Consider the following 55,811-nt stretch of genomic DNA (forward strand, 5'->3'; position numbering starts at 1 on the left):
GCCCGGCCGAAGTGGCTCCGGAATCGGCGGCCGAAGTGATCGGAATCCGCAGGCAACGACAGCTGGCGCCTCAAGACCAGGGCTTGATCCACAATCTATTCAACCTCCCCCAGACCCCCTCCGGGCAGCTGAATCTCACGCAGCTCACCCGGCGGCGACGCGCTGCGCTAGCTGATGGCTACGCGCCTCGCCGCCAGCCCAGGACAACCAACAGAGGGGTCAATTTCGGACGCCGATAGGGGGTCAATTTTCAACGCCGTTTGACACTTCCAGGCGTCGAGCGGCGTCTCGCCACCAAGGCCTCCGTGAGGGGTTAGGTGATACTTTCCGAGTATCTCGTGCGCGAACCAGGCGTGTAGCTCGGAAACGAGAACACTTGCGGAGCCCACACTGTCGTAGTCGCCGCGGGCCTTCGGACTATTCTGGGTTGCTCCAGGTAGGACCCGGCACTTGCCCATGAAGGTGCCAATCACGCGCTCCACGTGCGCCCCCCAGTGGGGCCGTCGCTGACGACGGAATTTGGGCTTTACACCTTGGTCGCGCAGGGCGGACTGAATCACCTCCGCCCGGAAGTCGGCCCCGTTATCGGTATGGACGATCTTCGGAAGGCCCTGTGCAGGCCATTCATAGTCATACCCGTGCAGGTGGAGCCAATCGCTCTTGCTGCTGACCGCGAGGTCGATCACTGCGCCGGTTCGCAAGATCGATGGTGGGTCCAGGCCCACCCAGAAGGCGACCACCATGCGCGTGCACACGTCTATAACCACGGTCAGCCACGCGCGACCGATAGGCCTCCGATGCTCGCTATCGACCACGATCACGTCCGTCAGCGTGTGGTCGATCTGATAGATCTCCCACGGCTCCATAACCTCCAGCCGGCCCGGGTGCGGAGTGGCGCTGTGTTCAGCCGCGCGACCATCGCGACGCTTGGCGACCACTCGCGCTGCAATTTGGTCCCTGCGCCGGATTACCGATGCACGGGACGGTCGTGAGTAGCCTTCGGCCTCGCACTGATCGCCTGCCAACTCGGTCGTCTCCGAGAGGGGCGACTTGGACGGCTGGAGGTAGTGCGTCTCCAGGTGATAATCGATGATCTCGACCTGCCTGGGGTGTAGACGCGACACTCCCTTGGGATAGCCTCGCTTGGCACCAACAAGAACTCGGATGCTACCTGCGCGGCCCCCAAGGGCTCGAAGCTTTCTGTAGATGGTCGAAGGGTGGCGATTGAGGCGCCGGCTCGCAGCTTCGACGTCAGCGCGCGTCCTGTGGAGAAGAGCTGCAAGATCTCGAAGAACGCTCAACTCTTCGGCGGCTCGCTCTTGCTCCTGCGGCGACAGGGACCTCAGGGGATCCCAGGGCTCATCACCCGGGGGGAGGTGCTCAGACATTTCCGCCCTCCCCCTCAATGGCGCAATCGAGGTCTCGTTTCGTCACTATTCGCCAAGCGAGGACGGTCCTGTCTGCGGCGACTACGAAGATGGCGTAAGCGCTCTGGGGCCTGCTGCCACGATCAGTGATCGGTACCGGCATGCGTGCTATCTGGATGCTTGGGCGAGTTGGAGTTGCGCGGCGACCAGGCCGCGGTGTTCTGGCCATGACTTCTCTCTCCCTGCCGCGGTCGCGGCATGGTTTAGGTCAAGCAAGCTCGTTCGGTGCGAGCGCCCGCTTGACAGCTTTGCGATGGCGGGAGAAGGTCAGCGCGTAGGTGAGATATCTACACGAGCATTCCGGGCCGGCGCTTTGCAGAGCTCCGGCCCTTTCCTCTTCCCGAACTTAGTTGATTTTGGCCTCCTTCCTGCTTGGTAGGATATCTTGAGTTTGACTCAATAGGCGCGACTCCAAAGAATCCACCCGAGAGTCAACGAACGATACTCCACCGCTGATCGCGCGCAAGTTATCCACACGACCCGAAGCGTTGCCATTCCGCGGAACGACATAGCGATAACTATCGCCCCAACCCGCGATGGTGAAACAATAGGGGGTGAGCGGAATTCTGAATATGCCCCATATTTATGGCGTATGTTCCATAACTCCGCTCGGGCATATGTGTACTTAGAGTAATCGCTGGCGGTGCCCCACTCGAAGTCTGACGGAGGACGCTCGGGGCAAGGCTGCTCTGCCCCACAAGCCGACATTGCGATCGGCCAGAAAGCGGACACTCATGCGATGGCTACTTGCAGCGACCTTGGTGCCAGCATGCGATTCCGAAGCCGCCTGCTGGCCGCGCGGACGGACTCGCCGCACCAACTAGGGTCATGGCCGCGACGCCGACCCGCACCACAAACCCCCTGCCCTTCGAGCACCTAGAGCCGAAGCGGTTCGAGGACCTCGTCCGCCAGCTCGCATACGACTTTCGGCCGTGGCGGCAACTTGAGGCGACCGGCCGCGCCGGCTCCGACGCCGGGTTTGACGCACGCGGCTGGGAGGCGCGCGACCTCACGGCGCGCGGGGTCAGCGACGCGCCTGTAGAGATCGAAGGAGAGGCGGAGGACGCCGCCGCCGAGGGTACGGATGACCGGCTCTGGCTGATCCAATGCAAGCGGGAGCGCACCATCGGCCCGACCGCGATGCTCCGGCATCTGGAGGCGATGCCGGCTGAGACATTCGAGGGCCTGTATGGCCTGGTCTTCGTCGCCGCGTGCGACCTTTCGAAGGCCGCGCGCGACGCGTGCCGCGACTGGTGCGGCGCGCGCGGGGTCCAGGAAATCCACGTCTGGGGACAGGGCGAGCTAGAGGACCTGCTCTATCAGCCAAAGAACGACCATCTGCTGTTCGCCTACTTCGGCATTTCACTCCAGATTCGTAGGCGGAGCACGGCCACGGCGCTGCGTCGGATCACGACCGTGAAGCGCAAGCTCAAGCGGCTGCTAGACAAGGGGCAAGGCTGGCCGGGTACGCCGGTCATCGTGCGCGACCCCGCTGACACCCGTTATCCGTGGACGGGGCGCGAAACGCTCGAGAGCGGCCGGTTCCTGTGGCGGCCGTTCGCGATGAAATCGCTCGGCCCCCAGGGCCTACGGCTAGTCGTCCGCTGCTTTCACGGCTTCTATCGCCCGGATACGAAGGAGTGGGACGTTGCCTCGGCGCTCAATCGCGCCGTGCCGCACGAGGCCGATCACCTTTGGCGGGATGCCGACGCCTCATCCCAGGCGCTCTCCGACCGGGTGATCGGCCCTTGGTCGCGGTTGCCCGAGCATCAGCAAGTCTTCCTGTTCTCCCTACGCGACCTCGCGTACGAGGACATCTTTGAGATCGACGAGGTCGGCGACGACTTCTGTGAGCTGCCCACGATCTTCGCGACGTTCCGCGATGGTCAAGCACCCCTAGCCGAGACCGGCGACGCCTACTTCGATCTGCGCCACTTCCGGGAGCGGGCCGGCATACGCCACGAGCACCGGGTCCGGCTCTTCGCAGACGACGTGCGCGACGCCGCGTGGGAGAAGCGCTGGGCGGACGCGACCGGTGGGGCGCTGCCCGACGACTTCCATGAGGTCCAGATGAGCAACGGGACGCTCTGGCGGCGGGACGGGACGTTTCAGATCGACCAGGAATAACTCGGCCTGGGTCCGGGGCTGGCCAGCGGGCGAGTCTAATCACCTGCGGCCGTTCGGCGTTCGCTTAGCGCCACAAGCTGACATTGGGATCTCGCCCCAGAGCGGACGTTGAAGCGAGTTGTCCTACACGGTCCCCCCTCGACCATTGAAGGACCACGCGAACCCTGGGGATGGCGGAAGTGCGAAACAGGATCCGGCCGCGGTCGAGAGGCGGGCTTCCATTCATCGGTCGCGCGGATGGTCAGGGCCGATAGCCTCTCGTACGGTGGCGGGCATGAAGTGGATCACCATCGAGCAGCTAGATATCTGGGCCCAAACCCTGCAGGCGCGCGCGGATCTCCCCGAGCTCGTGGCAGATCTGATCCGCGCCTCGGCCCCGGCCATCAGCGATATCCGCTTCCCGAGTGGCGGAAAGGGTCAGGTACGGGGCTTCGACGGCTGGCTTGAGGCCGTCGGTGTGCCGCCGCACGTGCCTGATGGCCGCTCCGTCTGGGAGTTCGGAGTATCCGGCGCGACCGGAACGAAACTGACCGCGGACTACGACAAACGGACGACGGAGGTGCCGGCGGAGGATCGGAAGGACCTCACCCTTGTGTTGGTCACGCCCTTCACGTGGGATGACCCCAAGGTGAAGGTCGTCGACTGGGTCGACGCGAAGAGGGCTCGGAAGGACTGGAAGGACGTCCGGCTGCTTGAAGGCCCGCATCTCATCCACTGGCTGGAGGATCGCCCGTCCGTCGCGGCGCGCTGGGCGCGGAAGATCGGTGCCCGACCTGCGGACGTCCGCTCTACCGATCAATACTGGGACGAGTACGTGCTCCGGTTCCAGGAGCCGCTGAGCGAGGACATCCTTCTCTGCGGGCGGGAGAAGAGCGCCGAGGTGGTCATCGATCGGTTCATGGGCGGCAGCGGTGCCGTCTCCTTCGTGGCGGACTCGCCGGAGGAGGTGGTCGCCTTCGCCGTCGCGGCCATCCGGAAGGCGGAGCCGGCCAAGCGCTATTATCTTGAGGCCCGGACCCTGATCGTCGACACCGAAGCGGCGGGGCGCGCGCTCTGGGACGAGCAGCAAGGCGTGTTTCTGCCCCGCGGCCAGGCCATGTCGACCATCCCGATGCTCGCAAGCAGAGGGCCGACCCTGAAGGCGGGCAGCTTTGACCGGCCGAACCAGGACGCCGAGATTCTCGAGCGCCCCTCCGCGCACGTCTTGGCTGACGCTTTTGAGAAGATGGGGCTCGAGCCGGATAAGGCCGCACGCGTGGCGCGGGATTGCGGCCGCTCTATCACGGTTCTGGAACGAACCTTTCCTGGCGAAGGCCACGTGGAGCCACCTCGCTGGCGCGACGAGGGCACCAAGCTTCTGGCGCCCTTGCTGGCTATCGGCTGGGACGCTCGGCACGACAACGACCGGGCCATCCTGGCCGCGCTCGGCAACCGAGCCTACGAAGACATCGAGAGCGACCTCCGTCCGCTCCTGAGGACGGAAGACCCGCCGCTGGAGCAGAACGGATCGGTCTGGCGCCTACGTGCACCAGTGGACGCCTTCGTCCACATCGCGCACCGGCTGGGGTCCGTAGACCTGGATCGATTCCGTGCGGCGGCCATCAAGGTCTTATCCGTGGTCGAAGCCGATCCGAAGCCTGGCGACTACCGTCGGCTCGATGAGGAGCGACAGGAGACCTACAGCGAGTGGCTACGCAATGGGCTATCGACCACCATCCTGCAGATCGCCGTGCTGTCGAAACCGGCCGGCCTGAGCTTGAATGGCGTTCCGCCACAAGACTGGGTCAACGATCTCGTCCAGGCGCTCAACCTCGACCAGGGTCACCGGCTGCTCGCCAGCCTGCGCAATCAGCTGACCTATCTGATGGAGGCAGCCCCGGTCCCTTTGTTGGGAGCCCTCGAGCGTCTGCTCGAGGGTGACAAGATCGCGCCGCTGTTCGAAGAAGTCGAAGGGCCGCTGTCGCCGTCGAGCCGCCACACCGGCCTCCTGTGGGCGCTGGAGATGCTGGCGTGGGATCCAGCCTATCTGGTGCGGGTCTGTGATATCCTGGCCCGGCTGGCTCTCGTGGACCCGGGCGGTCGCCTCACCAATCGGCCGACGAACAGCCTGCGCGAGATTCTCGTGCCCTGGAGCCCCAACACGTACGCCAGCGATGCGTTGCGTCACGCGGCGCTCGAGACGGTGGAGCGCCGAAGCGCAGACCTGAGCTGGTCCGTCTCACTCGCGCTCCTCCCGCGCGACCACGACGTCAGCACGCCGACGCCAAAACCACGGTTTCGAGAGGCGGGCCAGGAGCAGGCCGTCACACCCACCTATGAGAGCCTAAGTGTCTTCTACACGGAGCTTGCCCGCCGTGTGTTGAGGCTTGCGCAGGGGCATGCTCGCAGAACGGCTGAGCTGGTGCCCCACCTGGAGCGGTTCGGCGGCGCGCCTTGGGATGAGGCGATCGCCCAGATCAACGACTTCATGGCCCACACGCCGGCCGAAGAGCGTCGGGAGGTGTGGGACGCACTGGTCGAGCTAAGGGACCGGCACCGAAGGTTCGCCAGCGCCGAGTGGGCGATGAAGGTCGAACATCTCGCCCAGATCGAAGCGCTGGTTGACGCCTACATGCCCGCGGACGCCACGGCGCGCTTCGGGGATCTGTTCGACGATTGGTTCCCATCGATCGGCGGCGCGGCCGATCCCGATGAGGCAGCCATCCTTGAGGCGCGGCGCGCGGCCGTGCGCGAGATTCTCGTCCAGCCCAACGCGGCCGAACACTTGGTCGACCTAGCGGCGCGCTCCAAGCTGCCTTGGTCAGTCGGCCAGGCAGCCGCGTACGAGATCGACGATCTAGACGTACTGGCGCAACTCCTATCGGTGGCGTTGCGCGATCCCACGACTGAACGCGTCGGCTTTGCCGCGTCTGCTTCGTCCACTGCGCGAAAGCGGCACCCGGACGCTTGGGCTGCACGCCTGAAGAAGCTCATCGAAGACGTAACTCTGTCGCCGGAGCGCTCCGCGCAGCTGATTTTGTCCTGGCCCGAAGCCGACGATACCTGGGACTTCGTCGAGAGCCTCGGTCCCGAGGTGGACCGGCAGTTCTGGACCCGCAAGAGAGCCTTCCGGCTCGATCCCGGTGGCGCGGATCTCTTTCGGACGGTGCGGAAGTATGTCGAGGTCGGTCGGCCGGGTGCCGCGCTGGATGCGGCTGGGGGACGTTTGCAGGAGCTAACGCCTGCGATCGTGTTGCGGCTGCTGGACGCTCATATTGATGAGATCGTGAGCGGCGGTGGCGACGGGGCAGACGCGCCTATGGCTCATTATCGCTTGGAGCAAATCTTCGGCTTCTTGGACGGCATCGGCGAACTCTCCTTGGAGGAAGTCGCTGCGCGGGAACTGCGCATCTTCCCCCTACTCTCCCACGCGAAGCGACCGCTGGCGCTTCACGCGCTTATGGCCAAGAGCGGGGCCTTTTACGCCGAGGTTCTGGCGCTCGTGTATCCGCCCAAGGCTAAAAGCGACACCGGGGAAGCCGAGACTGGCGAGCGCCAAGCGCGCGCGAAGGCGGGGTTCCGATTGCTCTACGATTTCAAGCGGTCGCCCGGGATTTCCAGCGACCCGCCGATGATGGACAAGGATGAGGTCCTTACCTGGGTCGCCGACGTTAGGGCCGCCAACACCGAGGCCGAGCGGGCCGCGCTATATGACGTCTACATCGGCCGAGCCCTTGCCCACGCGCCCCTCGATCCCGATGGCGCTTGGCCCCACCGTGCTCTGCGTGACGCCCTCGAGGTTCTCGCCGCCCACGACATCGAGCGTGGGGTCGCGACCGAGCGGTTCAACATGCGCGGCGTGTTCATGAAGGCGATGTACGAGGGCGGCAGTCAAGAACGGAAGCTCGCCGCCGATTATCGTGAATGGCGGGACCGCGCCGTTGCCTGGCCACGGACCGCGGCGCTACTCGAGGACATCGCGAGCCGCTGGGACGCGAATGCGGAAGATGCAGACCTTCGCGCCCGTCAGGACCTGATGCGGGACTGAAGTCGGATGCTGTCACCAATCGGCGAGGCTCTGTGGCAACCAGGCCGCAGTCGCCGAGGGCGTCTGGCAGGCGGACGGTGCTGCCACCGCTAATCGCCAGCAGCGTACCTTAGGAGCGGGCCGCGAAGCGGACGCCTAAAGGCTTAGATCAAGGCCGCATCACCGTTCAAGAAAGGTGACGTCGTCATAGACGAGGGCCCAAGGTGTGAGACCGCCACTCGCTAGAGTGATCGTGAAACGCAGGGGCGAGCTAGCCGTGCGCTTGGCCGGCGGGACGGTCGCCAGCGTGATCTTCCCGCCGAACCTCGCCATCAGAAGATGGGCGACCAAGTCCTCCACAAAGCAGCAGGTCCGGTCCAGCATCCGTTCGGCGAAACGCGTCACCGGCACCCCCCGGATCTCCGGCTCTTCCGGCACGACCGCGTCGGGTGAAGTGCGGTAGGTGACCCGAGGAAGCACCCAACCTTCATGCTCGATCGCATTGCGCGCCAGCACCAGTTCCTCTGACCAGCCCCGCGTCTGGCGCAGGTAATCCGCGAGGCGCGGATCGGAGTGGCCGAGGCGCGCTAGACCACTCTCGCACGCCGCCGGCTGCTGGAAGAGGAAGCCGATTTCCGCGCCCAGCAGCCGAGCCAGGCTCTGGAGATTGTACTTGGAGACGCGGACGGCGCTGATTAGGAAGTCGGCGACCTCCCGCCGTAGCGGCTTGTCGATGCTCTCGGTGATGCGGATGGCCTGACCGCCCCTCTCGACGACCTTGCCGGACGTGACGGCCTCCAAATGATCCCGCCACAGCCGCGTCAGGTCGGTGACATTCTCCCGACAGGTCGACAGCGACTGGTGCATCGCCTCGAACAGCCGGTCGAAAGCGAGCCGGCCGGCCTCGTCTTCGCTGTAGACTTGGTCCCGAAGCGTAAGTAGGCCGAGCATCAGACGCGCGATGTATGGCGACGCCGTCCCCTCGTCGCCCCCCTTCTGCAAAAAGAACTGCTCCTTTGGCTGATGGAACCGCAGGTTCGAGCGCCCGCCGGCGACGCGCAACAGCTGGGCGAACCCACCGCGGTCCATCGGCAGCACCGATGAGACCTGCAGGTCGCCGGGCTGCCGCAATACGGTCCAGCTGTTGGGCTTCAGGCCCGCGAACATCAGCAGTCCGCTGAGCGGAAACTTACCTGTGAGCACGATCACGCCGCCGTCCTGCCATGGCACGAAGCGAAGCGCCGCCAGCGGCTCCTTCGCCCCAGGGCTCAGGATTTGGACGGGCACCTCCGGCACCATTCGATCCCGATAATACTCGTCGGGAACCGGCTTCAGGTCGCCGGCCAGATTGTACTGGAAGCCGCTGACCACTATCGCCTTGCGGTCGGCCGGATCCGGCTTCGGAAGCTCGGGGATATCCGTGGGGCGACGAAACAGCTGCAGGTGCTGAAGTAGCCAGGTTGCCGCGCCCGTCGCGGGGCCGTGGCCACCGACGGTCATGGTCAAGATGACATAGATTCCGGGCTGGTAAGGCAGGCCGTTGTCCGGGGTTGGCGGGAACCAGCCCATAAGGGCGGACGTGCCGGGAAACTGGATGCCGTACTCCAGGGCGCAGACGCCGTTGATCACGAGACGATCGAGCCAGAGCCCCCCCGGCGTCTCGGCATTCAGCGCCTGGAGCCGCTCAACGATCTGCTCCACGGTCCCATCAATGGAGCGGGCGAAGACGAGTCCGAGCGTGCCGTTCGAGGCATCGTTTGGCGTATCCCTGTGCTGGCCCTTCGCCAGGCGTTTGGCGGATGCGATCCGCGCATAGGCCGCCGTGAGCGACTCCTCGGTGAGTACATCGACGATGTCCGCGACGGCCGCGACAGTGGACACCTCCGCATCCTCGCCGCCTTCGTCTCCAGCTCCGGGGTGGGTTGCGGCGATGATCAGCGGCAACGCATCGCTGACGGCCCCGGCGGCGTCGAACAGCCGTCCCGGGCGGATGCGGTACCGTCCGCCGACCAGCTCGGCCAACTCGCCACGCAAGGCGTCGGCGAACGCCTGGCCGGCGAGATCGCCGATCCGCGCGTCGAGCCCCCTCAGGCGTGTTCGGAAGTTCTCAGAGATCGGATCGGCCTCACAGCAACACGCCGCCCAGCGCGGATGAGCTGTCGACCCGCGCCGCGTGGTTAGGGCGGGCAGCCTAGCACAGCAGCAGATTCGGCTTGGGGACGCGCATGGCCAGCCCAGCGGGCCTTAGATGCCCTCTTCACGGCGTACGTCGGCTACAACAACAGGAGGGTTTTCTACTATGGCGGTGGGCTGCTGCCGGTAGAGAGCGTCAGTTTCACAGTCTTCGATCCCGCGCCGGCCGAACCCCTGTCAGAGCCGCCCACGCCGGACCCGCTCGAACGCATCTTCGCACCGTCAGAGGGCTGTTGTGGGCCCTGCTGGCAGCGGTCGTCCTGCTCGTGTTGAGTTAGCGCGGCCCATCGGTTGCCGCGGCGGTCGTGCCCGTGGCCTGTCCGGTGGCGTCACCGGCGGCAGCGGCAGTCGCCGAGCGCGTGGTCTCTTCGTACACGACCTGAGGGGCGTCTGGTGTCGCCGCCTTCGCCTGCGAGGGCGGCTGGGTCGCTGCCGACGAGCCGACCTTGCGGGTGGTCTCCGTGCTGGTCTTGAAGTCGCGAGTCACGACGAAGATCAGCAGAAAGGCTCCGAGCGCCCAGAAGGCGACGCCGGGGCCGTAGTCCGAGATCGTGATCTTGGCGCTGCCGGGCGCCGTGAGGTTGATCTTCCCCTTCTCGATCACGCCGTGGAAGTAGAGCCGATAGCCAATCCACAGTGAAGCGACCCCGCCCAGCGCTGCGATCCCGAGAATGATGCCTTTGACCTCGATGGGACCCATGTCGCCCCCTGACTTGCCGCCGAAACGATGCCACTCGTGCATCGAAGGCCCTGACGTTGCCAAAGCTGAGCAGTAAGGTCAAAGTTGCGGCGGTTGCTGGGCTTGGACGGCGGGCCATCTTGATCCTAAGCAAAATCGCCCGTGGCGCGGGCGTCGCCGCCGAGTGGATCATCCGCCTCACGACAACCTTTATCGGGGTGGCCGTCCTGATCGGATGCGCGGTCTCCGGAATGATAGAACCGTGGGCCTTCGTCGGCGTGCCGATCAGCGCCTACATCGTGCTCGGCATGCTGGTGCCGAACCACATGAGCAAGGCATTGAAGCGGACCGGCGCGCTGCTGAGCGAACCCTATAATAGGTTCTTCTTGCCCTACGTTGTTGAACCCATCGAGAGCGTTGCCGAGCGCGTCGTTCCCCTGGCCGGCAAAGCCCTGCTGGGCGTAGCGGGGTTCGCCATTGCTCTTGTCGGGATTGTCCTGCTCGGGTTTCTCGGGGCGGCGGCTTCCAAGAGCCTCGCGGCCCTGCCCGTGAGCGTCGCGGTCGTCGTGGGCGCAGTCATTATCGCGAGCGCGCTGGCGTCGAAACGGTCTTAGGTTCGTAGTTGCATCCCGCCGTCGAGGCCAATCCTGAGTCGCAGTTCGCGCGGGCGCATCAGGTCGTAAATCCGTCCGATCTGCCGCGCACTCGCCGAACGCGCCCGCGCCTGAACGCGGTTCGCGCTCCAGGCAAGAAAGTCAGCGGCCTGGAAGAGTGCACTGCGGCCGTCGTCTTCGAGTTCGGCAAGATCGCGCGGCGTGGCTCGGATCGCCTGCCCGTCTAGATCGAGGTATCCACCGATTGCCAGGGAGGCCTGCCGTGACTGACCGAGCCATTCCATCCGGGTCGCATCACGATCAACCCAGAAACGCAGGTCTTCGTCCCGAACCGCATGCATGAGAGGTAGCGTCGCCGCGTGAGCGCAGAAGGCCCCGAGTTGCTTCTTGCCAAAAATGACCCGGGGAAATGGATCGTCCGCCCGTTGCTGTGCAGGGAAGTCTTTGAACCGGGCAATTGTCACGGTGAGACCTGAGGCTTCTGCGGCCAGCAGCACTGCGACGTCGCGGTAGATCTTCAGAACATCGGCGAAGCCGAGATGGCCGAGCCCAAGGCGCTCCCGCTGATGGGAGTGGAAGAGCTGCCTGCAATGCAAGGGCGCACTGCCGAGGCCATGCCTCGCGCGGATGTCCGTTAGCCCGGCGATGATAGCAGGAAGGTCCGGTTCCGCTACGCAAACGAACCCATAAGTGGCGTGCGTCTCGCCTGCGCACTCGTCACCGAACGCGTCGTAGCGCTTTCTGGTGGCATCCATCACGACCGAGATGAGCGATCCCTCCGATTAGCCTTCGTCGTCATCCAACCGATTGAGATAGGCGACGAACGCCTCTTGAGTGGCGAGGCAAGCGCGGCCGATGAGCGAGTCGACGGCTGCCGGGTACGCGTTGAGGTAAGTCCGTCCAATCCTGTCAGCGATCTTGGACTCCCGGTCTGCAGAGACGGAGAGGCTAGCTTGGAGTCCATTGTAGAACGCCCGGATCATCCAAGCCTGCGCAAACGTAAGATTGGGCGCTCGCTCCTCAAACGCCGAGAAGCTCTCATTCCATCGGCTGGGTAGCTCGCCCCCGAGTTCGTAGACGGCAGCCCGAACGAGGAGATACGAACCGTTGAACGTCGCGATCTCCTGGGCAGTGAAGCCCGTGGGCTCTGGCGAAGCGAGTTCCTTGCGGAAAGGCGGCGCCGCTCTCGCCTTCTTCTTGAACAACCCGAACATCTCACCCCCTCCCCACGCGGCAAGACACTCGCACTCAATTTGCGATCTTGTGAATAGAACAAGTTCGACCAGTTTCAGACGTTCAACCCCAAACTGCCGATAGCCCCCCTCGCGCCCCAAGCAGGTGTCTTGCAAACCTCCGTTTGCGGGCCGAGTGTTTGGTCACCCCGTCGACCAGTCCAGTGGGAACGAGCGGGTCTCCCCTGCCCTGTGGGACGTCCGCTATTGGCGCGCAGCTACCCGGGCGATCTCGTCGTGTCCCCTCTGACCGGCTTGCAAGTTTAGCTTTTCGCCTCAATCGCCGTTTACCGCGCTCACCTATCCTCGGCTCAATGAGGCAGCATTTCGCGATCGCGATCTTCACCGGTCTGGTTCTCGCCGGCGGCGCGGCGGCAGATCCCTGCACGGCGGTCCCCGATAGTGGGCCGACCCCAGCGCACCTGAAGCCGGGCGCGCGCTTCAGCGGGCCGGTCACCTACGTGGGAGACGGCGATAGTCTATGTGTCGGGATGGGCGCGTCCAACTCGACCTGGGTGGAAGTGCGCCTGAGCGACTTCTTCGCGCCCGAACTCTCAGCTCAAGGCGGTGCGGAAGCTCGCGACACGCTCGAGCAACTCGTCCGCTACAGGCGAGCGGATTGCATCGCCGAAGGACGCACGCACGACCGGATCGCGGCGCGCTGCACGGTCGATGGACGCTCTATCGGCGCAATGATGCGCGCCGCCGGCATCGGGGAAGGAGGGAACGGGCGTAAAGGTCCGCCCGCTGTGGCCGCCGAGGCTGTTCCGTCTAGCGGGCGAGGAGCCTTCCGCAATTGCGCTGAAGCTAGGGCGGCAGGTGCGGCACCGCTTTACCGCGGTCAGCCGGGCTACGGCGCGCACATGGATGGAGACGGCGACGGCATCGCTTGCGAGCCGTATCGCCGGCGCTGAAACGCGACTGCTCGTGCGGCGCAACGCAGCCGCAGTCAGGTAGTGAGTAGCGCTTGGAGCATTCTAGGCGATCGGTCGTGGAGTCACCGCCTGCGGAGCGCTGGCGGATTGTTTGCCTTGGCTTCAGTGGCCGCGCCCCAGCTCTGCAGCCAGCGGGCAACCTTCTCGTGCGGTACACTTTCGCCGATCGTCACCGCGCGTCTGCCCCGCTCCACGGCTTCGGCTTCGGTCTCGTTGTTCATCCATCCGGGCACTTTGCGCATACCAAAGAATAGCACCGGGGCTTCTTAGGGGAGAGGGTGTTATCAGGCCTCCGCGGGTGGGTTCCATCCCGCCTTCAGCAGCGCCGCTTCGGCGCGGCGGGCGTACTTCTCGTAAGATTGCCACAGGCATCGGCCGCGGGCGTCCTGCTCGTCAGGATCGGCGCTGCAGAACGCCCGGGCGATGATCTCGTAGGCTGGCTTCGGCGGTTGCTTGTTGCGGGGCATCTACTCGTCTGGTGTCCAGCGAGGCTCACCCTCGCACCAGTCCCAAACGCCCAGAAACTCCACCGAGTCCGCCGCACCCCGACCCACGGCAACCGAGGTGTGGTCGGCCGTGAGCACGTGCTTCACGTCACCGACGGCGGTCGCATCGTCTCCGAACGTGGTAAGTGTCGTGTGCTGATGGCCGTCCTTTGCGCCTGTGATGACGAGCGTGTAGGTCGGCATTGCTATCCTCCCGTCATTGAGGCTTCCCGAGTGGCCTGGTGTCAGGACGCAGGTAGAGCCGGGCAGATCCATCTGGCAGAAGCTCGAAGCTCAACCTCTCAAACGTGGTGTCGATCAAATCGCGCTCAGTGACGATGAGTTCGCCTCCGGCTTGCTTCACCATGGCCGCCATCACCCGCAACATCACTGCGGCCTGAAGCTGCTTGTAGCGCGGGTCTTCGGGGTCGAGCTGCAACATGGTGGCGCTATGCCGTCCGTAGCTCGAAGCGGTCGGGGCGGACCTGCCGTAGCAGCGCCTCGGCGTCTGCGCTCGGATCGAGCCAGGTCGCCCATTCGTGCTGCTCAAGGATGACTGGCGCGCGGTCGTGATACTCTGACAGCCATCCGGCGGAGGGGCCGGTCATGATCGCGAAGCTGGTGACTTCGCCAGCGTCAGGGGTGGCGCAGCGGTCCCAGAGGCCTGCGAACCAGATAGCGCGGCCATCAGCCCGCGCGAACCGATGCTTCACCTTGGCGCCAGGTTGGCCCGTCCAATCAAACCAAGCGCTCGCTGGGACGATACAGCGGCGCTTCTGGAAGGCGCCCTTGAAGGTGCTTGCCGTCTGGCACGTCTCCACGCGGCAGTTGAACGTCGTGAGCTTGAAACCGTCGTTAGCCCCCTTCGTCGTGTCCTTTAGCGGCTTGCCATTGCGCCAAAAGGGCACGAGGCCCCATCGCATCTTCTCCAGCCGCCACGCGCCATCTTCGATGCGAGCCGTAAGCTGCGGCGTGGTGGGCCGCACATCGTCGTGCGCCTCAAGGTTCAGCGGCACCGTCGTCAGTGGGAGGAACAGCGAGAGCTGGGCGTGGATGTCAGCCCAGGTCAGGTGAGACGTGTCGAACCTGCCGCACATTCCGGCATAGAACCCAGCGCAACTGCATCCGGCAAGCCGCCCTTCCGAACGTCAGCCATGGGCGGGGAGCGGACGTTGAGCTCGGTCCGGCAAGCGGAAGTTCGCGTCGGCGGCCGGAAAGCAGACCTCGCTACGGTCAGCTAAGGGTGGAAAGCAGACTCAGCGAGGCGACGAATAATCGACCTCTTCCTCACCGAAATGGCGGCGCACCACTCGTGGACGCCGCTCATGCAAGGCTTCATCACGCGCGAGAGCGTCGGGGTATTCGAAGTCCATGTTGAACCGCCCCGCTTCAATGACCATCGTCATCGTGGCCCATCGACGCTTAAGGTCGTGCTCCGCTTCCCAATAGCTGTAGATCAGGTTCCGCAGAGGCTCCGGCGCGAAACGGAAGCGCACACTCTTGTCCTGAGCACGAGAGAAGATGTCCGCTGAGATCACGCCATCCTCGACCTCCGCGTAGAGCACAATCTTCCCGTCAGGGTCGTGAGCCGCCTCTATCGTTCCCTGCCCGATCATCTGGACCGGATCGTCGACGGGTGCGGCTGTTTGGCCAGTCCCAGGACGCGCCGTTTTCGACTTGAAGAACTTGGATAACATCATGTCCTCGCAGTCTGATTTTGCGATTGGCGAGGAACGTCCGCAATGGGTCGAAGGCGGACGTTGGCTTAGGGCGGCGAAGCTGACCCGCTGAACGCCAGCTAGGTGTGTTTGGCGACTGGCGCTGCGGCTGCCACATCATCCCGAGACAGCTAGGTTCTAGGCTTGAAGGCGCGCGCGCCGCTTACTGCAAGGAAGGCGTAAGCGGTCAGAGATGTTGCAGCGACCCAGAGCCCGACCAGCCTTGCGCAGTCCAGCATCAGTTCCTGCGCAGGCTGCGAAATGCCTCGACAAGCGATCCGCGGGCCGTCCGTGTAGCAACCCAAGGCTCCATAGCCGAACAAGAGAAGCGCGGCGGCGGCGGCACAGGCCGTGTTCGTGAGGAGAAACAGAGTTCTTGTCGCTTGGAGCGAACACATACGTGCCAACAGGGCAGTGCCACCAATGATCGCGAGCACCCACACAAGAAAACCGACATAGAGAAAATGGTGCAAGCCTGCGAGCAGAGGATCGATCACGCCCGGAACTGAAATCCACACAGCAATGAAAATCAGCGGCCATAATGCAGGCGCGAGAAGAAGACCTAGGAAGATCCTCATCGTACGAATTGGCCGGAAATCCAGGTTTCGTTCACAATCAGCGCCCCGCTGTCGGAACCTACGTGACTGGGAGGCCAGGTCAACTTACGTCTACTACGGGTCGGCAGCCGCTCTCGTGGGTCTCGCGGGCAGCGGACCTTCCGAACGTCCGCTTCCGATCCATAGCTGACGTTCAGCAGGGCGGGTGAGTGGCGTCGGACCGCCGGCCTGAATGTCTGGTTCCGGCCGCGACGTGAACGTGCGCAATTGGCGCATCTCGGGCATTCGCCGGCTTCACCGAGGAGGGCAGGGTCAGCCGCTAAGCAGACCCCACGGAGGTCAGCGAAGGGTGGGTAACGGACTTTGGTTCTCGACGATCCAAACAAGAAGCCGCCACGGCGGCGGCTCAGCACCGGAGAGCAGCTGAGGTACGCGCTCCGTGAGCTATCAAGCCGGGCTAAAGATTACGGCACGTCGCTGCGGCGGTTCTGCAGACCCAAAACTCGCGCCGCTTCGTCGAAGGGCATCTGCGCTAACCACCTGTTAGCAGCGGCCAGGCCTTCAAGGCCCTCGAACCGGAACCCAACCTTGCCCGGCTCGGGGAACGTGTAGGTGACTCCATTGCTCTCGTATTTGGCGCTGGCGACACGCATCAGAATAAGCCGTGCGCGCGGTGGGCGCGGGTCGGGGAAGATGGCCTGAAAGGTAGTCGCAGGATCCACGATCGGCAGCCCGCGCCGCACCTCTCGCTGCACGTAGTACGCGACTTGATCAGCCATCTCCAAAGTCGGCAGCCCGACGGCTTTGTCCACGAAGGCGGTCACGACCTGCCGCTCGACCCCATCCTCCTCGTGGCCCGACTCATCGAGAGTGAATGCAAGACCCGGGAACGTCTCGATGATCTTCGGCGAGAGTCGCTGGGAGGTCTCGAAAACGATTGCGAGATCCTCAGGCAGTTTAGGTAGCTGACAGACGTGGTCGACGACCTCCTCCATGAGGAAGCCACGCATGGCGTTAAGCGCGTCGACCCCCGGCAGTGTCAGCGGTGGTGCTTCGCAGATGTAGCTGAACCGGCGGAGCTGCGAGGCGCGGAAGAAGTTGGCTATCGCCTCCTCCTGGGCGCCGGTAAGCCTGTCCCGCGACGCGTGCAGGGCAACATGCTCACCGCCGAAATGCTCGCGCTTCATGCGTCGCCACGCGCGATCTGCGCGCAGTATCTCGGTGCCGAAGCCCGCAACACCAGCGAACCCGAAGAGACCATGACCCTGCCAGGTCTCAAGGCCTGTCTCATCGACGTAGATGCGATACGAACGCCCGACGAGGTGGTCGTCGGTCACCGGTAGGCTGCTCAGCGTTGCGCGGCCCGAGGCTCTGCGACGCGTAGGATCAGATGACGAATCCATGGCCTACATTACCCCATCGCGGTCGCTTCAGCGGCCAGGGGCTCCGCGGCGGACGTTCCCTCGGCCTCCCCGCGAGCGACGTTTGGAACGTCAGATCTGGGTGGAAGGCGGACCTTCGGCTGAGTAGGCTGATCTGATGAAGGGCGCGGTCATCGTCCAAAAGCGTGAACGCAATTTCGAAGTTGCTCATCGGATTGAAGCCGGTGAGCACCACATCGAGGTCTCAGTGGGTTCGTCGTTCAGCGAACTCTACTGGGACATCCCCGCAACGCGTTTTGTCTCCGAGCCCCACCGGTATGAGGATGTGCCCGAGGTGCTCCGCACCAATGGCGCCGCGTGGCTCTTAGATGTCATCCCTCAGCTTGCACGGGGAGCCGCGCTAGATTCGGCAGACCTCGCAGCACTCGCCGAGATGCAGACCTAAGCCGCATCTGCGAGAACGTCCGCTATGGGTCGGAAGCGGACGTTCGCGCTAAGCGGAGTAATTGGATAAGGCGGAAGCTAGCGCGCTGATCTGTTCGCTTCGAGAGCCTCAAGCGGCTCCTCGTTATCTCCGCTGAACCGACCTCTCCGGGTGAAAGCACTCAGCGCCTTTTGGGCGGCTTGGGCCAACCGGTCCCAAGGCTCCGTGCCGATAAGGTCCTCGATAGACCGCGGCATGGGATCAGGTGTCTCGTCGGCTACTTGCTCCCATACCTTGTGAAACGCGCGGATCGCCGAGTTTTCCTCAGGAGTGAACACGGGCTGCGAGTACCAGTCCCAGTCCGTAGCGGTGACCGAGTCTTCCCAGAGGTTGATCATCTCATCTGGCACGCAGGCGACGGGCACAGCGCTCTCGAACTGGCGCTGTTCGTCAGCCGACGCAGCCATCTCGAGATAATCAATGATGTTGTTGCGTATCCGCTGCCGTAGGAGCTGATCGGAGATGCTCTCGGTCATCGCAGCATGTTGGACGCGGGACCGCGTCCTCACAAGCTGACCTCACCAACGTCAGCTTCCGACCCGTTGCGGAAGTCTGCTGATCGCACTCTCAGTGCGCACCGTCTTCGGCGTTGCCACGCCTCGCGGCCTCCACGACTTGCCGTACGGCGGCTACGATTGCGTCAGGCCTCGTCTGGCCGATGTAGTGGCCGGAGTCGACGCGCCGTTGTTCACCACGGCTCGAAAGCGCCGCGATGGCAGCGTGGCCCTGGGCCCAGAGCGCAGCACGAGCGGCCTTTTCGCCATCGGGAACGGTGGGCGGATACGTCTGTCCGACGGCGGTCAGCACGACCACAGGCAGGTCCCCGAGCTGCCGTCGGTGACGTTCGACCTCGGCTGACGAGGCCTCCTCGGAATCCAACTCCGAGTTGATGGTGCGGTGCATGTCCTTGTCCAGCTGCCGGGCAAGCACGACCTCCCGCACGGTGGCGGGCAAACCCTCGGGTGGGGGCGGAAAACAAGCGGTGAAAGCGGGCGCGGTTGGCCCCAGTTCCCCAGCAATGACGCGGTCGGCGCAAGACCGCCGCTTGGCACGCGCCGCCGCTCCCGACGCTGCCATCGTGGGCGCGATCTGCGCCACGCGGCGATCCCAGTGAGGCACTGAGGGATCCACGAGCACTATTCCGGCTACGTCAGATCGATGCAGGTAAGTGAAGAGCTCGACATTGAACCCAGCCAGAGAGTGGCCGACGAGAATGAAGGGACCGTCTATCCCAGCAGCTTCCAGCATCGCCTTCTCGTCGGCGACCATCGCCATGGCGTCGCGCGGGAGCGGGCCGGGCGAGCTGAACCCAAGGCCCGCACGGTCGAAGGCACAGACTTGAGTCGTCTCAGCAATCTCGGCCTGCACAGTCGCCCAGGCGCTGGTGCCTTGCCCAGCGCCAGCGTCAAGGATCACTGCCGGCGTCCCGGCTCCCAGGCAGAACAGGTTCATCCTACGGCCGTCGGGCAGCCGGACCAACTCTGCGGGCGTTGTATAGGTCTCCATCGGCACGGCGGGCGCCGCAGCGGCGAAACCAGGCAGCGTAAGGATCAGGACCGCGATATTGAGTAGCAATCGCATTGAAGAGATCCGTGAGCTGCCTTCGAGGTCGGCGCTGCACGAAGGCAAGGCGCTCCGAATTGGTCAAGGTCCAGCGTCCGCTATACACCCATTGCTGACCTTCAGCTGATGAGTGCCGCTGTCTCACAAAGGACCGTTTTCCGGACCCCTGCCGATTGGCGACGCCCCTCCCCTGGCTCACCTGAACGTGAGGGGTCCGACAACTCTGTCGCGATATCAAAGCCGACGATTTGGCCGCCCCACCGAGTTTTGCGACACTCACGCACATGCAGATTGGCTACGCCCGCGTCTCGAGCGCAGACCAGCGTCTCGACCTCCAGATGGACGCACTCACGCGCGCAGGGTGCGAACGGCTATTCACGGACCACGCCAGCGGCGGTCGAGCGGATCGCCCTGGTCTCCTCGCTGCCCAGTCACACCTTCGCCGCGGCGACACTCTCGTGGTCTGGAAGCTCGACCGCCTGGGGCGCTCGGTTCGCCAACTGGTGGAGCTCGTAGCCACGCTGGAAGCGGACGGCGTTCACTTCGCCAGCATTACGGACGGGATCGACACGGCCACGCCGGCGGGCCGCTTTTTCTTTCATGTGATGGCCGCCCTGGCCGAAATGGAGCGCGATCTGATCCGCGAGCGCACGACCGCGGGACTTCGCGCGGCGAAGGCGCGTGGAAGGCTCGGCGGACGTCGACCCAAGCTGACGGCGCAACAGCTGGCGCACGCCAGGAAGCTGCTTGCAGATCCAGACACAACCGGCGCGGAGGTTGCCGAGACTTTCGGCGTCGCCAGATCGACCCTCTACCGCTCCATCGGACGGCGGCCGCGCGGCAGATCGCGGACGAAGATTACGTCCGATGTATCGTCCGGCCCGGCGGCCTTGGGAGATGGAGATGCAGCCTAAGCTAAGTGTGCGCATGCCTGGCGCAGCGATTTTCTGGTCTGGACTTCTCGCCATCGGTGCACTGCAACTAGGCGGGGCGGCGCTGATAGCTGCACAGCCATCGAGACAGGCCGAGCGGGCGCAGAAGGAACAGCTCTGTGCACAAGCGGTCGATTGGGTTCTGAGATCGCGGGATCAGGTCACGTTGGAACGTGGCAAGTACCTGATCCGCGAACTCGACTGCGACATCGTTCGGAACAGCCTATCGACGGTGCTCTGACGTCGCGTCGAAAGGGGGCTCCGATCGGTCGAGCTGCACGGCTGTCGATCCAGCGACCTGACTCAATACACCTGCGAACACGCATTCGCGGAGTTTGAGTGACAACTTGCGGGAGTTTGGAGTCGCGTCGCGCTCTTGGAGTCAGTCGGCTCGACGAAGTTCGCTCGCGTTATTTCGAGTCAGCGACACCTTTCCCCATTTGAGCTGAAAGAATCGCGGCAGGCGAGTAGTTCGCAGACGCGGGCTAAGGCAAAAGCGCAGGCGCAGGCGCAACCTTCTCCTGCGACGGGTGAGGTGCGCGTTCAAGGAAAGCCGCGGACCCATCCTTGGATTGAGCCCTGCGCGCTCCGCGGAGCGGACATCCCCCTTCAGGGGACCTAGCTAGCCGAACGGCCTGACGGACAAACTCGTCCACATCCGCGCAGGGGATACTCAGCGTCACGCCGGCAAAGGCCTCAACGGCTCGTCGGCGGCAGCGCCCCCAAGTAGGTGGTCTGCAAGCCATCGATCTCGCCTGCCTCGTACTGCTCGATCGCATGCGCCGTCCAACCGGCGCACCGGCCGAGCACATAGAGGACGTGCTGACGCCCGAAACCGAGGCCGCGGGCGACAAGGCCGTTTACAAAGGCGAACCCAGGGTGGGCGTCGAACGTCTCGGACATCAAGTCTATCGCCGCCTTCACCCGACGGAATCCGATCTCGTCGCCTCGCACCCGCTCGTAGGCCGCCAGAAGGTGCAGTGCCCGCGGATCACGCCCCGCGTAGGGCGCCGGCGACTGGAATCCAGGGATCAGCTCGCCCTCGTGGAGCCGGCGGATAATGATGCCGCGGGGATCGGGGGCCTCGATCAGCTCCGCGATCAGCCGGGAGATCCCGTCGGAACGCCCGAAGAGGCTCCGGCGGCCGGTGACGATCGCAAGGCCTGCGAGGACCGCGCGGTAGGGCGATACCCCGGTGCTCGCCACGGCACGGACCGCGTGGGTCCCTGCCCCGAAACCATGGTCGGCGGACAGCACAAGCAGCCGGCGAATGAGGTCCGCCGCATCGGCGCTGCGGCCGAACCTCGCAGCGACCTGGAGATGCAGCGGTTCGGCGGAGATTGCCTGGGCGCCAGTCAGGATCGCAGCGTACCAACGCATGATCTCACCGCCACTCCGGGCCATTCCGAGCCGGGTGAGATCGAAGGCGCGTGGGTTGGCGTGCTCCAGGAATGGAAGCATCGCGATCGCCGTGTCCGTCGTCATTTCGCCCGCGAGATCGTCGCGCAATCGCGCCCAGAGGTTGGGAGCGCCCGCGAACCGCGGCTCGAATGCCTCGCCGACCTCGACCTCCCAAAGGAGGGCCGCCACGTCTTCGAGGGTCGCATGGTCGGCGAGGTCGATGGCGCTCTGGCCGCGGAAATACGGCCCCTCGGGTGTCAGGAGGGTGATGTCCGTCGTGGAGGTCAGTCCGCCAGACGCCACCCTATTCGCACGCTGCGCCGCGCGCTCGACGTCAGGCAGCCAGTAGCGGCGCTTCCGCGATCCCGGGACCTTCTGAGACCGGATGTTCTTTCGCCCTACGTAGGCGTAGAGGGTCGGCAGGGCGACGCCGAGCCGTGCGGCGGCTTCCTCGGCCGAAATGTAGAGCTGATTGCTCAAAGCGGCGCGACATCCAAACTATCTGGGATAGGCGATACATTGCGTCGCCCCAGGCCGTCCATCGACCGCCCAGGGCGCGCCCGCATCAGAACCGCGCCGTAAGCCGGGCGTAGTAGCGGCGGCCGATCAGGTCGTAGGTCGACAAGCTGGTCGTCCCAGGTGTCACGCCGAACAGCGGCGGGGACTCGTCCATCAGATTGTTCACCCCCATCGCAAGGTCGAGGTTCTCGCGCACGGCCCACCGGCCGCTCAGGTCGAAGTAATGCCGTGACTTCACTCCGCGCGTGCTCCCGGTCGTTCCCACATTGGCGGCGTTGGACTGGCCATCGATGTAGCGCCACTGGAGGAACGCCGCGACCGGTCCGACCTCGTACCCGAGCGTGGTCGTCAGCTTCCATGTCGGCCGGGTGTCCGCATAGGGGTCGATCTGGGCGTTACCCATCGTACCGGCGAACTCCCGGAACGGCGAGTTCGGCAGGTTCTGGATCTTGTAGTCGATCAAATAGCTGGCGAGGACGTTCGCCAACACGGCGCCCGGAAGGTCGCCAAGGCCCATGTCCGCAACCGGCATGCGCCAATCGAGTTGGGCGTCGATACCGCTCGTCTTGTACCCCCCGAGATTCAGCACCGGCGTGTTGATGACCGAGATCAGTCCGGAGGCCGACTCGCGCGCCAGCTGGCTGCAGAAGTAGTTGGACCTGTCGTAGGTCGGATTGGACCCGTCCGCATTGAAGCACTTCGACACGGTCAGAAGGCCGGTCACGCTGCCGATCGCGTCTTCCAGGGTGATCTTGTAGTAGTCGACCGAGAGCGAGGTCCGGCTGAGCCAGGGGTTCTCGAAGGACGGACGCAGCACGGCCCCCACGGAATAGGTGTCCGCCGTCTCCTCACGCAGGGCCAGATTGCCTTGGCTGGCCGTGTTGGTCCGAGAGTTGGTGTTCCGGTAGTTGTCGATCAGTGCGGCGGGCACGCCCTGCGCGAGGCAGAGCTGCCGCACCTGCGCCGAGCCGGCATAGGCTGCGGACCGATACTGGGAGCGGACATCGCAGGGATCGCCCACCCCAATGGCGCCCGGATTGCCCAGCGCCTCGGAGCTTGGCGTGGGCGCCGTGAACAGTTCGCCAACGTTCGGGGCGCGGATGGCACGCTGGTAGCCGCCGCGGACGCGCAGCCAGCCGGCCGGCTTCCAGTCCAGGCTGGCCTTGTAGGTGTGGACACCGCCGATGCTGTCGTAATCGGAGTACCGGTAGGCGACGTCGAGGTTGAGCTCCTGCACGAGCGGCTGGTCGCGCACGAGCGGCGCGAGCAGTTCCACGTAGAGCTCCCCCACCTCGGTCGCTCCGTGCGAGGGCGAGGTGGCCTGGGCGTTGACCAGGTCAAGGTTCACCAGCAGCGGATCTGGCGAGAAGTCATAGCTGTTGCGGCGGTACTCCGCGCCGGCCGCGAATCGCAGCTCCCCAGCGGGCAGCGCCAGGAGCCCGCCTTGGACGCTGGCCTGCAGGTTGGTCTGCACCAGCTTCGTGTCAGTGTGGATGGTCCGGGCGAGGTAGTTATGGCAGGCGACGGAGAGCGTCCGCAGGCCGAAGGGGTTGTAGCCGCCGGCGCAGAGGCTGCGGCCCCCATCGGGCGCGTTCAGGAGCCGCTCCAGCGCTGATAGGCTCGGATAGCCCTCGTTGGTCTCTTGGTACCGCGTCTCGCCGCGGGTCCCGAACACGTCGAAGGTCCAGTCGCGGACGGGCAGCTTGCCGGCGGCTCCGAGCGTAATCTGGTAGACCGTCCAGTCATTGGACTGCACGCGCAGACCCACCTCATTCATGCGGGTCGAATAGAGGAAGGGCGCCGTCGGGTTCGGACGGGACGCCAGGAGCGCGGCGACGTCGGCGGGCACGAAGGGGTTGTTATAGGGGATGGTCAGCGGACGTGGCGCCGTGGCGCCGCCTGCGACGGGCGCGACCACCTGGGTCTCGGCCTCGTAGCTCGTGAAATAGGCCTGGGCGTAGGCCTGAACCGACGAGGTCACGTCATAGGAAGCGCGACCGAAGACCGAATAGCGAGTCAGTGGCAGCTGCAGATAGTAGACCTGCCCAGTATTGTAGAAATACGTGTTGTTGAGCGTGAAGACGAGATTGCCGAGATCGTCCCGGAAGTTGAGGGCCGGGCTCGCAGCACTGAACAGCGTGCCATCTGAATTGAAGCCCAGGGTGTTGCTGCGCGGGACGGTCCCTGGCGCGATTCCGTAGCGCCCGAAGATCGCGTTGACCGCGGCCTGGGTCGGAAGGTTTGCCGCGTCTGGGCGGATCACGCCTTCCGGCAGGTTGGCCGAGGCCGACGAGATCCGAAAGAAGTCACGGTCCGACATCATCACCGGCTTGCGGTCCGTGTAGCTTAGGCCCAGCACCGCCTGCCCGCGATCATCCGCGAACCGGCCGCCGAGCACGCTGCTGAGTTGCAGGGTCTCGCCGTCGCCCTCCTCTGTGACGCCGTACTGCGCCTTGAGCTCGAGGCCGTCGAAGTTGCGCTTGAGGCGGAAGTTGACGACGCCGGCGATGGCGTCCGAGCCGTAGACCGCGGAGGCGCCGCCGGTAATCACCTCGACGTTTTCGATCAGTGAGTCTGGAATGGTGTTGAGGTCGACCGAACCGTCCGAGTTGGATGGCTGCAGGCGCCTACCGTCCAGCAGGACCAGCGTCCGGGGTTGGCCCAGGCCGCGCAGGTTGGCGTTCGCCTGACCGCCCCGGCTCGTCAGGTTCGAGGAGGCGGTCGCCGAGGCCGTGAACTGCGGCAGTTGGTTGAGCGCGCCTTCAGGCGTCACCGCCCCGCCCCGCTCCAGACGGTCCGCGCCGACCGTGACGATCGGGCTCTCCGAGACGAAGTCCCGGCGTGCGATGCGCGAGCCCGTGACCACGACCTCGCTTACGGCTTCGCCGTCCGGATTCCCGGACGACTGCGCCTGCGCCGAGGCGCCAGCGGCCGCCGCCAGGATAACGCTCAACGGGAACACCATACTCTTCGTACGGATACTCATGTCTTGACCTCCCCTTGCTCCGCCGTCGAGGCGGTGTTTTGTAGTTGGACGCGGGACGTGCTCGTTCGGCGCGCTGCGACCTGGCCGCGGCGCGGGACGGAGACATCGAGGCGCAGCCCCCAAGGGGGGCGGCCCTCAGGGCACTTCGATGTTCATGAGCGGCACGAACTGCTGGCCGCCGTGCATGTCGGTGTCGCCGATGTCGCCCTGGAACACCGGCCGCGGGATGCTGAACTTCATCGCCAGGGCGTTCTCGCAGTCGAAGAAGCGGACCTTCGCCTCGTCGACGTGGAAGAGATCAGCGAAGGTCTGCGTCGACACGACGCCGGCGGCGCGGGTCCGTTCGTAGGCCTGGCGGTCGCGGAAGATGATGTCGAACGTCAGGACGAAGGGCCCGGCGTTCTTGCTGCGGATCAGCGCGGTGAGCTCATGCAGTTTCATTGGGCGACCCCGTCCCGGAAAGTGTGGAAAGCGGTCCGGAACATCTCGTCCTTGGTCCGCGGGATCGCCACGTGGTTGAGATTGAAGCGGTAGACGGCGCCGCGTTCGAGCTGCGCAGGATTGTGCAGGCAGGCGAAGCCGGTAATGGCGCCCATCCACTCGGGCACCCCGTGGTGCAGGAAAGGCTGCCGAGTCAGCTTCACCACATCGGTCGCGATTTCCTGGGTAGGCGCTGTCGCCTCCACCACGATCCCGACTTCCCGCGGCGGCGTGGCGCTGACGGGCTTACGCCCGACGGTGACTCCGTTGTCGCCATAGACGTGGAAGACCAGCTTGACGTCGCGGCCCAGGGTCACGCCCAGGAGCCGCTCGGCGAGGTCGCCGACATAGGTGCGGATCTCCTCCAGCCAGGTGTCAAGGCGCTGAAGAATGAACGGATCGCGGATGCCGCCGATCATGATCGTCTGGAAGCCGACCCGCTCGGCGCCCTCCAGCTTCACCGTGTATTCGTCGGTCGGCTGGAAGGCCGAGCCGCGGATCCGCACCGCGGTCTCGTCGAGGGCCTCGTAGGTGCTGGCGGTGAGGTCCAGCGTGCCGGAAGACTCCTTCTGGAGAAACGGATCGGCCGCCTCATAGAGGCTGTGCGCTGCGATACTCAGCGGCGTCGCGCGGATGTTGTCGCCCACCGGCCTAAGGACCGCGGCGTCGGCGGTGATGACGCCCGTCAGAACGCCGCGCCCGCCGATGCACGACATGGTCCCGCATTCCGCGACCTTGCCGGCGTGCCAGGCGAGGCCTTCCGGCAGGCCCTCGGCGATCGGCATGGCGGCGTAGAGCGCCGAGTCGCTGCAACGGCCGGCCACCACCATGTCCGCTCCGGCCGCCAAGGCGGCCTGGAGCGGCTCGACGCCCATCATGCCGACGATGCGCTCGCTGCGGCGGAACGTACCGGCGTCGATCTCAGGGGCAGGGTCGAGCGGGCGGATCCGCCCTTCGGCATAGAGTCCTTCGAGGTAGGCGGGGTCCTGCTCGGAGCGGATGACAGCCAGCCGAAAGGACTGGCCGAACTCGCCGGCGATCTCGCGCACGATGTCGACCACCCAGTCCACATGCGGATCGCCGCCGGCCGTCCCGGCGGAGCCGATCAACGCCGGGATGCCCACCTTGTCACGCGCGGCCATGATCGCCGTCAGGTCGCGCTTGACCGCTGCTCGCGAGAACGCCGGAACGCCGCCGCCCAATGCGAACGGACCTGGATCGGTGGAGCCGGCATCCGCGGCGATGAAGTGGGGCCTGAGCGCAAGCGCGCGGTCCAAGGCCGCGGCATTGACCCCAACGCCCAACGCGCCCGTCGCCGCGATGAAACGGACCTCGTTCATCGAACCTCCCTCACGGCTCTGCGGCCGCACGTCTCGCCTCCGGTCGACACCGGGTGGCCGTTTGAATTTCCAGAGGGTTAGAGCGGGCCAGATCACATCGTCAATCTGTATGGTTTCCATACACATGTCGGCACTGACGTGGACGATTTTTGTACAGATTGACATGCAGGGCTGAGCGACGGACGTCTCCGCACATCCCCCGCAGAGGGGCCAACCAGGGAGATGAGGACCGATGCGGACCGCGCCTACGAACGTGCGCCAGCGCTGCCTGCGGAGCCCGGCCCGGTGAGCGATCTGAGGCCCTCCAGCGCGGGGCGACATCGGCCCATGCGGGTGCTCCGATCTGACGCTGCGCCCCGGCTCGGCGTCAGCGCAATGTCGTTCTACGCGCTCGGGTCGATGTCGAACGGGATCAAGAACCGCAGCCTCAGCGCCTTCTTGCTGCTCTTCTACAACCAAGTCCTCGGCCTGCCCGCCCCCCTGGTGGGCGCGATCATCATGGTGCTGCTCGCCATCGACGGCCTGCTTGACCCGATCGTCGGCGTCGCCTCCGACAACGCCCGGACCTGTTTGGGCCGCCGCCACCCCTTCATGTATGCGTCCGCCATCCCGTACGGGGTCTGCTTCGCGCTCATCTGGAATCCTCCCAGAGACGCCGCGCCGGCTGTGCTCGCGGTGTGGCTAATCCTCACGCTCTTCGGCACCCGGGTGTTCGACACCTTCTTCGAGGTCCCCTCCTCGGCGCTGGGGCCGGAACTGGTGGAGGACTACGACCGTCGGACAACACTCATCACCGTGCGGTACTTCTTCACATTCCTAGGCGGCGTCATCCTCACCTTCATCGCTTACCGGGTCTTCCTGCGCGATGGCCCCGCAGCTTCCGATGGGCTCTTCAGCCGGGCTGGCTACGGGCACTACGGCCTACTCGCCGGCCTCGTGATCGCCACGGTCATCCTCGTTGCGACCCGCTCGACCCATCACCGTATCCCCTGGCTCCGCGACCCGCCGCCGCGAACCGCGTCCCCCCTCCAGCTGTTCCGGGAGACCCTCTCGACGCTCGCCACGCGGTCCTTCTGGGTCGTGACGGCATCCGGCACGTTTGCGGCCACTGCGGGCGGCGTGCTCGCTGGTCTGTCCACCTACTTCCACGTCTACTTCTGGGAGCTCGGCCCGAAGCAGCTTTCCTATCTCGTGACCGCAGGGTTCGCGGCATCGCTCGGCGCGCTCGTTGTGGCCCCCGCTCTGTTCTCGAGGGTCGGAAAGCGGAACGGCGCCATCATCCTGTTCATCGCCGCGTTCGCCGTCGACGCCGTGCCCGTCGCCCTTCGCCTGCTGGATCTGCTGCCCGAGAACGGCTCGGCCCCCATCCTATGGATCCTGATTGGCGAGGCGCTCCTCAGCGGCGCGATCGGGCTGATGCTCAACATCGCCTTCTCCTCGATGGTCGCCGACCTGACTGAGGACGCCGAGATCCGCACGGGCCTGCGCTCGGAAGGCCTGCTGATCTCCGCAGACAATTTCCTGAAGAAAGCGACATCCGGCCTCGGCGTGTTCATCTCCAGCGTGGTGCTGACGCTCGTGGGCTTTCCCGAAAAGGCCCGGCCCGGGCAGGTGCCCGAAGCCGCACTCCGGGAACTCGGCCAGTTCTTCATTGTCGCGCTCGGCGCCATCTACCTGGTCGCCATCCTTTGCCTCCTGGCCTTCCCCATCGATCGCAATGCGCACCAGCGGAACCTCGAGACGCTCAAGCGCTCAGGCACAGATCCGAGGGATTCGGCGGAGGGGGTGTCTACTTAGCGCCAGTCGCCGCCATTTGGCTTCTCCCTATGCGCATCAGCGGCGAAACAGCTCAGGAACCGAGAGGCCTTCGGATCCTGCTGAACAGGACAAGGCGAGGCTAAAACGCGCTGGAGCGCGGCGAAACCGCGCCTGCTCCCGCTCCGCCCCGGTTGAACAGCAAAGATTAGCTCGCACTGAAGCTAGCCGGCTGACGGCATCTTCCAGATGCGGGTGTCCGGAAAGCCTCCGTTGTCAGCCCCCTGCCGATTGGCGACACCCCTCCCCCGGCTCACGCGGACGTAGGGGGCCGAGAACTCGGACGCTCTATCGAGCTTGTCGCTTTGGCCGGGGGACCCGTCAATCAGCCAGCGCCAAGTCTGGCTTCGCCAGCCTTTCAAATGCGGGCCGCGCGATGGCGTAACCTTGGACGAGCGTGGCGCCCAGCTCACGCAGCGTCGCGAGCTCGGCGTCAGTTTCGACGCCCTCGCAGACCACCTCCACGCCAAGGTCCTTCAGCATCTTCAGAAGGCTGCTGACGATGCGCCGCTTTACGCCGTCACGGTCGATGCCGCGGATCAGCTCCATGTCCAGCTTCACGATGTCGGGCTGGAACTTCGCGAGCAGACCCAGGCCTGAATAGCCCGCGCCGAAGTCGTCGATAGCTGTTTTGAACCCCATCTCGCGGTACGTGTGAAGAATATTGAGCAGGTGATCGGTGTCGATGCGCTCAGCCTCGGTGAACTCGAAGATGAGCCTGTTGAGCGGAAAACCGGTTTGAGCGGCGGTCGCCAAGGTGAGCCGGATGCAGGCGCGCGGCTCATAGACCGCGTTCGGCATGAAGTTGATCGAGAGGTAAGCGCCGTCTGCCGCGAGACCCAGGCGGTTCGCCAGATCGATCGCCGTCACTCGGCATCGTTGGTCGAACGCGTACAGATTGCTGTCATCGACGCGCGCGAGGATCGCCCCCGCACTCTCGCCGCCCACGCCGCGCACAAGAGCCTCGTGCGCGAAGACCCTGCCTGTTCGGATGTGCGTGATGGGCTGGAAAGCCATCGATATCGCATGATCGAAGGCAAAGCCGTCGCGACATCCTTCGCACTTGGCCATACGGGTCCTCAACTCGAAGCGCGCCCAGTGAGGCGCGCCGGGCCAGACAATCCAACGGTTAAGCTGTGGCTGGGTTCCCCAGCTCAGCCTATGGGCATGAGGCGTAGAGCGTCTAGCCGACATCGATCGGCGGCCGGGGCGTGGCTTGGTTGATGGCATCGCCGAAGTCGCCGGCACCCATCGTCGGGCGCAACGAGGCGCGGGGCGAGCGGCCCATCGACAGCCTCAGTCTGTTCGCCTCGAGACACCCACAGGCGCTGATCCGGCCACAACCTAGCGCGGCCCGCGGCGTCCGATCGTCCAGGGCGCGAGGGATAAGCCACGGAGCTCGAGAGCAGCCTGAAGCTGTTCAAGCTTTGGCCGTCCGCGACGGCATGACTCCAGGGAGACGCCGACCGTTGAGCGTCTGACGAAAGATCCAGGCTTCGTGGGCGTACGCCGACCGCATCCCTCGTGACGTCATCGGCAGGGCGCCTGACCTTCATACCGAGGGATCCAGACAAGGATCTGTTCGTCCCCAGCCGCGCCGGTGAACCGAGCTGGCGAACCCCGGCGCCGCAGCGCAAGGCGTCTCTATTCGGGAGCGGCCCGGGAAGGCGGGGCCCTCAACGCCCGCGTCGACACGCGGGCGCCCTGCTGCTGCGCTTCGACGCCCACCACGGCTCGTCGCGCGTAACGCCGGAGCGCGCGAGCCATAGGCCGGGCCTGACACAGTCGACACCCACCCCGGATGGAGCGCGCTACTGCCGATGCGCAGGCAAACCCCTGAGCCGGCGAGGTCAGGACCCGAGCCGGCACGGCCATTGGGGGTCCGACCGCGGCCGGACCCCTGTCGGCTCAGACCTGCGCAAGTCCGCCGTCGACGAAGACTTCTCCGCCAGTCATGTAGCTAGAGTCCGAGGAGGCCAGGAACGCCGCCACGGCGCCGGTTTCGCTGGGATCGCCCAACCGGCCGATGGGGGTGCCGGCGCCCAGCGCCTCGAACGCCGCCTCGCCGACGACATTCAACGCCAGATCGGTTCTGGTGGGGCCGGGAGACAGCACATTGACGCGGATGCCTGTGCCCTGCAGATCGAGCGCCCAGCTTCGCGCCAGATTGCGAATGGCGGCTTTCGTGGCGCTATAGACGCTGAACTGCGGCGTCCCCATCACGCCGGTGCTCGATCCGGTGAGGATGATAGATGATCCCGGGCCCATCAGCGGCAGCGCCTTCTGCACCGTAAAGATGACTCCCTTCACATTGACGTCGAAGATCGCGTCGTAGTGCGCCGGCGTGATCTCGCCGAGCGGCGCGAAGGCGCCGGTTCCAGCGTTGGCGAAGACGATGTCGACCTTCCCGCGCTCCGCCTTCACCGCGTCGTAGAGCCGATCCAAGTCGCCAGGATCGGTCACCGAACCGGCCATTGCGCGTGCGTTCGGGCCAAGCGCCTTCAGCGCGGCGTCGAGCTGCGCCTGTCGGCGACCGAAGATGTAGACGAAGGCGCCTTCCTCGATGAACCGCTTGGCCGCGCCGAGTCCGATCCCGGTGCCGCCGCCGGTCACCACGGCCGTTTTGCCCGTCAACCTGCTCATGTGTGCTCCTTTGCTCAGGTTGACCTCAGCTGGCGTCGCACCCACCTATCGGCAAGTATGCACCTTTTGGTAAGTAACTAAGAATGCCGTCAACACCGACCAAGCAAGCCGCGCCCGCCACGCAGGGCTGCACTCCCAAACTGCCAGGCTTCACCTGCGGGCTCGACGCTACGCTGCGCGTCATCTCCGGCAAGTGGAAGCCGCTCATCCTGTATTTCCTCGCCCAGGGTGGCCGCACCCGCTACGGCGATCTGCGCCGCGCCGTGCGGGACGCCAGCGACAAGATGCTGATCCAGCAGCTCAAGGAGCTTGAAGCCGACGACCTGGTGAGGCGGACCGACTACAAGGAAGTCCCTCCACGTGTGGACTACAGCCTCACGCCGCTGGGCCTGAGCCTCGCAGAGGCGCTCGTGCCGCTGTGTGCCTGGGGCACGGAAAACATGGACGCGGTCAGCAGAGTGTTTGCACAGCGACAGTCGGCAAGCGCCGGGCGCGTTTGAGGCCAGCCGTTCGCAAAGCTGTTCGGCTCCGCGCCAGAGCGCCCGAGCGCGAGGCTCTCCAGACCCGATCCTATGCCTGCGTACAGCGGCTCCGCTCGACTCGGGCTCGCAGCCTGCGGAGCGCGTGAACAAACGCAGCGCCCAGGAGCATGACTCTCGTCCCCGATCGACAAGCAGACCTTCAGATCCGCCTGACAATCGAACAATCGCAAGTGGACCGGGCCTAGACATCGCGCGCCGGCGGCCGCCGCTTTCCGCCACGCTTCGGTGAGCGCATCGGCGAGGCAGCCTTGCGCCGCGCCCTGCCAGGTTGCTCCTGTGCGCCAAGGATGCGGGCGCAGATGCAGGCGTGGCTGCCTTCTCGGCTCGGGCGTCGCTTGATCGCGGCCGCCTGTCGCGCCGTGGGCGTGTAGCCTAGCCGTTGGTACAGGCCTGCGAAGCCGCCGAAGCGCTTACCGAGCAAGGCGCAGACGGCGCTACCGACCTCTTCGATGACAAGGCGTTGGCTGATGTACCCGTGGCGCTGCAGCAGGGATCTGGCGACCTCGAGCAGCGCGTCGTTCGTGACCGGACGCATTCCGCTGCGGCGTTGCCCATGAAACGCGAACGCTCGGAGAGACATGACGCGCGCGTCTTGGTTCATGTCGTAGCCCACCCGCCTGTAGACCTCGATCAAGCTTCCGAAGCGGGCCTGATACGTGGATGCACACGGCACGCGAGGCGTCTCGTCGATCAGGTTCGCCGACAAGTAACCGGTCCGCGCGAGCAGATCCCTGAGAGCCTCTAGCATTCGGTCGTCGGACCAGCCGCTGACCTGGCGCCGCTCTCGCTCACGCTGAGCCGCATTGAAGAGCCGCCGGCTGATGAGGGGCTCGTGCGTATTCTCCTGCAGCCGCCACAACGGCGGCGCGGCTCGCCTTGCAGGCTCGCCAAGCCGGTTCGTAACCCGTCCGCGAAGCGTATGACCAATGTACTTGGGGTTCTGGAGCAGACGGGAAACCTTCTCCGCGTTCCACTGCGCGCCGCCTTCGGCCGGGATGGCGGAGCTATTCAGGTCCCGCGAGATCTCCAGGCCTGTCCAGCCCTCGCGGACGTAGCGTCGGAAGATTTGGCGCACGACCGCTCGCTCTTCGGGCGGCCCTGGCGTCAGGATGACCCGATAGCCTGCAGCGAACTTGTGCTCTTGCCATTGCATCACCGGGCCCAGTTCACCGGAACGCTTCACCAGCTGACGGCGGTATCCGTACCCAGGCGGGCCTCCCGTCCACAGCCCCATGGCTGCGGCGTTGCGCTGGCCCCAGCGGATCTTGCTGGAGAGGTCGCGACTGTACTCCGCCGCCATGGCGCGCTTGATGTTCTTGATGAGGGTGGCGGCCAGGCTGCCGTCGTTGCTGAACGGCTCTGCGCAGTACTCCACTCGCACCCCACCGGCCTTGCAGATGAACTCGTAGTGGGCGCCCTCGTCAGGGTCCTGGAAGCGTCCCCAGCGGCTCACGTCGTAGACAAGTAGCACGTCATAGTCCGCGCGCTTCTCCAGGACATCTGCGAGCAGCGCCTTCAGACCGGCGCGCTTGTCCAGCGTCAGACCGCTGATCCCCTCGTCGGCGTAGGTGCGAACGATGTCGTATCCGGCCGCCACGGCATGGGCGGCGAGTGACGCCTGCTGGAAGGTCGTGGAGTACTCCTGCCGCTCGGTTGACACTCGCAGGTACTGGGCCGCCCGCGCGCGCCCCGCTAAAGCTTCGCTGTCCAAGGGAAGCACCATTCTGCTGCCGCTGGCACGCTGCGGATCGGCGTGACAGCGATCCTCATCTTACGCTTCGCAAGGACGCAGAGACAGCCGGTCGCGGTCAGCGGCGCTCAGGGCAGGTGCGCTTTGGGCGCCCGGTCCCTGAGCCAAGAGCGTTCTGCCGACGCGGACCAGCTGGGCGCCTTCAGCGAGATGGCTGACCCGGAAGCCGATCTGCGGCGCCGCTTGCGGCGTCTCCTTCCGCTCCACGCGGCTGTCCCGCGGAGGTCCGTTGCGGCGGCGCCAGACCGTGGGTGGCGGGTTGAGACGATGCGCGCAGCACGGCGGGGGCGCCGGCGAGACCCGGCGGCGCGGCGCCCCCGCGCGGCTCAGCGGCCGGTCACCGCCTGGTAAACCAGGGGATAGGAGATCGCCCGGGTGGGCGGGGTCCCGGCGTCCGGCCGGCTGCCGTCCAGGTTCTGGATCATGCCCACGAATACCAGGTCGTTGGTCGGATCGATCCAGAACCAGGTCCCGAAGGCGCCGCCCCAGTAGTAGGTGTCCTTGCCCTGGGGCGTGGCGGCGGCCTTGGGGTCCATGATGATGGCGAAGTCCATGCCGAAGCCCACGCCCTCCTGGCTGGGGCCATAGAGGTCCACCTTCACCCCCGGCCGCAGGACGTTGGTGCGCATCAGCTTCACCGTCTCCGGCCGCAGGATGCGGGCGCCGTCCAGCTCGCCGCCGTTGAGCAGCATCTGGGCGAACCGCCAGTAGTCCTCCGCCGTGGAATAGAGCCCGCCGCTGCCGGCCAGGAACTTCGGCGGCGCGGTGGCCGTCCGCATGCCGGCGTCCGCCGCCACGATCCGGGCCTGGGCGTCGTAGGTGTGGACTCGGGCCAGCCGGCCGAGCTTCTCCGGAGCCACCCAGAACTGGGTGTCGGCCATCCGCAGGGGGGTGAAGATCCGCGTCTGAAAGAACTGGTCCAGGGACTGGCCGGACAGCTTCTCCACCAGGTAGCCCTGGATGTTCACGCTGGGGCCGTAGCGCCAGTCCGCGCCGGGCTGGGCCGCCAGGGGCAGCTTCGCCAGCTTGTCGATCATGCCCTGCAGGTCGCCGTCGGAGAGGCCGGCCTGGGCGTAGCCGGCGCTCACGTCGAACCCGGCCGTATGGCTCATCAGCTCGGCCATGGTCATAGGGTGATCCTGGGGGACGAGCCGCCCGTCGGGCGTGCGCACCTTGAGGTCCCGGAACTCCGGGATGTGCTTGTGAACGGGATCGTCCAGCTTCCAGCGCCCCTCTTCCCAGAGGATCATCATGGCCACGCCGGTCACCGGCTTGGTCATGGAGGCGATGCGCCAGATGGTGTCGGTGCGGGCCGGCGCGCCGGTGGCGGCGTCCGCCGCCCCGTAGGCGTCGAAGTGGACCACCTTGCCCTTGCGGGCCAGCAGGGTCACCACGCCCGCCAGCTTCTTCTGGTCCACCAGGCCGTGGAACTCGCGGTTCAGGGCGTCCAGGCCGGCCTGGGAGACCCCCACCGACGCCGGCGCCGCCCGCGGCGGCTCGGCGGCGGCCGGTCCAGCCCCGCAGGCCAACAGGATGGCCAGGGCGGCGCCCGCCGCCCGTATCCGGTTCCGATGATGCATGGCGCGAAGCCTCCCCTGGCGCTTGTTCTTGTGATGGCCGGCACCCTGCCCGCGTCGACGTCCCATGTCATGCCCCCAGATGCGCGTCATGGGCCGACGGGCGGCGATGCGGCTCAGCCAGGGCAGGCCCGCGTCCGGGCGAGCCCCGCAGCTCGTGCTTTGCCGACCAAAAGGTCGTCATCCGACAACGTCCACGGCCGATCCCGTAGACCCGCTAGAGGCCTGTGCTCGCCCGGATGACCGCCAGACGAAGCTTCGCTGCAGCCGCGGCTGTCATGGTCTGCCCGCCGCGCTTCTCCATGGCGGCCTCCTGCCGCGCATTGGGCGCATAACCGAGCAGCGCGTAGACCTTGCGCAGCCCGCCGAACCTCCGGGTGAAGGTGTCCGCGTCCGGCAGGCCTTTTGCGCGCATCAGGGTGGTGTTGATCCGGCCTTCTTCGGCAAGCAGCCCGCGCAACATCTGCAGCAAGTCTTCGTCGGAGTACCGGCGGCCACGGCCGCAGCGGCCCTTGAATTGCGCCGAAAGCTGCTGCTGCTTCTCCGACGGTTCGTAGCCGGCCAGACGGTACGCCTCCGTCAGGCTCCCGAACCGTCTCCGGAAGGCGTCAAGACAGGGGAGGCCCGGCTCGGCTTCGATGAGCCGCGCGGTGAGCACACCCTTCTTCGCAAGGAGCGCGCGGAGCATCTGTATCAGGTCGTCATTCGTAGACCCCAGGTTGCGCCGGCGGATCAGGCGACGCACCTTGTCAAAGGTGGTCCGGCTGACGATGGGCTTCACGGCGCCTTCGATGCGCAGCCAGTCCTTCTCGGCTCGATTGATCTGCGGTCCGCCAAGCTTGCGGGACTTGCGACCACGCACCAGGACGCCGGCGTACTTCTCGTTGTTCAGAACCGCGGACACCCGCGAACGGGACCAGGGCTTGCCGCGTGTCGCCGGCACGCCCTCCCTGTTGAGGAGCGCCGCAAGCTCGGCGAACGGCGTCTGTTCCCGCAGGTAAAGCCGGAACAGCCGCTTCACGGTGGCCACCTCCTCCGGCGGCCCGTGCACCAGCACGATACGGTGACCGTGCAGGCATTTCCGCTGACCCCACTCGAGAACGTCCAGGCGCTCGCCCTCGTAGCTTACGATCTGCCGCCGCAGGCCATAGCCGGGCGCAGCCCCCATCCAGTAGCCCTTCTGCGACAGGCCAGCCTGGGTTTCGTAGGTCTTGTGCGACAGCTCGCGACTATATTCGGCCGCCATCACCCGCTTGATCGACTTCAAGAGGGTGGCGGTCAGGGAGCCATCATTGATGAAGGGTTCGGCGCAGTACTGCAGCCGGATGCCGGCGCGCGTGCAGAGATACTCGTAGTGGGCGCTTTGGTCCGGGTTCTGAAACCGTCCCCAGCGGCTGACGTCATAGACGAGAAGGATGGAGAAGTCCGCCGTCCCGCCAAGCACATCCGCCAGGAGCTCCTGGAGGCCCGCCCTGCGTTCCGTCAGCCCGGAGCGCCCTTCATCCAGATAGGTGCGCACGATCTCGAACCCGGCCGCCAGGGCGTAGGCCTGGTTGGTCGTAGCCTGGTACTCCGCCGAGTACTTCTGGTGCTCGGTGGACATCCGGATGTATTGCGCGGCGCGCAAGGGCCTGTCGACGTGCACGTGCGCACCTCCTGTGATCCAGAAGCCAGCGCAACCATGCCTTGTCGGGTCGCCGTTTGCTATCGTCCGCTTACCGCTGGCGTTTCGCAGCCTCCGTCGCCGCGATGATGTCGGGGTCGTCGACGAGCCCGTCCGCCAAACGCCACAAGGCCTGAAGCTTCCTGAACGCCGCATCGTTCCGGGGATCGCGCCGCCACCGGCGAAAGGCCCGCAGTTGCGCGACGGACACGGTCCGCGCGTTCAGATGGGCGAGCCATTCTGCAGCGTCACGCATGCGGGTTCTCCCGTGTTCGACCTCTCAAGGCGCGCAGGTCGACCGCCGCCGCCTCATGACGGCGAAAGACACCACGTCGGAAGGCGCCCCTCCCCAAGGGAAGAGCGGCTTGGCGGCGCGTCGCGCGATGGGATCCTATGGCGGCAGCGCGGCCGGCGCCATCATAGGCGACCGGCGCGCGCCACCACACCTCAGATTATCCAGAACGGCGCGCGCGCGACGCCGTCCGCCGATCTCGCGCCTTTTGGCGGCCAGGCGAAATGCCTGACGGCGAGGCCGGCCCAGCAGACGGGCGGCGCCCGCCTTGGCTCAGCGCCGCGCCCGCGCGCGGGCTTCCAGATCCGTGAGCCGCTGGTCCAGATAGGCCTGCTCCTCTCGCGTGGGGGTGAGGCGCCGGTAGGCGGCGGCCAGTCGGCTGAGATCTTCGTGCTCCACGCGCAGCTGCGCCTGCGCCGCGGCCGAGAGGCCGCTTGCGGGCAGGGCCCGCGCGATCGCCTGCAGACGTTCCGCCGGATCGCTCGAACGGGTCAGGTTCATGTCCCCTACGCGCGCGTCCAGGGCGTCCAGGCGCGTTTCCAGGTCCGAGCGCTCGCGGACGCTCAGAACGCCATCGCGCAGATAGTCAGACTCGACCGCCACCAGACTGGCGTACTCCGTCTTCAGCTGCGTGCCTTGGGTTCGCGTGAGGCGTCGAAGGCGGACGCTCTCGTCCACGCGGGCCTCGAACTCGCGGCGACCATCCGCCACCGAAGCGCCCGACACGCCGCCCGCGTATCCGCCCTCGGCGACGAGGCGGGTCAGGCTGTCATAGCGGTCGTTCAGCTCGGCGCGTTCCTGAACGCTGAAGCGTCGATCGACGCCATAGCGCGCCTCCAGATCCACAAGCGCGAGGTAGTCGGCCTTGGCGCGCTCGCCGGCGGCCCGGTTCAGCGCGCCAGACCGAACATCGCTGTCGATGCGCGCCTCGAACTGAGCGCGCTGCTGGGCCAGCGGCAGGCGCCCCAGGGACCACTGCGTGTCGAGCGACGTCGCTGCGCCGCGGCCGCCAAACAAGGCGCCCAGGATCGCCTCGATGCGCTCCTGCTGCGGCGCGGGGTCCGAGCTGGAGCGCGGCGTCTGCGCGTCAGCAACGCCCGCCGATACGGCGAACACGGCGAGAGCGGCGGCGAGAGTTCTCATGCGGGGAGCCTTGGCTGTTGAACTCACCTCACAATGGCTCAAACGCGCGTCAGTTGCGCACGGCGCCTCCCCCCTCGCGGCGCCCATGCAGGGCGGCGGCGCGCGCCTTGCGCGCATCGCAAGGCCGCCAGGTCGGATCGCCGGAAGGCTTCAGTGAGGCTCGCGTGGGCGCCGTGGCGCGCCGCCGCCGCCATGCCCAACCCTGCGGGAGAACCTTGTGGACGCGTCGGTCGCCACCGGCGAGGCAGGGGTGCCGGGATGACGCTCCCGGCGGGCGGCCGTCGCCCGTGTGCCGCAGGCGACGGCGCGCGACCCACCGTAGGGGAACGGGCCGGGGCCGCCGCGGCACATTGCGGCTGGCGACACGCCCCGTCAATCGATCCATCCCGCGAGGGGACGAGCGGCGATAGCCGACGCCGGGACGTGGCAAGGTCGCCCTGCCGTTCTGGCGTCTCATGCGGCCGTGAGCCCCACGCATGTCCGCAAAGCATGTCGCCGTCCACCGGAGCGTCGCGCTTGACTGGAGTCCGGCTGCCTTCGACGGCGCCAGACCCCAGTCGTCGCAGGCTCCGACACGCCTGAACCAGCGAGTTAGCCCGAAGTGGCTGCCCGCGCCACAGACGTGTCGCCGCAGGGACGGGTCACGGCCATCCCATCGCCGCCGCGCTGACGCCACGATGGGCGAGCCCCGGAGCGCAGGGCGCCCGAGACGCAGAGCGCCGTTCACAGAACTGTGCCTTGGCGCGCGCCGTAGCTGCACTGAAGATGCTGCTGTAGATGGACCGGATGGATCACGACTTCAACCTGGCGCTTATCGTGCTTGCCGCCGGCGCGCCCATGCTGCTGGCCGCTCAGACGGTGGTCTGGTCAAAGTGGCGCGCGCTCCGACACAGGTCGGGTTGAACCCGGTGCGCGGTCGCAGACCGAGGTCGCCTTAGGGCCTGGAAAGGGCTGTGGAGACGCCGAGCACAGAGGCGCCAGCGGCGCGCTGCGCCTCCTCCGGCAGCAGGTCGGCGAAGACGGGACGGCGATCCCGGCGGTTGAAAGGCGCCACGCGCCCGAGCGGGGAAATGGAGACGTCCGGTCGCGCCGGCTCGCCGACCCCAGCTGCATCATAAGCCAAGTCCACGTCGCCCTGGGCGTCGCGGCACGACGACCGGAGCGCCGCTCCACCAGGCCGCCAGGGACTTGTCATCGGGCGGACCTGGCTGGCGCGCAGCGCAATCGGCAGCGGTTGGCCGGGGGCGTGCGGCGCCGCCAGCATCCGGTCCCGGCGAACGGTGAGCTTGCCGCCCTCGAGCTCCACGCGGCGCGCCAGGCCGGCTCCAGTCGCCAGGCTCAGGCTTTGTCAGGCCCAGCCGGAGAGGCCGCGCGAACCCATTCAGCCCGCGTTCTGCGATGGACTCGATCCCAACATCGACCAGTCGCCGCTCGGTTCGTGCCGCTTCAGCCTTCGCGTGTTCATCAAAGGACTCCCGCAGTCGACGTCGTCATAATCAGGCAGCGGGTTCACCGGGGTGCGCCTGACGACGAGCGCCTCGCGCCGCGATCGCAGACCCGCGTGGGGGCCGGCGGGAACGAAGGCTGACTTCGTTTACGTCCCTGAAAGATTGAGCGGGCGGTATGGGCTGGCGCGTCAGCGTTGTATCCTGGAGTCTGCGTTCTGATGTTCCATCGTCGCGGCGCGGCCGCCAACTTCCTTGCGAACGCCGGGCCGAGCGGTGCGGGGCCACGAACCGGGCGTCTGAGCCGGCCGGCGCGCGGCGCGGCGTTCGCTTGCCTCACAGCGCTGGCGCTTTGGGCCGATCCGGCGCCGCCGGCGTACGCTGAGGCTTTCACGGTCGGCGCGCCAACCGGGCAGCTGGACCTGGATGTGGGCAAGGGCAGCCTGCTGCGCCTGGATCGCCCCGCAGCCAGCGTGTTCATCGCCGATCCCAACATCGCAGACGTTCAGATCAAGTCCTCGACCCTGGTCTATGTTCTTGCCAAGGCGCCAGGCTCCACAAGCCTCATCGCTCTCGACGCTTATGACAGCACCATCGCCAGCATCGCCCTTGCGGTCGGCCATGATGTCGGCCGCCTCAGCGAGGCGCTGCGGAGCCAACTGCCCGGCGCGCGGATCCAAGTGTCGGCGCTTAACGACGCCGTGGTTCTGAGCGGCGTGGTGAGCTCCGCGGCGGAGGGGGACGACGCGGTGCAGCTCGCCAATCTGTTCCTGCCGCCGCGCGAGGGCGGCCCCAGCCGCGTCATCAACCGCATGATCGTCGATGCGCCCAACCAGGTGAACCTGCGCGTGCGGGTGGCGGAAGTGTCACGCGACGCGGCGCGCCAGCTTGGGTTCAACTGGGAAAGCCTCGCCTCGGTGGGCGACGGCGGCGGCTTCGTGGGCTGGGCCACGGGCGTCGACATCGTCAGCGGGACAGGATCGATCACTCGCCCTTCGGGCCAGGCGGGGGCGATCATCGCCGGGCTGGTGAACCCCGAGAAGGGTCTGAACATCAACGTGCTCGTGGACGCCCTTGAGCAGAAGAACCTCGTGAGCATCCTGGCGGAGCCCAATCTCACCGCCGTGTCCGGCGAGCCTGCCAGCTTCCTGGCGGGCGGCGAGTACCCGATCCCCGTGCCTCAGGGGCTCGACCAAGTCTCCATTCAGTACAAGCAGTTCGGCGTCAGCCTCAACTTCGTGGCGACGGTGCTCGACGGCGGCCGCATCAGCTTGAATGTCCGTCCGGAGGTCAGCCAGCTGTCACAGACCGGCGCGATCACCCTCAACGGCATCACCGTACCCGCGCTCACCACCCGCCGCGCCGAGACGACGGTCGAACTGGCCAGCGGCCAAAGCTTCGCCATCGCCGGCCTGCTGCAGAACAGCATCGCCCGCGACCTGCGCCGGCTGCCCGGCGCAGGCGACGTTCCGATCCTGGGCGAGCTGTTCCGCTCCCGCCGTTTTCAGCGCAACCAGTCGGAGCTCGTGATCATTGTCACGCCCTATCTTGTTCAACCGAGCCGCCGCCGATTGGCCACGCCCGCTGTGGAGTCCCCCGCGCCGGCCCCGCAAACCTCCGGCGAGACGGGCTGAGATGAACCGCCTCCGGCCCCTTGCGTTCGCCCTAGGCCTCGCCAGCCTGTCCGCCTGCGCCGGCGATCCCGAGTTGCGGCTCGCGGCGGATCTGGGCGGCTGCGCCAAGGCTGGCGAGGCCGGTTTCGGCTGCGCCACGCAGCGAAATCTCGAAGCCATGGTCGCCAATCCGGCCGATCTGGCGGTGGGTCAGCCGAACGGCCCGCCTTCCGGCGCAGAGGCGCTGACGGCCGTGCAGCGTCTGCGCCGTGGCGCGGTGAGACCATTGGGCTCCGGTGACGGCCCAGACCCGCCGGCCGTGGTCGTCCAGCAGGCCCGCTGAGGCCGCGTCACGCGGCGCGGCCAATGCGATGATCCGCTGGCCGCAGCGGGTCGCGCGCCCGTGCGACAGACCGCGGCCTCGTTGCCTGAACGCCCGACGCGCTAGAGTCCCGCCAGGGTCACCATCCGGACCAGCTCAGGGACATTGCGCGCCTGCGTCTTGGCCATGATCTCGGCCCGGTATCCCTCCACGGTCCGGACGCTGATGCCCATCTCCTGGGCGATGGTCTTGTTGAGCTTGCCGGCCACCACGCCGCGCAGCACCTGGTTCTGGCGCGGCGACAGCACGGCCAGGGCGGCGCGCCAGCCGCTCACCTGAGCGGGCTCTGGCGGCGGCTCGCTGGTGGAGGCGCTCACCAGCCGCTCGATCACCTCCGCCAGCCGCGCCGGCCGGAAAGGCTTCTGCAGGAAGTCGTTGGCCCCGGCCTTCATGGCCTCCACTGCGACGGCCACGTCGGCATGGCCGGACACGACGATGATTGGCAGGGTGATGCCGGCGGCGCGCAGTCGTCGCACCAACTCAACCCCGTCCAGCCCCGCCATCCGCACGTCGGTGACGATGCACCCGGGGTCCAGCGCCGGGTCGGCGAGCAGATCGGCTCCCGACGTATAGATGCGGGTGCCGTAGCCCGCCAGGCCAAGCGCGAAGGCGAGGCTCTTTAGAACCTCCACGTCGTCGTCGACGATGTGAACACAGCAGTTCCCAGGCACTTGAACTCTACTCCATGCGCAGAACAGGAGCGGCGGCGGTCAGGCCGCCGCCGCCGGAGCCGTAGCCAGAAGCAGGTCGATCGCCTCGGCCAAGGTCACCAGATTGTAGGGCTTGGCCAGAAAGCGGGTGCGCGCGTCCGCCAGGCCATCCTTGAGAAGCACCGCATCGTCCGTGTAGCCGGAGGTCAGCAGCACCGGCAGGTGCGGTCGGATCACCCGCGCGTGGTCGGCCAGCTGCCGGCCGTTCATGCCGCCTGGCATGACCACGTCCGTGAACAGCAGATCAAACCGCCGGGCCCCGCCGAGAAGGTCCAAGGCGGCCGGCCCGTCGCCGACCGCGAGCACCCGATAGCCGAGCTCGGTCAGGCGCTGGGCGATGTTCTCGCGCACGAGGTCGTCGTCCTCGACCACCAGGATGCGGGCCTGTCGAGCCCGCGCCGGCCGCGCCTTCACGGGCCTCGGGCCGTCGCCGGCCTCGTTCGGCGCCGCGGGGATGAGCATGCGCACCTGGGTGCCTTCGGCCTCCCGCGAGGCGATCGCCAGGTGTCCCGCGGACTGTTTGGCGAAGCCATAGACCATGCTCAAGCCCAGGCCGGAGCCATGCCCTGGGGCCTTGGTGGTGAAGAACGGTTCTATGGCGTGCTCGAGGACGTTGCTGCTCATGCCGCTGCCCTCGTCCTCCACGGCGAACGCCACATAGGCGCCGGGGGTCAGGCCCAGCGGCGCGGCGTCCGCCTTGCCGAGGGTCACCGGCGCTGCGCTCACCCGGATGGCGCCCCCGTCGGGCATGGCGTCGCGGGCGTTCATCACCAGGTTCATCAGCGCCGCCTCCAGCTGGGCGGGATCGGCAAGGCACCGCAGGCCGCCGCCCGGCGCGGTGAAGACCAGCTGGATGTCCTCGCTCACCGCCGGACGCACGAGGCTCAGCAGGTTGTTCAGCAGGCCCTGAACCCGCACCGGTTCGGGCCGCAGGGGTTGATTGCGGGAGAACGCCAGCAATCGGCTGACGAGGTCCGCGCCCCGCTCGGCGGCCCGCAGCGCCAGGTCGGCCTGGCTGCGCCCGGGACTGTCGCTCGGCAGCGTTAGGGCGAGGCTTTCCGAGGCCGACATGATGACCGTGAGCAAATTGTTGAAGTCATGGGCGATACCGGCGGTCAGGCGGCCCACCGTCTTGAGGCGCTCGCTACGGGCGAGCGCCTGACGAGCGATCTTCTCCTCGTGGATGTCGGTCAAGGTGGCCACCCATTCCGCCACGCGGCCATCGCCGCTGCGGACGGGCACCGCCCGGGCCGCGCAATGTCGGAATGCGCCCTGCTCGTCGCGAGCGCGAAACTCCCGGGCCGAGGCCTGTCCGCTGCGGATGGTCCGCGCCCACCAGTCACGGGTCTCCGCCCGATCGTCCGGGTGCACGGCCTCCAGCCAGGCGTCGCCCCGATAGCTGGCGTACGAGGCCCACCCGCGCGCCTCGGTCATGGCGCCGCTGGCGTCGGCGCGCCACACCAGGGCGGAGGTCGCCTCCACCAGCGCCCGGTAGGCCAGTTCGCTGCGCTCCAGCTCCGCATGGGCCCGCACCAGGTCGTCGCAGTCCGCGACCACCCCCACCCACTGGACCTCGCCGCTCGCGGCGACGATCGGGGTGCCGCGCACCCGGTACCAACGGTACTGACCATCGTCGCGCCGCAGGCGGTGTTTCAGCTCGATCAGGCGTGGGTTGCGCCGCGCCGCTCGCCAAGCGTTGAAGACCGCGCGCGCATCTTCCGGATGCAGGGCGTGCTTCCAGCCGTGCCCCAACCAGCCCTGCAGGCCCGTCACCGCGTCGGGCGGCTCCAGCGCCTCCACACGGCCGGCCGCATCAGCGCGCCAGACGACCGACCCTGCGGCCTTCACGAGCGCCCTGAACACCAATGCCGCTTCCGTCGCCACGCTGCGCCGTCTTCCCCCAAAAGCCGCCACATTGCTGTGCCGGCCGCCTTAACATCTCGTGAAATCCATAGACCAGGAAGGCCGGCAGCGCCCCGCGGCGCGCCGCCGCGACCAGCCTGCCATCGGCGCTTGAACCGCTGCGGGCCCACCACGCCTGGGCGTGGGGGCGCCCCCGTAATCATACGGGGGCGCCAGCACGCTCCCACATTTTGTCGGCCCTGCGTTAGTCGTTATTTCGCTGTGGAAGCCCAGCGACATGTAACGGGGCGATCAGCACATGAATACTTCCTCCGATAAGGACGCACGATCATGAAGACGATGCTGAAGAAACTGTCCCGTGACGAGCGCGGCGCGACGGCTATTGAATACGGCCTCATTGCTGCCTTCATCGCTCTTGCGATGGTCGTCGCTCTGCCGAACATCAAGACGAACCTCGGCGACAAGTTCACCGACGTGAACACCGAACTCGCCAAGTAGGACGCGCGCCCAGTCGAGACCAGCCGCGACCACAGATCGCAGGAGGCGCCTGTGACCGACTACTCAAATCTGGTTCTCGGCCTGGGCGCAGGCGGATCGCTCGCAGGGCTCATCTGGAGCGCTGCGAGCGATCTGCGCGCATTCCGAATTCCCAACGCCGCCTGCCTGCTGATCTTGGCCGGCTTCCTGGCGGCCACGCCGGCGCTCGGCCTCCCCGCCCTGGCGAGCGGCCTGATCACCGGCGCTGTGACCCTGCTCGTCGGCCTCGCCCTGTGGCGTTGCGGCTGGGTCGGCGGCGGTGACGTGAAGCTGGCCGCCGCCGCCGCCGCGTGGGCGGGCCCAGGGCTGATCGAGGCGTTCGTGTTGGCGACCGCCCTTTCTGGCGCGGCCCTTGGCCTGCTGTTGCTATCGCCGGCGCGGCGCTGGCTGCCGACGCCCGCGGACGGGGAGATCCGCGAAAGCCTCGCTCAGCCCATGCCCTACGGCGTGGCCCTGGCGCTTGGCGGCGCCATCGTTCTGACGATCCGGGTCGGCGGGGCCGCCTGACCCTGCCCTGAAGGTGCCCTCATGCCGCTCCGCCTCCGTCGCTGGCTGGTCCTCGGCCTTGCGCTGGCCATCTCGGCGCTCAGCATCGTTCTCGCCCAGGCCTGGCTGCAGAACCAGCTTGGCCAAGCCCGCGCGACGGGTCCGGCGCCAGCCGCCCCGGCCCGCCAGGTGCTGGTGGCCCGCGAGCCGTTGGCGGCCGGCGCCCTCCTCAAGCCCGAAGACCTGCGTTGGCAGGCGTGGCCCGCCAACATGCCGGCCGATGGCTATCTGACCGCCGCTGACGGCGCGCTCGACTCCTACGCCGGCGCCGTGGTGCGCAGCGACCTGAACGCCGGCGAGCCGCTGACCCCGGCCCGGCTGGCGCGACCCGGAGACCGCGGCTTCTTGGCCGCGGTTCTGGAGCCGGGCCGGCGGGCGATCACCATCAACGTCTCGGCCAGCACCGGCATGGCCGGCTTCGTGTTTCCCGGCGATCGTGTCGATCTGATCCTCAGCCGCAACATCGCCGGCCCGGGCGAGCCGCCCCGATTCGTCAGCGAGACGGTGCTGGGCGACGTGCGGGTGGTGGGGATGGACCAGCGCACCGCCAATCCCAAGGCCGAGGTGGTGGCGCCGCAGACCGCCACGCTGGAAGTCACGCCCCGGCAGGCGGAGGTGGTGGCCCTGGCCGGCGAGCTCGGCCGCCTGTCGCTGGCGCTGCGCAGCCTGGGGAAGGCCGACGGCGCGCCGGAACCTCTGCATGTGGTGACCCGCACAAGCGACGTGGCCGGCCTTTCGCACGCCGCCTTGGACCGGCCCCGCGCCGGTCCGGCGCCGGTCCGTCGCGCCGCCTCGCCGCCGCCGCCCCCGCCGCCGCCGCCGCTCGTGGTGGTTCGTGGGGCGCAGGCCGAGATCGTGGGCGGCGTGTCGTGAGCCGCGCGCTCGGCCAAGGCGCGACTGCGATGAAGCTGGCGCGGTTGACCCCGGCGGCGACAGCGCCGGACCTGCTGGCGGTGGCTGTCGACCCGGTCACGTGCGAGGTTCTGCGCCAGGGGCTCGGCCAGCTCGGGTGCGCGCCGTCGCGGGTCTCGGAAGGCGGCCTGGCCGCCGCGATCGCCCTCCTGCGCGCCACGCCCTCTCCCGCCGTACTGGTGGTCGACATCTCCGACTGCGCCGACCCCCTCCGCGACCTGGATCAGCTGGCCGAGGTCTGCGAGCCGCAGACCCGGGTGCTGGCCATCGGCGCCGCCAACGACGTCCGCCTCTACCGGGAGCTGCGGCGGCTGGGCGTCGCGGACTACCTGCCCAAACCTCTGGCCGCCGACCAGCTGCGCACGGCCGTGGAGGCCCTCCTGGCGGCGGATCCGCCGCCGAGCGCCGCCACGCCTGCCGTGGCCGGGGGCGCCACCGTGGCGGTGATCGGGGCCCGCTCCGGCTGCGGCGCCACGAGCCTGGCGGTCAGCCTGGCTTGGGGGCTGGCCAACGACCAGCAGCAGCGCACGGTGTTGCTCGACCTCGACCTGCAGGCCGGCACGACGGCGCTCAGCCTCGATGCGGAGCCCGGCCGCGGCCTGCGCGAACTGCTCGCCAACCCCGAGCGGCTTGACAAGCTGCTCATCGGCTCGGCCGCCGTCCAGCAGGGCGAGCGGCTGAGACTGCTGGCGGCCGAGGAGCCGCTTGATGCGGACCTGCGTCTCGGCGGCGAAGGTCTGGACGCCCTGGTGGGCGTCCTGCGGGCGGACGGTGACAGCCTGGTGATTGACCTGCCGCGCCGCTTCGACGCGCTCTGCCGCAGCGCCCTGCGCGCTGCTGACACCGTGATCGTGGTCACCGACCTCAGCCTGGCCGGGCTGCGCGACACCCAGCGGCTGCTGCCCCTGGTCACGGCGTGCGCCGGCGGCGCCGTGCTCCTGGCGGGGGGACGGGTGGGCGCCACGCCGGGGGAGCTCAGCGCCAGCGACTTCCAGCGCCACCTGCAGCGACGGCTGGACGTCGAGCTGCCCTTTGACGCCAAGGCCGCTCGCGCGGCCGCCGAGCAGGCGCGCCCGCTCCTTTCCGCCGTACGTGGCGGGCCGCTGGCGGACGCCCTGCAGCGCCTGCTCGCAACGGTGGCCGGCGGCGGCGCGACCGCCACGCTCGCGGGCGCCCCGCGCGCCCCCCTCCTCAAGCGTTGGTTTGGATCCTGAAGGCATGTTCGGCCGCCGCACCGCCCCGCCGCTTCCCCCCTCGGCTCGGCCGCCTCGTCGCACGCCGCCGCATCTCACGGTGCTTGAAACGCCCTCGGCGCCGCCGGCCGAACTGGCGCCGCACGTGGCGCCGCCCGCCCCCGAGGCCGCCGTCGACAAGCTGAACGACGTGGCCAGCCGCCTGCTGCCGCGTGTGCTCGACCGGATCGACAGCGAGGCTGCGAGCGGCCTCAGCCGAGAGGCTTTGGCGGAGCAGCTGGCGAGCCTGATCTCGGAGCTCGCCCAGGAGCTGCGCCTGCCCCTGAACCATCGCGAGCAGGGTGACGTGGTCACCCTCCTGGTCAACGACATGCTGGGCCTCGGGCCCCTGGAGCCCCTGCTGGCCGACGACAAGGTCACCGACATCATGGTGAACGGGCCGCGGCAGGTCTATGTGGAGTCCGGCGGCAAGCTGGTGCTGAGCGACGCCCGCTTCCGCGACAACGCCCATGTGATGAGCGTGGCCACGCGCATCGTCAGCCAGGTGGGCCGGCGGGTGGATGAGTCCTCCCCGCTGGTGGACGCGCGCCTGGCCGACGGCAGCCGGGTGAACATCATCATCCCGCCCCTGGCCATCGATGGGCCCTCCATCTCCATTCGCAAGTTCTCCAAGCGGCGCATCGATCTCGACCTGATGGCGCGCCAGGGCAATGTGTCCGCCGAGATGGCGACGGTGCTGAAGATCGCCTCGCGGTGCCGCCTGAACATCCTGATCTCGGGCGGCACCGGCTCCGGCAAGACGACCCTGCTGAACGCCTTGTCGCAGATGATCGCCGCCGATGAGCGTGTGGTGACCATCGAAGACGCCGCCGAGCTGCAACTGCAGCAGCCGCACGTGGTGCGGCTGGAGACACGGCCGGCCAATCTCGAAGGCCGCGGCGAGATCACCATGCGCGAACTGGTCAAGAACGCCCTGCGTATGCGGCCGGACCGGATCATCCTTGGCGAGATCCGCGGCGGCGAGGCCCTCGACATGCTGCAGGCGATGAACACAGGCCACGACGGGTCCTTGGGGACCATCCACGCCAATCGGCCCCGGGAGGCGCTCACGCGACTGGAGAACATGGTGGGCATGTCCGGCGTCAACCTGCCCGCCAAGGCGGTGCGGACCCAGATCGCCGCCGCCGTCCAGATGATCGTCCAAATCAGCCGCATGCGCGACGGCGTGCGGCGCGTGACCAGCATCACCGAAGTGGTCGGCATGGAGGGCGAGGTGATCACCACTCAGGAGCTGTTCGCCTTCCGCTTCACGGGCGAGGGGCCGGACGGCCGCCTGCAGGGGCAGTTCGATTCCGCGGGGCTCCGGCCGCACTTCACCACCCGGGCCGAGTACTTCGGCCTCGATCGGCTGCTGCTGGAAGCCATCGGATGAGCCTGCCGCTGCTGCTTTGCCTCGCCCTGCTGCTGACTTCGGTCGGCGTGTTGGGCGCGCGGCTGCACGCCGAGCGTCGGCCCCTGATGCTCCGGGCGCGGCGCCTGGCCGCCGCCGGCGGCCGGCCGACCCCGGCCAGCGTGGTGCGTCGCTCCGGCGGCTCGCCGCTGGATCGCCTGGCCCGGCAGCTGCTGCCCAGCCCGGAGGTGCTGCAGGCGCGACTGCGGGCCACCGGCCGGCCCCTGCGCCTGGGGAGCTTCCTGGCGGTCAATGTGGCCCTGGCCGTGGCCGTCGCGGCGCTGGGCCTGGCGCTCGGAACGCCGCTGGGCCTGGCCCTGCTGTCGGGGCTGGCCAATGGCCTGCTCCTGCCCCACCTGGCGGTGGGGGCGATGATCGGCCAGCGCCGCCGGCGCTTCCTGGCCCTGTTCCCCGAAGCCATCGGCCTGATCGTCCGCGGCCTGCGCTCGGGCCTGCCGATCACCGAGGCGGTGAGCATCGTCGGCGCGGAGATCGCCGATCCCGTCGGACAGGAATTCCGCAGCGTCAGCGACCAGATGCGGCTGGGCGTGCGGCTCGAGGACGGCATGTGGCAGGCGGCCCGTCGACTGGACCTGGCGGAGTTCAACTTCCTGGTCATCGCCCTGTCCGTGCAGCGCGAGACCGGCGGCAATCTGGCCGAGACGCTGGAGAACCTGGAGCAGATCCTGCGCCGGCGTCAGCAGATGGCGCTGAAGATCCGCGCCATGTCGTCGGAAGCCACCGCCAGCGCGCTGATCATCGGCGCCCTGCCCTTCTTCATGGCCGCGCTCATGTGGGTCGTCAGCCGCGACTATCTCACGGTGCTGTTCACCGATCCTCGCGGACAGCTGATGCTGGCTGGCGGCGTGGGCAGCCTGGCCGCCGGCGCCATGATCATGCGCCAGATGGTGAGGTTCGAGATTTGACCCCGGCCGATCTCGTCGCCGCCCTTGGGCCGCGCCCCCTGCCCATCGCCCTGGCGGTGGGCGCCGCCAATTTCCTGACCATCTTGATGATTCTGCGCGCGCTGTCGTCGCGCGACGTGGCGAGCGGCCGGGCCCGGGCGCTGCTAAGGCGGCGGCAGGAGCTCCGCGCCGAGCGCCTGCAGCCGCGCCAGCGCGCGCTGGCGCGCACGCCGGTGGACATCGCCACCCAGCTCAGCCGGCGCCTCCGCCTGAGCGGCAGTCGGGAAGCGCGCTCCGCCGCCGACCTGCTGGCCCAGGCTGGCCTGCGGGCGCCCGAGGCGACCCATGTCTACCTCGCCGCGCGCCTGCTGGCCCCGCCCCTGGCGGGTCTCGCCGCCTATCTGCTCTCGCCCGCCCTGTCCCTGCCGCCCGGATTGAGCCCTCAGCTGGCGGTGATCGGCGCCGGTCTTGGCCTGGGCTATTTGCTGCCGCAGGTCCTGCTGCGCAATCTGATCCAGCGCCGGCAGGCGCGCATCCAGCGGGTCCTCCCGGACGCGCTGGACCTCTTCGTGATCTGCGCCGAGGCCGGGCTCAGCCTGGACGCCGCCGTGACCCGCGTCGCTCGCGAGATCCGGCCCAGCGGCCCCGACCTGGCCGACGAGCTCGGCCTTTGCGCCATCGAGCTGGGCTTCCTGCCTGACCGGCGCGAGGCGCTGGCGGCGCTTGCCCGGCGTGTCGGCACGCCGCAGATCCGCGCCCTGGTCAGCACCCTCGTCCAGACCGAACGGTACGGCACGCCCCTGGCGCAGGCCCTGCGCATCCTGGCCGGGGAGTTCCGGGATGCGCGGATGATGCGCGCCGAGGAGAAGGCGGCCCGCCTGCCCGCCACCCTGACGGTGCCGATGATCACCTTCATCCTGCCGCCGCTGTTCATCGTGCTGATCGGACCGGCCATCGTGCAGGTCCTGAACAGTTCCTTCTGATGCCGACCGCCCCACACCCCGTCTCCCGTTTGGCGGACCTCGCCGGCGCGGCTCGGCGCCCCCACCGGGCGCAGGGGCTGGTCGCCGACACGCGGGGCGCGGCGGCCGTGGAGTTCGCCCTTGTCCTGCCGGTGCTGCTCCTGCTGCTCGCCGGCCTCGTGGACCTGTCCCGCCTGATCGCCCTGCAGCTGGAGGTGCGCGCCGCCGCCCAGGCGGGCGCCGACTATGCGCAGCGCCTCGGCTGGAACGAGGCGGGGGTGACGGCGGCGGTGACCGACGCCACGGCGCAGGCGGTGCTCGCGACACCCGCGCCGACGCTCACCGTGGCCTGTGTCAGCGCCGGCGCCCTGGTTCCCGCCACCACCAGCGCCTGCGCCGCCGGCGGCAAGCCGGGCCGTTTCGTCACGGTGGGCGCGGCCGCGGCCTTCGCGCCGGTCTTTCCCGGACCTCACCGGCTGGCCCTGCCGGCGCAGGTGGTCAGCCGCGCGCAGGTGCGGGTCGAATGAGGCGCGTCGGCATGCTGTGGCGCGACCGGCGCGGCGCCGTGGCGGTGGAAGCGGCCTTCGTCCTGCCGGTGCTGCTCGCCGCCCTGCTGGGTCTCATGGAATGCGGCCGGCTGGCCTGGACCAAGGCCACCCTGCTGTTCGCCGTCGAGGAAGCGGCGCGCTGCAGCGCCATCGGCGCCTGCGCCACCAACGCGGCGGTGATCGCCAGGGCGGTGGAGCGCGCCGGGCCGGTCGCGGCCCCGGCCAGCGCCTTCTCCGTCACCGCCGCCGCCTGTGGAACCGAGGTTCGCGCCCAGTGGACGCCGCCGTTCGTGGCCTACAAGCTGGCCCCCGGCGCGCCGCCCCTGAGGGCGCGGTATTGCCGGCGATGAGCGGTCGCCGGCCTTCCGCTTCATCCCTGTGGGCCGACGAGCGCGGTGCGGCCGGGCTGGTGTTCGCCTTCAGCCTGCTGGTTCTTCTGGGGTTCGCCGGCCTCGGCCTGGACGCAGGCGTCGGGTACGTGGCCCGGCGCAGCGCGCAGCACGCCGCCGACTCGGCGGCGTTCAGCGCCGCCGCCGCCCGTCTGGCGGCGTCCGGCGCCCCGGCCGCGGAGGCGCGGCTGATCGCCTCCGCCTACGGCTACACCCAGGGCGAGGGCGGCGACACCGTGGTGGTCAACCTGCCCGCCACCTCCGGCCCCTTCGCCGGGGACGCCCGCTCGGCCGAGGTGATCATCACGCGTCCCGCCCAGCGCTTCTTCTCGGTGTTCTGGGGGCAGGGCGGCCGCGTCATCCGCGCCCGCGCGGTGGCCCGGGCGGGCGTCATCGGCAACGCCTGTGTCGTGGCGCTGCACGAAACCGCCGCCGCCTCCGCCCTCGAGACCGGCACCGCCGACGTCAACCTGAGCGGCTGCTCGTTGCACGCCAACTCCAACAGCCCGACGGCGCTCGAGCTCAAGGGCGCGGCCACCCTGCGCGCCGATCGCGTCAGCGTGGTCGGGGGCTATTCGGTGAGCAACAACGCCGTCCTGCAGGTCGACAACGGGCTCCATTCCGGTCAGGCGCCGATCGCCGACCCCTACCGCGACGTGCCGATCCCAGCCTATTCGGGTTGCGACGCCAAGCCGGCGTTCAGCGGCGTGGTGAGCGTCAGCAACACCAGCGGCGTCAAGGTCTTCTGCAACGGCCTGTCCATCAACGCCGGGGCGAAGGTCACCTTCGCGCCGGGGATCTACATCATCGATCGCGGGGATTTCTCGGTGAACAGCGGCGCATCGATCCACGCCCATGGGGTCACCTTCGTCCTGACCAGCAGCACCGGCTCGAACTACGCGACCTTCCACACCAATGGCCAGGCCGAGATCGACATCATCGCGCCGAGCAGCGGCCCCACGGCGGGCTTGGCCTTTTACCAGGACCGTCGCGCGCCGAGCGGCGGCGACAACCGGTTCAACGGCGGCTCCAGTCAGAAGATCACCGGCGCCGTCTACTTCCCGAGCCAGAGCGTCATTTTCACCGGCGGCTCCGCCACCGCCGTGGGCGCCTGCACGCAGATCCTGGCGAGCCAGGTCACCTTGAGCGGCAACTCGAACATCCAGCTGAACTGCGAAGGCGTCGGCGTGCGCGCCGCGGGGGGCGTGGCCACCGCGCTGGTGGAGTAGGCTCCGCCTCACCGAGGCCGCTGGACCCCCAGGGCGGCGGCGCTCACGGGCGGCCGAAGTCCATCAGGGCGCGCAACGTCGGCGCGCCCGTCTGGCCCTGGCTGATCGGCGCGCACCAGTCGAAGCGACGCTCGCTCGCCGCCGCCAACCCGGCGTCGATCAGCGACTGGGAGAGGTCCAGCTCGTCCAGGCGAACGCGGGTCACCGTCCGATTGTAGGCGTCGCGCACGGTCGAAGGCGCGGCCTCGAGATTGGCGGCCTGCTCGACCATCTGTCGGACCGCCGCCGTCGCCTGCTTGGCGGCGAGCGCCTCGGCCCAGCAGCGGGCGTCGGGGATCGGCTGGGGCGCCCAGGCTCCGGTCAGCCGGATATGCTGACCGTCCACAACCAGCACGTCGGCGGCGAGCACGCGAACCCGCTCGGCTGGGCTCGGTCCGGGCCCCGGCGTGCGGGACGATTGCGGCTGCGGGTCCTCCCCCGTGCAGCCGGTGATCGCCAGTCCGAGCATCGCCGCCGTGATCCCGCGGCGCGAACACCGGTCCCGCATGGCTCGCCCCCTCCCCCTCTTGCGCCGCTAGGTGGGGCCCCGGCGCCCGCTTGCCAAGGGGGTCGCCGGCGCCGGTCTCGGCGCCAGCGCCGCCCCGGCTGGGCTGACGCCGGACGCGGCGCGACCCTGCCGCGGCGCCGGCGCGCGGCGCCGGTGGCGTCGAGATCCCCGGATTGCGCCGGTCAGGACGCTTGCAGCCAAAGTCCGGCTCCGCCCGCGGGCAGGCTGCAACTTTTCCGCGAAAAACGGCGTGAGGTCTCTTTCTGCGCGGCGAGCGCCCCGGTAATGTGCCTCGGGGAGGCGGAGCTTCGGAGCTTGGACCGGGATCAGCAATCGGACGATTGGCGCGACCGCATGTCGGAGCGGGCGGCGCTCGCCGCCCGTGCCGCAGGCATCGGTATCTGGGAATGGGATGTCCGGAGCGCGTCCCATCATTGGGACGCTCAGATGCGCCAGCTCTTCGACCTGCCAGCCGAAGCGCCTGTCGATCTTCCCGAAATCCTGCGGGCGGTCGACCCCCGCGACCGACGCCAGGTCGCGGCGGACCTGGAAGCCGCCGCCGGCGGCGCGGCGTTGGACATGAAGTTCCGCATTCGAACGCCGCGGGGCGCGCTGCGCTGGATCCGCACCGTCGGGGAACTGTCCAAGGCCAGCGACACCGCCCGCCTGCTCGGGGCGTCCTGGGATGTGACCAGCTCTCAGAGCCTGTCTGTCGCCTTGCAGGACGAGAAGGAGCGGCTGGAGGTCACGCTTGCGGCCCTCGGCGACGCGGTCGTCACCACAGATGCGGACGGCGTCGTTCGTTTCCTGAACGGAGCCGCCGAGACCCTCCTGGCGCTGCCCGCCGATCGCGCCGTGGGCCGTCCCCTGGACGAGGTGCTGGACCTTCGTTCCACCGAAGGTGGCGGGCGGCTGCCGAACATTGCGCGGGCGTGCGTCGCGCGCGGCGCCACGCGGCTGACGCAGAAGGCCTGGCTGACGACCCCGCTGGGGACCATTTACGAGATCGAGAGCACGGTCTCCTCCATCGTGACGCGCCGGGGGGACATCATCGGCGCCGTGCTGGTGATCCAGGATGTGACCGATGCGCGACGCCAGGAGCGTCAGCTGCGCCACGCCGCCACCCACGATCCCCTGACCGGTCTGGCGAACCGGACGCTGCTGCAAGAGGCCCTGAAGGAGGCGGTCATCGAGGCCGGGGCCAGCGGGAGCCGACACGTGCTCTGCTACGTGGATGTCGACCAGTTCAAGATGATCAATGACACCGCCGGACATGAAGCCGGCGACCACTACCTCTGCCAGGTGAGCGGCATCATCCGCAGCCAGATCGGGGGCAGCGACCTGCTGGCGCGCATCGGCGGCGACGAGTTCGCGCTCCTGCTGCGAAAGACCGACATCGAGGCCGCGCAAGGCACGGCGCAGCGCATCATCCAGGCCGCGACCGATTTCCGGTTCACCTGGAAGGACGACGTCTTCCGCACGGGGTTGAGCATGGGGCTGTGCGCGGTGGATGGCGCCTTTGGTCCTGGCGAGCTGCTGAGCCAGGCGGACCTGGCCTGCTACGAGGCGAAGACCGCTGGGCGCGGGCGAGCGGCCGTTTTCGCGCCGGAGGACACCGCCATGGCGGAACGTCGCCGTGAGATGGCGGTGGTGGCCGGCATGCGCGACGTCCTCAGTGAAAACAGGCTGGTCCTGTTCGCTCAGCCCATCGTGGCGGCGAGGGCCGCCGATGGCGGCCACCGCTACGAGCTGCTCGTGCGGATGATCGACACCGGGGGGAGGCTGGTGGCGCCCGGCGCCTTCATCCCCGCCGCGGAGCGGTTCGACCTGATGTCGGAAATCGACCGCTGGGTCGTGGAGGAAGCGGTCGGCCGCCTGGGTCCGCGGATCGCCGAAATCGAGAACCTGCAGATCTCGATCAACCTGTCCGCAGGGTCCCTGAACAGTCCTGCCATGCTCATCCAGCTTGTGGAGCTGCTCCAGACGTCGCCAGTGCTCAGCTCTGCGATCACCTTCGAGATCACGGAATCAGCGGCCCTCAACAATCTGGCGACCACCGGCGACGTCATGGAGCGGCTGCGAGCCCTGGGTTGCA

General features: G+C 67.6%; 53 protein-coding genes (1 of these 53 running past the window's edge). 23 read left to right on the forward strand and 30 right to left on the reverse strand.

Annotated features, from left to right (window positions below):
- Nucleotides 1–167 precede the first annotated feature (167 nt).
- Nucleotides 168–866 carry a hypothetical protein gene (locus ACE3Q8_RS15445; protein ID WP_374471180.1) on the reverse strand — a complete coding sequence of 233 codons (699 nt, stop codon included), beginning with the start codon at nt 864–866 and terminating at the stop codon, nt 168–170.
- Nucleotides 867–2,255: 1,389 nt separating this feature from the next.
- Between ACE3Q8_RS15445 and ACE3Q8_RS15450 the strand changes: the two genes are divergently transcribed.
- Nucleotides 2,256–3,554 carry a hypothetical protein gene (locus ACE3Q8_RS15450; protein WP_374471181.1) on the forward strand — a complete coding sequence of 433 codons (1,299 nt, stop codon included), beginning with the start codon at nt 2,256–2,258 and terminating at the stop codon, nt 3,552–3,554.
- 274 nt (nt 3,555–3,828) lie between these two features.
- Nucleotides 3,829–7,581, forward strand: a complete 3,753-nt coding sequence (locus ACE3Q8_RS15455) for a hypothetical protein (RefSeq protein ID WP_374471182.1) — start codon at nt 3,829–3,831, stop codon at nt 7,579–7,581.
- 159 nt (nt 7,582–7,740) lie between these two features.
- Here the strand turns inward: ACE3Q8_RS15455 and ACE3Q8_RS15460 are convergent, their stop codons facing one another.
- Together ACE3Q8_RS15460 and ACE3Q8_RS15465 are read right to left on the reverse strand one after the other, a co-directional pair.
- On the reverse strand, nt 7,741–9,582 hold the full coding sequence (locus tag ACE3Q8_RS15460) for a hypothetical protein (RefSeq protein WP_374471183.1): 1,842 nt from the start codon (nt 9,580–9,582) through the stop codon (nt 7,741–7,743).
- Between the two features lie 445 nt (nt 9,583–10,027).
- Nucleotides 10,028–10,453 (reverse strand): hypothetical protein, encoded by a 426-nt coding sequence (locus ACE3Q8_RS15465; protein ID WP_374471184.1) that lies wholly within the window; start codon nt 10,451–10,453, stop codon nt 10,028–10,030.
- Nucleotides 10,454–10,572: 119 nt separating this feature from the next.
- On the opposite strand from ACE3Q8_RS15465, the gene ACE3Q8_RS15470 reads away from it, so the two are divergent.
- The gene (locus ACE3Q8_RS15470) at nt 10,573–11,046 is read left to right on the forward strand and encodes a hypothetical protein (protein WP_374471185.1); all 474 of its coding nucleotides are present in this window, start codon (nt 10,573–10,575) and stop codon (nt 11,044–11,046) included.
- On the opposite strand, the gene ACE3Q8_RS15475 is transcribed toward ACE3Q8_RS15470, so the two are convergent.
- Nucleotides 11,043–11,804, reverse strand: coding sequence for a hypothetical protein (locus tag ACE3Q8_RS15475; protein ID WP_374471186.1), 762 nt, complete (start codon nt 11,802–11,804; stop codon nt 11,043–11,045). The genes ACE3Q8_RS15470 and ACE3Q8_RS15475 overlap by 4 nt on opposite strands.
- A gap of 24 nt (nt 11,805–11,828) precedes the next feature.
- Nucleotides 11,829–12,260: a hypothetical protein gene (locus ACE3Q8_RS15480; protein WP_374471187.1), complete on the reverse strand. Its 432-nt coding sequence runs from the start codon at nt 12,258–12,260 to the stop codon at nt 11,829–11,831.
- Nucleotides 12,261–12,592: 332 nt separating this feature from the next.
- On the opposite strand from ACE3Q8_RS15480, the gene ACE3Q8_RS15485 reads away from it, so the two are divergent.
- The gene (locus ACE3Q8_RS15485) at nt 12,593–13,192 is read left to right on the forward strand and encodes a thermonuclease family protein (protein WP_374471188.1); all 600 of its coding nucleotides are present in this window, start codon (nt 12,593–12,595) and stop codon (nt 13,190–13,192) included.
- Between the two features lie 83 nt (nt 13,193–13,275).
- Here ACE3Q8_RS15485 and ACE3Q8_RS15490 read toward each other — a convergent pair whose 3' ends face one another.
- The 8 genes from ACE3Q8_RS15490 to ACE3Q8_RS15525 form a co-directional block, all read right to left on the reverse strand.
- A complete protein-coding gene (locus ACE3Q8_RS15490; RefSeq protein WP_374471189.1) occupies nt 13,276–13,434 on the reverse strand; it encodes a hypothetical protein in 159 nt (52 codons plus the stop codon).
- Nucleotides 13,435–13,497: 63 nt separating this feature from the next.
- Nucleotides 13,498–13,680, reverse strand: coding sequence for a hypothetical protein (locus ACE3Q8_RS15495; RefSeq protein ID WP_374471190.1), 183 nt, complete (start codon nt 13,678–13,680; stop codon nt 13,498–13,500).
- Nucleotides 13,681–13,902: a hypothetical protein gene (locus tag ACE3Q8_RS15500; protein ID WP_374471191.1), complete on the reverse strand. Its 222-nt coding sequence runs from the start codon at nt 13,900–13,902 to the stop codon at nt 13,681–13,683.
- A gap of 13 nt (nt 13,903–13,915) precedes the next feature.
- Nucleotides 13,916–14,140: a hypothetical protein gene (locus tag ACE3Q8_RS15505; RefSeq protein WP_374471192.1), complete on the reverse strand. Its 225-nt coding sequence runs from the start codon at nt 14,138–14,140 to the stop codon at nt 13,916–13,918.
- 7 nt (nt 14,141–14,147) lie between these two features.
- Entirely contained in the window at nt 14,148–14,795 is a 648-nt protein-coding gene (locus ACE3Q8_RS15510) for an SOS response-associated peptidase (protein WP_374471193.1), read from the reverse strand.
- A 159-nt stretch (nt 14,796–14,954) separates the two neighbouring features.
- Nucleotides 14,955–15,395 (reverse strand): hypothetical protein, encoded by a 441-nt coding sequence (locus tag ACE3Q8_RS15515; RefSeq protein ID WP_374471194.1) that lies wholly within the window; start codon nt 15,393–15,395, stop codon nt 14,955–14,957.
- A gap of 152 nt (nt 15,396–15,547) precedes the next feature.
- Nucleotides 15,548–15,994 carry a hypothetical protein gene (locus tag ACE3Q8_RS15520; protein ID WP_374471195.1) on the reverse strand — a complete coding sequence of 149 codons (447 nt, stop codon included), beginning with the start codon at nt 15,992–15,994 and terminating at the stop codon, nt 15,548–15,550.
- 443 nt (nt 15,995–16,437) lie between these two features.
- Complete coding sequence (locus ACE3Q8_RS15525) at nt 16,438–17,310, reverse strand: hypothetical protein (RefSeq protein ID WP_374471196.1); 873 nt, start codon at nt 17,308–17,310, stop codon at nt 16,438–16,440.
- 202 nt (nt 17,311–17,512) lie between these two features.
- On the opposite strand from ACE3Q8_RS15525, the gene ACE3Q8_RS15530 reads away from it, so the two are divergent.
- Complete coding sequence (locus ACE3Q8_RS15530) at nt 17,513–17,800, forward strand: hypothetical protein (protein WP_374471197.1); 288 nt, start codon at nt 17,513–17,515, stop codon at nt 17,798–17,800.
- A gap of 77 nt (nt 17,801–17,877) precedes the next feature.
- Here the strand turns inward: ACE3Q8_RS15530 and ACE3Q8_RS15535 are convergent, their stop codons facing one another.
- The gene (locus tag ACE3Q8_RS15535) at nt 17,878–18,315 is read right to left on the reverse strand and encodes a hypothetical protein (protein WP_374471198.1); all 438 of its coding nucleotides are present in this window, start codon (nt 18,313–18,315) and stop codon (nt 17,878–17,880) included.
- A 91-nt stretch (nt 18,316–18,406) separates the two neighbouring features.
- Entirely contained in the window at nt 18,407–19,420 is a 1,014-nt protein-coding gene (locus ACE3Q8_RS15540; protein ID WP_374471199.1) for an alpha/beta fold hydrolase, read from the reverse strand.
- 266 nt (nt 19,421–19,686) lie between these two features.
- Here ACE3Q8_RS15540 and ACE3Q8_RS15545 point away from each other — a divergent pair, with 266 nt between their 5' ends.
- Entirely contained in the window at nt 19,687–20,316 is a 630-nt protein-coding gene (locus ACE3Q8_RS15545; RefSeq protein ID WP_374471200.1) for a recombinase family protein, read from the forward strand.
- Nucleotides 20,306–20,575, forward strand: a complete 270-nt coding sequence (locus ACE3Q8_RS15550) for a hypothetical protein (RefSeq protein ID WP_374471201.1) — start codon at nt 20,306–20,308, stop codon at nt 20,573–20,575. Before ACE3Q8_RS15545 ends, ACE3Q8_RS15550 begins: the two co-directional genes overlap by 11 nt.
- 455 nt (nt 20,576–21,030) lie before the next feature.
- Here ACE3Q8_RS15550 and ACE3Q8_RS15555 read toward each other — a convergent pair whose 3' ends face one another.
- From ACE3Q8_RS15555 to ACE3Q8_RS15570, 4 genes are all read right to left on the reverse strand, one after another.
- On the reverse strand, nt 21,031–22,215 hold the full coding sequence (locus ACE3Q8_RS15555) for a citrate/2-methylcitrate synthase (protein ID WP_374471202.1): 1,185 nt from the start codon (nt 22,213–22,215) through the stop codon (nt 21,031–21,033).
- A gap of 85 nt (nt 22,216–22,300) precedes the next feature.
- A complete protein-coding gene (locus ACE3Q8_RS15560) occupies nt 22,301–25,240 on the reverse strand; it encodes a TonB-dependent receptor domain-containing protein (RefSeq protein WP_374471203.1) in 2,940 nt (979 codons plus the stop codon).
- Nucleotides 25,241–25,375: 135 nt separating this feature from the next.
- Entirely contained in the window at nt 25,376–25,681 is a 306-nt protein-coding gene (locus ACE3Q8_RS15565) for a DUF4387 domain-containing protein (RefSeq protein ID WP_374471204.1), read from the reverse strand.
- On the reverse strand, nt 25,678–27,225 hold the full coding sequence (locus ACE3Q8_RS15570; protein WP_374471205.1) for an acyclic terpene utilization AtuA family protein: 1,548 nt from the start codon (nt 27,223–27,225) through the stop codon (nt 25,678–25,680). The genes ACE3Q8_RS15565 and ACE3Q8_RS15570 overlap by 4 nt, the downstream gene beginning before the upstream one ends.
- Before the next feature lie 210 nt (nt 27,226–27,435).
- Here ACE3Q8_RS15570 and ACE3Q8_RS15575 point away from each other — a divergent pair, with 210 nt between their 5' ends.
- Nucleotides 27,436–28,857, forward strand: a complete 1,422-nt coding sequence (locus ACE3Q8_RS15575) for an MFS transporter (protein WP_374471206.1) — start codon at nt 27,436–27,438, stop codon at nt 28,855–28,857.
- Nucleotides 28,858–29,196: 339 nt separating this feature from the next.
- On the opposite strand, the gene ACE3Q8_RS15580 is transcribed toward ACE3Q8_RS15575, so the two are convergent.
- Together ACE3Q8_RS15580 and ACE3Q8_RS15585 are read right to left on the reverse strand one after the other, a co-directional pair.
- A complete protein-coding gene (locus ACE3Q8_RS15580; protein ID WP_374471207.1) occupies nt 29,197–29,946 on the reverse strand; it encodes an EAL domain-containing protein in 750 nt (249 codons plus the stop codon).
- A gap of 837 nt (nt 29,947–30,783) precedes the next feature.
- Complete coding sequence (locus tag ACE3Q8_RS15585; RefSeq protein ID WP_374471208.1) at nt 30,784–31,518, reverse strand: SDR family NAD(P)-dependent oxidoreductase; 735 nt, start codon at nt 31,516–31,518, stop codon at nt 30,784–30,786.
- Between the two features lie 83 nt (nt 31,519–31,601).
- Here ACE3Q8_RS15585 and ACE3Q8_RS15590 point away from each other — a divergent pair, with 83 nt between their 5' ends.
- Entirely contained in the window at nt 31,602–32,018 is a 417-nt protein-coding gene (locus tag ACE3Q8_RS15590) for a winged helix-turn-helix transcriptional regulator (protein WP_374471209.1), read from the forward strand.
- A gap of 223 nt (nt 32,019–32,241) precedes the next feature.
- Here the strand turns inward: ACE3Q8_RS15590 and ACE3Q8_RS15595 are convergent, their stop codons facing one another.
- From ACE3Q8_RS15595 to ACE3Q8_RS15615, 5 genes are all read right to left on the reverse strand, one after another.
- The gene (locus tag ACE3Q8_RS15595; RefSeq protein ID WP_374471210.1) at nt 32,242–33,771 is read right to left on the reverse strand and encodes a recombinase family protein; all 1,530 of its coding nucleotides are present in this window, start codon (nt 33,769–33,771) and stop codon (nt 32,242–32,244) included.
- Between the two features lie 365 nt (nt 33,772–34,136).
- Entirely contained in the window at nt 34,137–35,390 is a 1,254-nt protein-coding gene (locus ACE3Q8_RS15600; protein WP_374471211.1) for a serine hydrolase domain-containing protein, read from the reverse strand.
- A 214-nt stretch (nt 35,391–35,604) separates the two neighbouring features.
- Complete coding sequence (locus ACE3Q8_RS15605) at nt 35,605–37,032, reverse strand: recombinase family protein (RefSeq protein WP_374471212.1); 1,428 nt, start codon at nt 37,030–37,032, stop codon at nt 35,605–35,607.
- A gap of 70 nt (nt 37,033–37,102) precedes the next feature.
- Entirely contained in the window at nt 37,103–37,306 is a 204-nt protein-coding gene (locus ACE3Q8_RS15610) for a FecR/PupR family sigma factor regulator (RefSeq protein ID WP_374471213.1), read from the reverse strand.
- A 309-nt stretch (nt 37,307–37,615) separates the two neighbouring features.
- Nucleotides 37,616–38,485, reverse strand: coding sequence for a hypothetical protein (locus ACE3Q8_RS15615; RefSeq protein WP_374471214.1), 870 nt, complete (start codon nt 38,483–38,485; stop codon nt 37,616–37,618).
- A gap of 777 nt (nt 38,486–39,262) precedes the next feature.
- Between ACE3Q8_RS15615 and ACE3Q8_RS15620 the strand changes: the two genes are divergently transcribed.
- Entirely contained in the window at nt 39,263–39,388 is a 126-nt protein-coding gene (locus ACE3Q8_RS15620; RefSeq protein WP_374471215.1) for a hypothetical protein, read from the forward strand.
- 31 nt (nt 39,389–39,419) lie between these two features.
- Here ACE3Q8_RS15620 and ACE3Q8_RS15625 read toward each other — a convergent pair whose 3' ends face one another.
- Nucleotides 39,420–39,791, reverse strand: coding sequence for a hypothetical protein (locus ACE3Q8_RS15625; RefSeq protein WP_374471216.1), 372 nt, complete (start codon nt 39,789–39,791; stop codon nt 39,420–39,422).
- A gap of 360 nt (nt 39,792–40,151) precedes the next feature.
- Between ACE3Q8_RS15625 and ACE3Q8_RS15630 the strand changes: the two genes are divergently transcribed.
- Together ACE3Q8_RS15630 and ACE3Q8_RS15635 are read left to right on the forward strand one after the other, a co-directional pair.
- Nucleotides 40,152–41,564, forward strand: coding sequence for a type II and III secretion system protein family protein (locus tag ACE3Q8_RS15630; RefSeq protein WP_374471217.1), 1,413 nt, complete (start codon nt 40,152–40,154; stop codon nt 41,562–41,564).
- Nucleotide 41,565: 1 nt separating this feature from the next.
- The gene (locus ACE3Q8_RS15635; protein WP_374471218.1) at nt 41,566–41,886 is read left to right on the forward strand and encodes a CpaD family pilus assembly lipoprotein; all 321 of its coding nucleotides are present in this window, start codon (nt 41,566–41,568) and stop codon (nt 41,884–41,886) included.
- A 101-nt stretch (nt 41,887–41,987) separates the two neighbouring features.
- On the opposite strand, the gene ACE3Q8_RS15640 is transcribed toward ACE3Q8_RS15635, so the two are convergent.
- Both ACE3Q8_RS15640 and ACE3Q8_RS15645 read right to left on the reverse strand, forming a co-directional pair.
- On the reverse strand, nt 41,988–42,596 hold the full coding sequence (locus ACE3Q8_RS15640; protein WP_374471219.1) for a response regulator transcription factor: 609 nt from the start codon (nt 42,594–42,596) through the stop codon (nt 41,988–41,990).
- Nucleotides 42,597–42,635: 39 nt separating this feature from the next.
- A complete protein-coding gene (locus tag ACE3Q8_RS15645; RefSeq protein WP_374471220.1) occupies nt 42,636–44,498 on the reverse strand; it encodes a PAS domain-containing protein in 1,863 nt (620 codons plus the stop codon).
- Nucleotides 44,499–44,828: 330 nt separating this feature from the next.
- On the opposite strand from ACE3Q8_RS15645, the gene ACE3Q8_RS15650 reads away from it, so the two are divergent.
- The 10 genes from ACE3Q8_RS15650 to ACE3Q8_RS15695 all read left to right on the forward strand — a co-directional run bounded on the left by ACE3Q8_RS15650 (nt 44,829) and on the right by ACE3Q8_RS15695 (nt 53,169).
- Nucleotides 44,829–44,996: a Flp family type IVb pilin gene (locus tag ACE3Q8_RS15650; protein WP_374471221.1), complete on the forward strand. Its 168-nt coding sequence runs from the start codon at nt 44,829–44,831 to the stop codon at nt 44,994–44,996.
- A gap of 51 nt (nt 44,997–45,047) precedes the next feature.
- Nucleotides 45,048–45,542 (forward strand): prepilin peptidase, encoded by a 495-nt coding sequence (locus tag ACE3Q8_RS15655; RefSeq protein WP_374471222.1) that lies wholly within the window; start codon nt 45,048–45,050, stop codon nt 45,540–45,542.
- 21 nt (nt 45,543–45,563) lie between these two features.
- Complete coding sequence (cpaB, locus tag ACE3Q8_RS15660; RefSeq protein ID WP_374471223.1) at nt 45,564–46,454, forward strand: Flp pilus assembly protein CpaB; 891 nt, start codon at nt 45,564–45,566, stop codon at nt 46,452–46,454.
- Nucleotides 46,451–47,707 carry a CpaE family protein gene (locus ACE3Q8_RS15665; protein WP_374471224.1) on the forward strand — a complete coding sequence of 419 codons (1,257 nt, stop codon included), beginning with the start codon at nt 46,451–46,453 and terminating at the stop codon, nt 47,705–47,707. Before cpaB ends, ACE3Q8_RS15665 begins: the two co-directional genes overlap by 4 nt.
- A 79-nt stretch (nt 47,708–47,786) precedes the next feature.
- Entirely contained in the window at nt 47,787–49,118 is a 1,332-nt protein-coding gene (locus ACE3Q8_RS15670) for a CpaF family protein (RefSeq protein WP_374471225.1), read from the forward strand.
- Nucleotides 49,115–50,062, forward strand: a complete 948-nt coding sequence (locus ACE3Q8_RS15675; RefSeq protein ID WP_374471226.1) for a type II secretion system F family protein — start codon at nt 49,115–49,117, stop codon at nt 50,060–50,062. The genes ACE3Q8_RS15670 and ACE3Q8_RS15675 overlap by 4 nt, the downstream gene beginning before the upstream one ends.
- A complete protein-coding gene (locus ACE3Q8_RS15680; RefSeq protein ID WP_374471227.1) occupies nt 50,059–51,024 on the forward strand; it encodes a type II secretion system F family protein in 966 nt (321 codons plus the stop codon). The genes ACE3Q8_RS15675 and ACE3Q8_RS15680 overlap by 4 nt, the downstream gene beginning before the upstream one ends.
- Nucleotides 51,024–51,530, forward strand: coding sequence for a TadE/TadG family type IV pilus assembly protein (locus tag ACE3Q8_RS15685; RefSeq protein WP_374471228.1), 507 nt, complete (start codon nt 51,024–51,026; stop codon nt 51,528–51,530). Before ACE3Q8_RS15680 ends, ACE3Q8_RS15685 begins: the two co-directional genes overlap by 1 nt.
- On the forward strand, nt 51,527–51,901 hold the full coding sequence (locus tag ACE3Q8_RS15690) for a TadE/TadG family type IV pilus assembly protein (protein WP_374471229.1): 375 nt from the start codon (nt 51,527–51,529) through the stop codon (nt 51,899–51,901). The genes ACE3Q8_RS15685 and ACE3Q8_RS15690 overlap by 4 nt, the downstream gene beginning before the upstream one ends.
- Entirely contained in the window at nt 51,898–53,169 is a 1,272-nt protein-coding gene (locus ACE3Q8_RS15695; RefSeq protein WP_374471230.1) for a pilus assembly protein TadG-related protein, read from the forward strand. The genes ACE3Q8_RS15690 and ACE3Q8_RS15695 overlap by 4 nt, the downstream gene beginning before the upstream one ends.
- Before the next feature lie 43 nt (nt 53,170–53,212).
- Here the strand turns inward: ACE3Q8_RS15695 and ACE3Q8_RS15700 are convergent, their stop codons facing one another.
- Nucleotides 53,213–53,716 (reverse strand): nuclease, encoded by a 504-nt coding sequence (locus ACE3Q8_RS15700; protein ID WP_374471231.1) that lies wholly within the window; start codon nt 53,714–53,716, stop codon nt 53,213–53,215.
- Between the two features lie 315 nt (nt 53,717–54,031).
- Here ACE3Q8_RS15700 and ACE3Q8_RS15705 point away from each other — a divergent pair, with 315 nt between their 5' ends.
- Nucleotides 54,032–55,811, forward strand: partial view of an EAL domain-containing protein gene (locus ACE3Q8_RS15705; RefSeq protein WP_374471232.1) — the 5' portion only. Its footprint extends 332 nt past the window's final position; the window shows 1,780 of its 2,112 coding nt (coding positions 1–1,780); the start codon lies at nt 54,032–54,034; its stop codon lies beyond the right edge, outside the window.

The sequence above is a fragment of the Phenylobacterium sp. genome, assembly GCF_041913825.1.
Taxonomy (GTDB): Bacteria; Pseudomonadota; Alphaproteobacteria; order Caulobacterales; family Caulobacteraceae; genus Phenylobacterium.

What these genes read in the sequence shown, in the direction of transcription:
- ACE3Q8_RS15445 (WP_374471180.1), bottom strand. Translation starts at nt 866, where the DNA reads ATGGAGCCGTGGGAGATCTATCAGATCGACCACACGCTGACGGACGTG.
- ACE3Q8_RS15450 (WP_374471181.1), top strand. Translation starts at nt 2,256, where the DNA reads ATGGCCGCGACGCCGACCCGCACCACAAACCCCCTGCCCTTCGAGCAC.
- ACE3Q8_RS15455 (WP_374471182.1), top strand. Translation starts at nt 3,829, where the DNA reads ATGAAGTGGATCACCATCGAGCAGCTAGATATCTGGGCCCAAACCCTG.
- ACE3Q8_RS15465 (WP_374471184.1), bottom strand. Translation starts at nt 10,453, where the DNA reads ATGGGTCCCATCGAGGTCAAAGGCATCATTCTCGGGATCGCAGCGCTG.
- ACE3Q8_RS15480 (WP_374471187.1), bottom strand. Translation starts at nt 12,260, where the DNA reads ATGTTCGGGTTGTTCAAGAAGAAGGCGAGAGCGGCGCCGCCTTTCCGC.
- ACE3Q8_RS15485 (WP_374471188.1), top strand. Translation starts at nt 12,593, where the DNA reads ATGAGGCAGCATTTCGCGATCGCGATCTTCACCGGTCTGGTTCTCGCC.
- ACE3Q8_RS15490 (WP_374471189.1), bottom strand. Translation starts at nt 13,434, where the DNA reads ATGAACAACGAGACCGAAGCCGAAGCCGTGGAGCGGGGCAGACGCGCG.
- ACE3Q8_RS15495 (WP_374471190.1), bottom strand. Translation starts at nt 13,680, where the DNA reads ATGCCCCGCAACAAGCAACCGCCGAAGCCAGCCTACGAGATCATCGCC.
- ACE3Q8_RS15500 (WP_374471191.1), bottom strand. Translation starts at nt 13,902, where the DNA reads ATGCCGACCTACACGCTCGTCATCACAGGCGCAAAGGACGGCCATCAG.
- ACE3Q8_RS15505 (WP_374471192.1), bottom strand. Translation starts at nt 14,140, where the DNA reads ATGTTGCAGCTCGACCCCGAAGACCCGCGCTACAAGCAGCTTCAGGCC.
- ACE3Q8_RS15510 (WP_374471193.1), bottom strand. Translation starts at nt 14,795, where the DNA reads ATGTGCGGCAGGTTCGACACGTCTCACCTGACCTGGGCTGACATCCAC.
- ACE3Q8_RS15515 (WP_374471194.1), bottom strand. Translation starts at nt 15,395, where the DNA reads ATGTTATCCAAGTTCTTCAAGTCGAAAACGGCGCGTCCTGGGACTGGC.
- ACE3Q8_RS15520 (WP_374471195.1), bottom strand. Translation starts at nt 15,994, where the DNA reads ATGAGGATCTTCCTAGGTCTTCTTCTCGCGCCTGCATTATGGCCGCTG.
- ACE3Q8_RS15530 (WP_374471197.1), top strand. Translation starts at nt 17,513, where the DNA reads ATGAAGGGCGCGGTCATCGTCCAAAAGCGTGAACGCAATTTCGAAGTT.
- ACE3Q8_RS15535 (WP_374471198.1), bottom strand. Translation starts at nt 18,315, where the DNA reads ATGACCGAGAGCATCTCCGATCAGCTCCTACGGCAGCGGATACGCAAC.
- ACE3Q8_RS15540 (WP_374471199.1), bottom strand. Translation starts at nt 19,420, where the DNA reads ATGCGATTGCTACTCAATATCGCGGTCCTGATCCTTACGCTGCCTGGT.
- ACE3Q8_RS15545 (WP_374471200.1), top strand. Translation starts at nt 19,687, where the DNA reads ATGCAGATTGGCTACGCCCGCGTCTCGAGCGCAGACCAGCGTCTCGAC.
- ACE3Q8_RS15550 (WP_374471201.1), top strand. Translation starts at nt 20,306, where the DNA reads ATGCAGCCTAAGCTAAGTGTGCGCATGCCTGGCGCAGCGATTTTCTGG.
- ACE3Q8_RS15560 (WP_374471203.1), bottom strand. Translation starts at nt 25,240, where the DNA reads ATGAGTATCCGTACGAAGAGTATGGTGTTCCCGTTGAGCGTTATCCTG.
- ACE3Q8_RS15565 (WP_374471204.1), bottom strand. Translation starts at nt 25,681, where the DNA reads ATGAAACTGCATGAGCTCACCGCGCTGATCCGCAGCAAGAACGCCGGG.
- ACE3Q8_RS15570 (WP_374471205.1), bottom strand. Translation starts at nt 27,225, where the DNA reads ATGTCAATCTGTACAAAAATCGTCCACGTCAGTGCCGACATGTGTATG.
- ACE3Q8_RS15575 (WP_374471206.1), top strand. Translation starts at nt 27,436, where the DNA reads ATGTCGTTCTACGCGCTCGGGTCGATGTCGAACGGGATCAAGAACCGC.
- ACE3Q8_RS15580 (WP_374471207.1), bottom strand. Translation starts at nt 29,946, where the DNA reads ATGGCCAAGTGCGAAGGATGTCGCGACGGCTTTGCCTTCGATCATGCG.
- ACE3Q8_RS15585 (WP_374471208.1), bottom strand. Translation starts at nt 31,518, where the DNA reads ATGAGCAGGTTGACGGGCAAAACGGCCGTGGTGACCGGCGGCGGCACC.
- ACE3Q8_RS15590 (WP_374471209.1), top strand. Translation starts at nt 31,602, where the DNA reads ATGCCGTCAACACCGACCAAGCAAGCCGCGCCCGCCACGCAGGGCTGC.
- ACE3Q8_RS15600 (WP_374471211.1), bottom strand. Translation starts at nt 35,390, where the DNA reads ATGCATCATCGGAACCGGATACGGGCGGCGGGCGCCGCCCTGGCCATC.
- ACE3Q8_RS15610 (WP_374471213.1), bottom strand. Translation starts at nt 37,306, where the DNA reads ATGCGTGACGCTGCAGAATGGCTCGCCCATCTGAACGCGCGGACCGTG.
- ACE3Q8_RS15615 (WP_374471214.1), bottom strand. Translation starts at nt 38,485, where the DNA reads ATGAGAACTCTCGCCGCCGCTCTCGCCGTGTTCGCCGTATCGGCGGGC.
- ACE3Q8_RS15620 (WP_374471215.1), top strand. Translation starts at nt 39,263, where the DNA reads ATGGACCGGATGGATCACGACTTCAACCTGGCGCTTATCGTGCTTGCC.
- ACE3Q8_RS15630 (WP_374471217.1), top strand. Translation starts at nt 40,152, where the DNA reads ATGTTCCATCGTCGCGGCGCGGCCGCCAACTTCCTTGCGAACGCCGGG.
- ACE3Q8_RS15635 (WP_374471218.1), top strand. Translation starts at nt 41,566, where the DNA reads ATGAACCGCCTCCGGCCCCTTGCGTTCGCCCTAGGCCTCGCCAGCCTG.
- ACE3Q8_RS15650 (WP_374471221.1), top strand. Translation starts at nt 44,829, where the DNA reads ATGAAGACGATGCTGAAGAAACTGTCCCGTGACGAGCGCGGCGCGACG.
- cpaB (WP_374471223.1), top strand. Translation starts at nt 45,564, where the DNA reads ATGCCGCTCCGCCTCCGTCGCTGGCTGGTCCTCGGCCTTGCGCTGGCC.
- ACE3Q8_RS15675 (WP_374471226.1), top strand. Translation starts at nt 49,115, where the DNA reads ATGAGCCTGCCGCTGCTGCTTTGCCTCGCCCTGCTGCTGACTTCGGTC.
- ACE3Q8_RS15685 (WP_374471228.1), top strand. Translation starts at nt 51,024, where the DNA reads ATGCCGACCGCCCCACACCCCGTCTCCCGTTTGGCGGACCTCGCCGGC.
- ACE3Q8_RS15690 (WP_374471229.1), top strand. Translation starts at nt 51,527, where the DNA reads ATGAGGCGCGTCGGCATGCTGTGGCGCGACCGGCGCGGCGCCGTGGCG.
- ACE3Q8_RS15695 (WP_374471230.1), top strand. Translation starts at nt 51,898, where the DNA reads ATGAGCGGTCGCCGGCCTTCCGCTTCATCCCTGTGGGCCGACGAGCGC.
- ACE3Q8_RS15700 (WP_374471231.1), bottom strand. Translation starts at nt 53,716, where the DNA reads ATGCGGGACCGGTGTTCGCGCCGCGGGATCACGGCGGCGATGCTCGGA.